The sequence below is a fragment of the Streptomyces thermocarboxydovorans genome, assembly GCF_039524635.1.
In the GTDB taxonomy this organism is placed as follows: Bacteria; Actinomycetota; Actinomycetes; order Streptomycetales; family Streptomycetaceae; genus Streptomyces; species Streptomyces thermocarboxydovorans.
Window position 1 is genome coordinate 1 of sequence record NZ_BAAAGU010000024.1, and the last position, 57,059, is coordinate 57,059.

The 57,059-nt window shown below is 70.8% G+C and carries 51 protein-coding genes (1 of these 51 running past the window's edge); 30 read left to right on the forward strand and 21 right to left on the reverse strand.

Annotated elements, in window-relative coordinates; genetic code table 11:
• Both treS and ABD198_RS13150 read left to right on the forward strand, forming a co-directional pair.
• Positions 1–1,383: maltose alpha-D-glucosyltransferase (gene treS / locus ABD198_RS13145; protein ID WP_344000628.1), on the forward strand; the 1,383-nt coding region annotated here is incomplete at its 5' end.
• A gap of 133 nt (positions 1,384–1,516) precedes the next feature.
• Complete coding sequence (locus ABD198_RS13150; RefSeq protein WP_344000630.1) at positions 1,517–2,929, forward strand: maltokinase N-terminal cap-like domain-containing protein; 1,413 nt, start codon at positions 1,517–1,519, stop codon at positions 2,927–2,929.
• Here ABD198_RS13150 and ABD198_RS13155 read toward each other — a convergent pair.
• Positions 2,848–3,372, reverse strand: a complete 525-nt coding sequence (locus ABD198_RS13155; RefSeq protein WP_344000632.1) for a hypothetical protein — start codon at positions 3,370–3,372, stop codon at positions 2,848–2,850. The two genes, ABD198_RS13150 and ABD198_RS13155, sit on opposite strands and share 82 nt — an antisense overlap.
• Positions 3,373–3,382: 10 nt before the next feature.
• Between ABD198_RS13155 and glgB the strand changes: the two genes are divergently transcribed.
• Positions 3,383–5,581, forward strand: a complete 2,199-nt coding sequence (glgB, locus tag ABD198_RS13160; protein WP_344000634.1) for a 1,4-alpha-glucan branching enzyme — start codon at positions 3,383–3,385, stop codon at positions 5,579–5,581.
• A 206-nt stretch (positions 5,582–5,787) separates the two neighbouring features.
• Here glgB and ABD198_RS13165 read toward each other — a convergent pair whose 3' ends face one another.
• Together ABD198_RS13165 and ABD198_RS13170 are read right to left on the reverse strand one after the other, a co-directional pair.
• Entirely contained in the window at positions 5,788–8,016 is a 2,229-nt protein-coding gene (locus ABD198_RS13165; RefSeq protein WP_344000760.1) for a HelD family protein, read from the reverse strand.
• Positions 8,017–8,266: 250 nt separating this feature from the next.
• Positions 8,267–9,667: a cation:dicarboxylate symporter family transporter gene (locus tag ABD198_RS13170; protein ID WP_344000636.1), complete on the reverse strand. Its 1,401-nt coding sequence runs from the start codon at positions 9,665–9,667 to the stop codon at positions 8,267–8,269.
• Between the two features lie 162 nt (positions 9,668–9,829).
• On the opposite strand from ABD198_RS13170, the gene ABD198_RS13175 reads away from it, so the two are divergent.
• Both ABD198_RS13175 and ABD198_RS13180 read left to right on the forward strand, forming a co-directional pair.
• Positions 9,830–11,464, forward strand: coding sequence for a sensor histidine kinase (locus ABD198_RS13175; RefSeq protein WP_344000637.1), 1,635 nt, complete (start codon positions 9,830–9,832; stop codon positions 11,462–11,464).
• Positions 11,461–12,144 carry a response regulator gene (locus ABD198_RS13180; protein WP_344000639.1) on the forward strand — a complete coding sequence of 228 codons (684 nt, stop codon included), beginning with the start codon at positions 11,461–11,463 and terminating at the stop codon, positions 12,142–12,144. The genes ABD198_RS13175 and ABD198_RS13180 overlap by 4 nt, the downstream gene beginning before the upstream one ends.
• A 135-nt stretch (positions 12,145–12,279) precedes the next feature.
• On the opposite strand, the gene ABD198_RS13185 is transcribed toward ABD198_RS13180, so the two are convergent.
• Positions 12,280–12,846 carry a hypothetical protein gene (locus ABD198_RS13185; protein WP_344000641.1) on the reverse strand — a complete coding sequence of 189 codons (567 nt, stop codon included), beginning with the start codon at positions 12,844–12,846 and terminating at the stop codon, positions 12,280–12,282.
• A gap of 174 nt (positions 12,847–13,020) precedes the next feature.
• Here ABD198_RS13185 and ABD198_RS13190 point away from each other — a divergent pair, with 174 nt between their 5' ends.
• From ABD198_RS13190 to ABD198_RS13205, 4 genes are all read left to right on the forward strand, one after another.
• On the forward strand, positions 13,021–14,397 hold the full coding sequence (locus ABD198_RS13190) for an extracellular solute-binding protein (protein ID WP_344000644.1): 1,377 nt from the start codon (positions 13,021–13,023) through the stop codon (positions 14,395–14,397).
• Positions 14,398–14,424: 27 nt separating this feature from the next.
• Positions 14,425–15,378: a carbohydrate ABC transporter permease gene (locus tag ABD198_RS13195; protein ID WP_344000647.1), complete on the forward strand. Its 954-nt coding sequence runs from the start codon at positions 14,425–14,427 to the stop codon at positions 15,376–15,378.
• A gap of 12 nt (positions 15,379–15,390) precedes the next feature.
• A complete protein-coding gene (locus tag ABD198_RS13200; protein ID WP_344000762.1) occupies positions 15,391–16,272 on the forward strand; it encodes a carbohydrate ABC transporter permease in 882 nt (293 codons plus the stop codon).
• 118 nt (positions 16,273–16,390) lie between these two features.
• Complete coding sequence (locus tag ABD198_RS13205) at positions 16,391–17,107, forward strand: XRE family transcriptional regulator (protein WP_344000650.1); 717 nt, start codon at positions 16,391–16,393, stop codon at positions 17,105–17,107.
• 40 nt (positions 17,108–17,147) lie between these two features.
• On the opposite strand, the gene ABD198_RS13210 is transcribed toward ABD198_RS13205, so the two are convergent.
• Positions 17,148–18,173, reverse strand: a complete 1,026-nt coding sequence (locus ABD198_RS13210) for an ATP-dependent 6-phosphofructokinase (RefSeq protein ID WP_344000652.1) — start codon at positions 18,171–18,173, stop codon at positions 17,148–17,150.
• 328 nt (positions 18,174–18,501) lie between these two features.
• Here ABD198_RS13210 and pta point away from each other — a divergent pair, with 328 nt between their 5' ends.
• From pta to pyk, 3 genes are all read left to right on the forward strand, one after another.
• Complete coding sequence (pta, locus tag ABD198_RS13215; RefSeq protein ID WP_344000654.1) at positions 18,502–20,598, forward strand: phosphate acetyltransferase; 2,097 nt, start codon at positions 18,502–18,504, stop codon at positions 20,596–20,598.
• Entirely contained in the window at positions 20,595–21,803 is a 1,209-nt protein-coding gene (locus ABD198_RS13220) for an acetate kinase (protein ID WP_344000657.1), read from the forward strand. Before pta ends, ABD198_RS13220 begins: the two co-directional genes overlap by 4 nt.
• 84 nt (positions 21,804–21,887) lie before the next feature.
• Positions 21,888–23,315 carry a pyruvate kinase gene (pyk, locus tag ABD198_RS13225; protein ID WP_344000659.1) on the forward strand — a complete coding sequence of 476 codons (1,428 nt, stop codon included), beginning with the start codon at positions 21,888–21,890 and terminating at the stop codon, positions 23,313–23,315.
• Positions 23,316–23,436: 121 nt separating this feature from the next.
• On the opposite strand, the gene ABD198_RS13230 is transcribed toward pyk, so the two are convergent.
• From ABD198_RS13230 to ABD198_RS13245, 4 genes are all read right to left on the reverse strand, one after another.
• Entirely contained in the window at positions 23,437–24,792 is a 1,356-nt protein-coding gene (locus ABD198_RS13230) for a hypothetical protein (RefSeq protein ID WP_344000661.1), read from the reverse strand.
• Entirely contained in the window at positions 24,782–25,348 is a 567-nt protein-coding gene (locus ABD198_RS13235; RefSeq protein ID WP_344000663.1) for a DUF6114 domain-containing protein, read from the reverse strand. Before ABD198_RS13235 ends, ABD198_RS13230 begins: the two co-directional genes overlap by 11 nt.
• Before the next feature lie 117 nt (positions 25,349–25,465).
• Positions 25,466–26,098, reverse strand: a complete 633-nt coding sequence (locus ABD198_RS13240; RefSeq protein WP_344000665.1) for a DUF6230 family protein — start codon at positions 26,096–26,098, stop codon at positions 25,466–25,468.
• Positions 26,099–26,769: 671 nt separating this feature from the next.
• Positions 26,770–27,750 (reverse strand): tetratricopeptide repeat protein, encoded by a 981-nt coding sequence (locus ABD198_RS13245; protein ID WP_344000667.1) that lies wholly within the window; start codon positions 27,748–27,750, stop codon positions 26,770–26,772.
• Between the two features lie 272 nt (positions 27,751–28,022).
• Here ABD198_RS13245 and ABD198_RS13250 point away from each other — a divergent pair, with 272 nt between their 5' ends.
• Positions 28,023–28,637: a TetR/AcrR family transcriptional regulator gene (locus ABD198_RS13250; protein WP_344000669.1), complete on the forward strand. Its 615-nt coding sequence runs from the start codon at positions 28,023–28,025 to the stop codon at positions 28,635–28,637.
• 234 nt (positions 28,638–28,871) lie between these two features.
• Here ABD198_RS13250 and icmA read toward each other — a convergent pair whose 3' ends face one another.
• From icmA to ABD198_RS13270, 4 genes are all read right to left on the reverse strand, one after another.
• Positions 28,872–30,572, reverse strand: a complete 1,701-nt coding sequence (gene icmA, locus ABD198_RS13255; protein WP_344000671.1) for a coenzyme B12-dependent isobutyryl-CoA mutase large subunit — start codon at positions 30,570–30,572, stop codon at positions 28,872–28,874.
• A gap of 84 nt (positions 30,573–30,656) precedes the next feature.
• Complete coding sequence (locus ABD198_RS13260; RefSeq protein ID WP_344000673.1) at positions 30,657–30,995, reverse strand: DUF3817 domain-containing protein; 339 nt, start codon at positions 30,993–30,995, stop codon at positions 30,657–30,659.
• A gap of 65 nt (positions 30,996–31,060) precedes the next feature.
• On the reverse strand, positions 31,061–31,534 hold the full coding sequence (locus ABD198_RS13265) for a hypothetical protein (protein ID WP_344000675.1): 474 nt from the start codon (positions 31,532–31,534) through the stop codon (positions 31,061–31,063).
• Between the two features lie 10 nt (positions 31,535–31,544).
• Positions 31,545–32,786 (reverse strand): helix-turn-helix domain-containing protein, encoded by a 1,242-nt coding sequence (locus tag ABD198_RS13270; protein ID WP_344000677.1) that lies wholly within the window; start codon positions 32,784–32,786, stop codon positions 31,545–31,547.
• 334 nt (positions 32,787–33,120) lie between these two features.
• On the opposite strand from ABD198_RS13270, the gene ABD198_RS13275 reads away from it, so the two are divergent.
• The 4 genes from ABD198_RS13275 (at position 33,121) to ABD198_RS13290 (ending at position 35,828) form a co-directional block, all read left to right on the forward strand.
• On the forward strand, positions 33,121–33,507 hold the full coding sequence (locus ABD198_RS13275) for an ATP-binding protein (protein ID WP_344000679.1): 387 nt from the start codon (positions 33,121–33,123) through the stop codon (positions 33,505–33,507).
• 208 nt (positions 33,508–33,715) lie between these two features.
• On the forward strand, positions 33,716–34,744 hold the full coding sequence (locus ABD198_RS13280; protein ID WP_344000681.1) for a radical SAM protein: 1,029 nt from the start codon (positions 33,716–33,718) through the stop codon (positions 34,742–34,744).
• Positions 34,741–35,379, forward strand: coding sequence for a dTMP kinase (locus ABD198_RS13285; protein WP_344000683.1), 639 nt, complete (start codon positions 34,741–34,743; stop codon positions 35,377–35,379). Before ABD198_RS13280 ends, ABD198_RS13285 begins: the two co-directional genes overlap by 4 nt.
• Entirely contained in the window at positions 35,376–35,828 is a 453-nt protein-coding gene (locus ABD198_RS13290; RefSeq protein ID WP_344000685.1) for an NUDIX hydrolase, read from the forward strand. Before ABD198_RS13285 ends, ABD198_RS13290 begins: the two co-directional genes overlap by 4 nt.
• A 3-nt stretch (positions 35,829–35,831) precedes the next feature.
• Here the strand turns inward: ABD198_RS13290 and ABD198_RS13295 are convergent, their stop codons facing one another.
• The 3 genes from ABD198_RS13295 to ABD198_RS13305 all read right to left on the reverse strand — a co-directional run bounded on the left by ABD198_RS13295 (position 35,832) and on the right by ABD198_RS13305 (position 37,060).
• The gene (locus ABD198_RS13295; protein ID WP_344000687.1) at positions 35,832–36,341 is read right to left on the reverse strand and encodes a MarR family winged helix-turn-helix transcriptional regulator; all 510 of its coding nucleotides are present in this window, start codon (positions 36,339–36,341) and stop codon (positions 35,832–35,834) included.
• A gap of 81 nt (positions 36,342–36,422) precedes the next feature.
• Positions 36,423–36,719 carry an MTH1187 family thiamine-binding protein gene (locus ABD198_RS13300; RefSeq protein WP_344000689.1) on the reverse strand — a complete coding sequence of 99 codons (297 nt, stop codon included), beginning with the start codon at positions 36,717–36,719 and terminating at the stop codon, positions 36,423–36,425.
• On the reverse strand, positions 36,716–37,060 hold the full coding sequence (locus ABD198_RS13305; RefSeq protein ID WP_344000691.1) for a DUF3817 domain-containing protein: 345 nt from the start codon (positions 37,058–37,060) through the stop codon (positions 36,716–36,718). Before ABD198_RS13305 ends, ABD198_RS13300 begins: the two co-directional genes overlap by 4 nt.
• 167 nt (positions 37,061–37,227) lie before the next feature.
• On the opposite strand from ABD198_RS13305, the gene ABD198_RS13310 reads away from it, so the two are divergent.
• From ABD198_RS13310 to ABD198_RS13325, 4 genes are all read left to right on the forward strand, one after another.
• Positions 37,228–37,860, forward strand: a complete 633-nt coding sequence (locus ABD198_RS13310; protein ID WP_344000764.1) for an AIM24 family protein — start codon at positions 37,228–37,230, stop codon at positions 37,858–37,860.
• A 1-nt stretch (position 37,861) separates the two neighbouring features.
• The gene (locus ABD198_RS13315) at positions 37,862–38,512 is read left to right on the forward strand and encodes an AIM24 family protein (RefSeq protein ID WP_344000693.1); all 651 of its coding nucleotides are present in this window, start codon (positions 37,862–37,864) and stop codon (positions 38,510–38,512) included.
• 50 nt (positions 38,513–38,562) lie between these two features.
• Entirely contained in the window at positions 38,563–39,315 is a 753-nt protein-coding gene (locus ABD198_RS13320) for an AIM24 family protein (RefSeq protein ID WP_344000766.1), read from the forward strand.
• 101 nt (positions 39,316–39,416) lie between these two features.
• A complete protein-coding gene (locus ABD198_RS13325; RefSeq protein ID WP_167997629.1) occupies positions 39,417–39,893 on the forward strand; it encodes a MarR family winged helix-turn-helix transcriptional regulator in 477 nt (158 codons plus the stop codon).
• Positions 39,894–40,077: 184 nt separating this feature from the next.
• Here the strand turns inward: ABD198_RS13325 and ABD198_RS13330 are convergent, their stop codons facing one another.
• Together ABD198_RS13330 and ABD198_RS13335 are read right to left on the reverse strand one after the other, a co-directional pair.
• The gene (locus tag ABD198_RS13330) at positions 40,078–41,592 is read right to left on the reverse strand and encodes a sensor histidine kinase (protein WP_344000695.1); all 1,515 of its coding nucleotides are present in this window, start codon (positions 41,590–41,592) and stop codon (positions 40,078–40,080) included.
• Complete coding sequence (locus ABD198_RS13335) at positions 41,589–42,329, reverse strand: response regulator transcription factor (protein WP_344000698.1); 741 nt, start codon at positions 42,327–42,329, stop codon at positions 41,589–41,591. Before ABD198_RS13335 ends, ABD198_RS13330 begins: the two co-directional genes overlap by 4 nt.
• 115 nt (positions 42,330–42,444) lie before the next feature.
• Between ABD198_RS13335 and ABD198_RS13340 the strand changes: the two genes are divergently transcribed.
• Positions 42,445–43,194 (forward strand): PepSY domain-containing protein, encoded by a 750-nt coding sequence (locus ABD198_RS13340; RefSeq protein ID WP_344000700.1) that lies wholly within the window; start codon positions 42,445–42,447, stop codon positions 43,192–43,194.
• A 338-nt stretch (positions 43,195–43,532) separates the two neighbouring features.
• On the opposite strand, the gene meaB is transcribed toward ABD198_RS13340, so the two are convergent.
• Together meaB and ABD198_RS13350 are read right to left on the reverse strand one after the other, a co-directional pair.
• Entirely contained in the window at positions 43,533–44,489 is a 957-nt protein-coding gene (meaB, locus tag ABD198_RS13345) for a methylmalonyl Co-A mutase-associated GTPase MeaB (RefSeq protein WP_344000702.1), read from the reverse strand.
• Positions 44,490–44,535: 46 nt separating this feature from the next.
• Complete coding sequence (locus ABD198_RS13350) at positions 44,536–45,762, reverse strand: acetyl-CoA C-acetyltransferase (RefSeq protein WP_344000703.1); 1,227 nt, start codon at positions 45,760–45,762, stop codon at positions 44,536–44,538.
• A gap of 149 nt (positions 45,763–45,911) precedes the next feature.
• Between ABD198_RS13350 and mce the strand changes: the two genes are divergently transcribed.
• The 7 genes from mce to ABD198_RS13385 all read left to right on the forward strand — a co-directional run bounded on the left by mce (position 45,912) and on the right by ABD198_RS13385 (position 55,757).
• The gene (gene mce, locus ABD198_RS13355) at positions 45,912–46,352 is read left to right on the forward strand and encodes a methylmalonyl-CoA epimerase (RefSeq protein WP_167997635.1); all 441 of its coding nucleotides are present in this window, start codon (positions 45,912–45,914) and stop codon (positions 46,350–46,352) included.
• A gap of 230 nt (positions 46,353–46,582) precedes the next feature.
• Positions 46,583–50,431 (forward strand): polarized growth protein Scy, encoded by a 3,849-nt coding sequence (gene scy / locus ABD198_RS13360; RefSeq protein ID WP_344000704.1) that lies wholly within the window; start codon positions 46,583–46,585, stop codon positions 50,429–50,431.
• A gap of 385 nt (positions 50,432–50,816) precedes the next feature.
• Complete coding sequence (locus ABD198_RS13365) at positions 50,817–51,752, forward strand: coiled-coil domain-containing protein (protein ID WP_344000705.1); 936 nt, start codon at positions 50,817–50,819, stop codon at positions 51,750–51,752.
• 87 nt (positions 51,753–51,839) lie between these two features.
• Positions 51,840–52,793: an ABC transporter ATP-binding protein gene (locus ABD198_RS13370; RefSeq protein WP_344000706.1), complete on the forward strand. Its 954-nt coding sequence runs from the start codon at positions 51,840–51,842 to the stop codon at positions 52,791–52,793.
• A 7-nt stretch (positions 52,794–52,800) separates the two neighbouring features.
• Positions 52,801–53,574: an ABC transporter permease gene (locus ABD198_RS13375; RefSeq protein ID WP_344000707.1), complete on the forward strand. Its 774-nt coding sequence runs from the start codon at positions 52,801–52,803 to the stop codon at positions 53,572–53,574.
• A 120-nt stretch (positions 53,575–53,694) separates the two neighbouring features.
• A complete protein-coding gene (locus ABD198_RS13380) occupies positions 53,695–54,903 on the forward strand; it encodes an ABC transporter ATP-binding protein (protein WP_344000708.1) in 1,209 nt (402 codons plus the stop codon).
• Complete coding sequence (locus ABD198_RS13385; RefSeq protein ID WP_344000709.1) at positions 54,900–55,757, forward strand: ABC transporter permease subunit; 858 nt, start codon at positions 54,900–54,902, stop codon at positions 55,755–55,757. The genes ABD198_RS13380 and ABD198_RS13385 overlap by 4 nt, the downstream gene beginning before the upstream one ends.
• 102 nt (positions 55,758–55,859) lie before the next feature.
• Here ABD198_RS13385 and ABD198_RS13390 read toward each other — a convergent pair whose 3' ends face one another.
• Positions 55,860–56,192: an ATP/GTP-binding protein gene (locus tag ABD198_RS13390; RefSeq protein WP_344000710.1), complete on the reverse strand. Its 333-nt coding sequence runs from the start codon at positions 56,190–56,192 to the stop codon at positions 55,860–55,862.
• A 239-nt stretch (positions 56,193–56,431) separates the two neighbouring features.
• On the opposite strand from ABD198_RS13390, the gene ABD198_RS13395 reads away from it, so the two are divergent.
• Positions 56,432–57,059: the 5' portion of an LLM class flavin-dependent oxidoreductase gene (locus ABD198_RS13395; RefSeq protein WP_344000712.1), read on the forward strand. 401 nt of this gene lie beyond the right edge of the window; 628 of the gene's 1,029 nt are visible here — the first part of the coding sequence; it begins with the start codon at positions 56,432–56,434; its stop codon lies off the right edge, out of view.

The following is a 57,059-nucleotide window of genomic DNA, read 5'->3' on the forward strand; positions in this document are numbered from 1 at the left end:
CACCAGCGGGGCATGCGCGTGATCATCGACTTCGTCATGAACCACACCAGCGACCAGCACCCGTGGTTCCAGGAGTCGCGCCGCGATCCCGACGGGCCGTACGGCGACTACTACGTGTGGGCCGACGACGACAAACAGTTCCAGGACGCCCGGATCATCTTCGTCGACACCGAGGCGTCGAACTGGACCTACGACCCGATGCGCAAGCAGTACTACTGGCACCGCTTCTTCTCGCACCAGCCGGACCTCAACTACGAGAACCCGGCGGTGCAGGAGGAGATGATCTCCGCGCTGAAGTTCTGGCTGGATCTGGGCATCGACGGATTCCGGCTGGACGCGGTGCCGTACCTGTACCAGAAGGAGGGCACCAACTGCGAGAACCTGCCGGAGACCCACGCCTTCCTGAAGCGGGTGCGCAAGGAGATCGACGCCCAGTACCCGGACAAGGTGCTGCTGGCGGAGGCCAACCAGTGGCCCGAGGACGTGGTCGACTACTTCGGTGACTACCGGGTGGGCGGCGACGAGTGCCACATGGCCTTCCACTTCCCGGTGATGCCGCGCATCTTCATGGCGGTGCGCCGCGAGTCCCGCTACCCGGTCTCGGAGATCCTGGCGAAGACACCCGCGATCCCCTCGGGCTGCCAGTGGGGCATCTTCCTGCGCAACCACGACGAGCTGACCCTGGAGATGGTCACCGACGAGGAACGCGACTACATGTGGGCGGAGTACGCCAAGGACCCCCGCATGCGCGCCAACATCGGCATCCGCCGCCGCCTCGCCCCGCTGCTGGACAACGACCGCAACCAGATCGAGCTGTTCACCGCCCTGCTGCTCTCCCTGCCCGGCTCCCCCGTCATGTACTACGGCGACGAGATCGGCATGGGCGACAACATCTGGCTCGGCGACCGTGACGCGGTGCGCACCCCCATGCAGTGGACGCCGGACCGCAACGCGGGCTTCTCGTCGTGTGATCCGGGGCGGCTGTTCCTGCCGACGATCATGGACCCGGTCTACGGCTACCAGGTCACCAATGTCGAGGCGTCCATGGCCTCGCCGTCCTCGCTGCTGCACTGGACCCGCCGGATGATCGAGATCCGCAAGCAGAACACGGCGTTCGGGCTCGGCACCTACACCGAGCTGCCCTCGTCCAACCCGGCGGTCCTGGCCTTCCTGCGCGAGTACGAGGACGACCTGGTGCTCTGCGTGAACAACTTCTCGCGTTTCGCACAGCCGACCGAGCTGGATCTGAGCGCCTTCGAGGGCCGGCATCCGGTGGAGCTGTTCGGCGGTGTCCGTTTCCCGGCCATCGGGGAGCTGCCGTACCTGCTGACCCTCGGGGGCCACGGCTTCTACTGGTTCCGGCTCCGCAAGGACGCCGCGTAAAGCCTGTCGCACGACGGGCCGCACCCCGGGGCGGGGCGTTTCCTCCGCTCCGCCCGGGGCACGCATCAGTAACACCCCGCCCACCGGCGGCGCCCCCAGGGGCCCGCCGCACCAGGGGAAAGGACGCGACGCCATGTCGGAAGCCGTCACCCGCACCGTCACGACCCCGCCCGGCCTGCTTGCGTCACTGGATCCACTGCTGCGGGAGTGGCTGCCGCGGCAGCGGTGGTTCGCCGGCAAGGGCCGCCCGGTCACCGGGTTCACCCTGGTCCAGGCGACCGAGCTGCTGCCCGCCACCGCGAAGCTGGGGCTGTACCACCTGCTGGTGCGCGCCCACCAGCCGCTGTTGCCGGGGCACGGCGGCGCCGAGTCCCCCGGCGACTGCTACCAGCTGCTCATAGGCGTGCGCGAGGCGCTGCCGCCCCGGCTGGCGCCCGCGCTGATCGGTCATGTCAGTGAGGGGCCCCTGGCCGGACGGACGGTCTACGAGGCCCTGCACGACACCCGGCCCGCCGAACTGCTCCTGGAGGCGCTGCGCACCCAGGCCCGGATCGGCGGGCTTCGTTTTGAACGGGACCCGCACCAGGAGATACGCGGCGGCCTGGTGCCGCGCCTGATGACCGCCGAGCAGTCCAACTCCTCGGTCGTCTACGGCGATACGTTCATTCTGAAACTGCTGCGCCGGATCGTGCCCGGGATCAACCCCGATCTGGAGCTGCCGCTGGCGCTGGCCCGCGAGGGCTGCACCCGGGTGCCCCCGCCCACGGCCTGGCTGATCGCGGACCCCGACGATGCGCCCGGGCCGGCCGCGGAACCGTATGTGCTGGCCGTGCTCCAGCCCTTCGTGCAGGGCGCCACGGACGGCTGGGAGCTGGCCCTGCGGGAGCTGGCCAAGGGCGAGGACTTCGTGGCCGAGGCGCGGGCGCTGGGGCGGGCCACCGCCGAGGTGCACACCGCGCTGGCCCGCGCCCTGCCGACCGTCACCCTGGGTCACACCCAGGTGCACGCGATGGTCGACGGCATGCGGGAGCGGCTGGAGGCCGCCGTCCAGGCGGTGCCGGTGCTGCGCCCGTACGCGGACGGGCTGCGCTCGGCGTACTCGGCGCTGGACGAGCTGGCCGCGGAGGGACGCACCTGGACCGCGCAGCGGATACACGGTGATCTGCATCTCGGGCAGTGCCTGCGTTCCCCGGACGGCGACTGGTCACTGATCGACTTCGAGGGCGAACCCGCCCGCCCGCTGAGCGAGCGGCGCATGCCCCAGCCGGCGGTGCGGGACGTGGCCGGCATGCTGCGCTCCTTCGACTACGCGGCACGCTCGGTGGACCCGCCGCAGCCGGAGTGGGCCGAGCGCTGCCGGGCGGCGTACTGCTCCGGGTACGGGGAGGCCTCCGGGCGCGACCCGCGGACCGACCCGGTGCTGCTGCGCGCCCACGAGACCGACAAGGCCGTCTACGAGGTCGTCTACGAGGCCCGCCACCGCCCCGAGTGGCTCGCCGTACCGCTGGCCGCGGTGCACCGGCTCACCGCGTCCGACCTGACCTGATCTCCCGCGCTCGCCCAGGAGGCTTCGCCCGTGATCCCCCGCCCCGAGTCCCACGAGACGCCCGAGCCGGCACCCGCGGCAGACGGGCCGGCGCCGTCCGCCGCGAAGAAGGCGACCGCCAAGAAGGCCGTGGCGAAGAAGGCCGTCGCGAAGAAGGCCGTCGCGAAGAAGGCCGCGGCGCAGACGGGGGCGACCAGGAAGGCCACCCCGAGGAAGGTGACCGAGAAGAAGGCGGCCGCCGCGAAATCGGCGCAGAAGTCGGCCCGGAAGGCCGTCGCGAAGAAGGCGGCGGCCAAGGACCCGGCGGCGAGCGCGGCAGCGTCACCACCGCTGTCTGCCTCGTCTGCGCCGTCTGCGCCGTCTTCGCCGTCTTCGTCGTCCGGATCATCGGCACCGTCGGCGTCGCCGGCGTCATCGGCGACATCGGCGTCCGGGCAGCTCACACCCCCCGAGATGGAGCTGGCCGTCTCCCCGGCGGTCGGCGGCGCGGACCGGGAGCGGCTGCTGAACGGCACACATCACGCGCCCCACTCCGTGCTCGGGGCGCACCCGGTGCCCGGCGGTGTGGTCTTCCGTGTCTTCAAGCCGTATGCGCTGGGCGTGACCCTGCTCTCCGGCGGTGTCAGTGTCGAGCTGCACGACGACGGCGACGGCTTCTTCTCCGGGTTGCTGCCGCTGCGCGAGGTGCCCGCGTACCGCCTGCGGGTGCGGTACGAGGGGGCGGAGCTGGAGATCGAGGACGCGTACCGGTTCCTGCCCACGCTCGGTGAACTGGATCTGCATCTGATCGGCGAGGGCCGCCACGAGCAGCTGTGGACGGTGCTCGGCGCGCACCCCATGACCCACCAGGGCGTGACCGGCACCCGCTTCTCGGTGTGGGCGCCGAACGCGCTCGGGGTGCGGGTGGCCGGCTCCTTCAACTTCTGGGACGGCACCGCCTGCCCGATGCGCTCGCTGGGCTCCACCGGGGTGTGGGAGCTGTTCCTGCCGGGCATCGGCGAGGGCGAGCTGTACAAGTTCGAGATCACCCGGCCCGACGGCTCGCGCACCCTGCGCGCCGATCCGCTGGCCCGCCGCACCGAAGTCCCCCCGGCCACCTCGTCCGTGGTCACCTCCTCGCACCATGTGTGGAACGACCAGGAGTGGATGGAGCGCCGCGCCGAGGTGCCCGCGCACCGCGCGCCCTTCTCCGTGTACGAGGTGCACCTGCCGTCCTGGCGCCCCGGCCTCACCTACCGGCAGCTCGCCGAGCAGCTCCCCGCCTACGTCAGGGATCTGGGCTTCACCCATGTCGAACTGATGCCGGTCGCCGAGCATCCCTTCGGCGGCTCCTGGGGCTACCAGGTCACCGGCTTCTACGCGCCCACCGCGCGGCTCGGCACACCCGACGACTTCAAGTACCTGGTGGACGCGCTGCACCGGGCCGGCATCGGCGTGATCATGGACTGGGTGCCAGCGCACTTCCCGCGCGACGACTGGGCGCTGGCCGAGTTCGACGGGCGGCCGCTGTACGAGCACGAGGACCCGTTGCGGGCCGCGCATCCCGACTGGGGCACCCTGGAGTTCGACTTCGGGCGCCGCGAGGTGCGCAACTTCCTGGTGGCCAACGCCCTCTACTGGTGCGAGGAGTTCCACATCGACGGGCTGCGGGTGGACGCGGTCGCCTCGATGCTCTACCTCGACTACTCGCGCGAGCCGGGGCAGTGGACGCCGAACGAGCACGGCGGGCGGGAGAACCTGGACGCGGTGGCGTTCCTGCAGGAGATGAACGCGACCGTCTACCGCAGGGTGCCCGGGGTCGTGACGATCGCGGAGGAGTCCACGGCCTGGGACGGCGTCACCCGGGCCACCCATCACAAGGGTCCCAGCGGCTTCGGCGGGCTCGGCTTCGGCTTCAAGTGGAACATGGGCTGGATGCACGACTCGCTGCAGTACATGAGCCACGACCCGATCCACCGCCGCTACCACCACCACGAGATGACGTTCTCGATGGTGTACGCCTACAGCGAGAACTACGTGCTGCCGATCTCGCACGACGAGGTGGTGCACGGCAAGAAGTCCCTGGTGTCGAAGATGCCGGGCGACTGGTGGCAGCAGCGCGCCAATCTCCGGGCCTACCTCGGCTTCATGTGGGCCCACCCCGGCAAGCAACTGCTCTTCATGGGGCAGGAGTTCGCGCAGGGCTCGGAGTGGTCGGAGACGCACGGCCCGGACTGGTGGCTGCTGGACCCGAACTACGGTGCCGAGGCCGACCACCGCGGCGTGCGCGAGCTGGTCCGCGACCTCAACACCGTCTACCGCGGCACCCCGGCGCTCTGGCAGTGCGACACCGAGCCGTCCGGCTTCCGCTGGGTGACCGGCGACGCCGCCGAGGACAACCTGCTGGCCTTCCTGCGGTACGACGACGGCGGCACCCCGCTGCTCGCGGTCTGCCACTTCGCCCCCGTGGTACGGGACGACTACCGCATCGGCGTCCCCGACGACATCCCCGCCTGGCACGAGACCCTGAACACCGACACGACCCGCTACGGCGGCAGCGGCGTCACCAACCCGGACCCCCTCAAACCAGAACCCCAGGGCTGGCACGGCTTCCCCGCCAGCATCCGCCTGACCCTGCCCCCGCTGGCGACGGTGTGGCTGCGCCCGGCCTGACCCATCCGACCCGCGTGCGCGGGCCTCGCCCGATCACGGGGCCCGCGCGGGCGGGCTGGCCCGGTCACGCGGTCCACGCGGGCGAGCCCAGAGCCGATCACCGGGCCCGTGCCGACGGGCCCAAGCTGAACACCGGAGCCGCGCAAGCGGGCCGGGGCGGGGGCGGCCGGTGTGTACCGCGGCTCCCGCCCGGCCCGGCATGGCCGTCAGGCGACGTCGACCAGGCCCTTCGGCAGGGGCTCGGTGTGGACGATGCCCAGGCGTTGGGTGGCGCGGGTCAGGGAGACGTAGAGGTCGCTGGTGCCGTATCTGCCGGGCTCCACGACCAGGACGGAGTCGAACTCCAGGCCCTTGGCCTGCTTCGGGTCGAGCAGTACGACCGTCCGGGTCAGGTCGGGCTCGGCGCCCGCCGTGAGGCCGTCCGTGCGGGCGGCGATGGTCCGGTGCAGTTCGCGCGGGGCGATGACGGCCAGCCTGCCCTCCTCGGGGGTCAGCTCGCGCACCGCCTCGGCGACCGCGCCCGGCAGGTCGTCCACCGCCCGGATCCAGGGCTTCACACCGGTGCTGCGCACCGAGCTGGGCGGTTCGAAGGAGGGGTTCTCCGCGCGGACCACGGCCGCGGCGACCTCCATGATCTCGGCGGGGGTGCGGTAGTTGACGCCGAGCCGGGTGTGCTCCCAGCGGTCCTCGACATAGGGCGCCAGGATGTCCTCCCAGGAGCCGACACCGCCCGCCTCCGAGGTCTGCGCCGGATCGCCGACCAGCGTCATCGACCGGGTCGGGATGCGCCGCATCAGCATCCGCCACGCCATCGGCGACAGCTCCTGCGCCTCGTCGACGATGATGTGCCCGAAGGCCCAGGTCCGGTCGGCGGCGGCGCGCTCCGCGGCGCTGCGGTGGTCCGCCTCCTCGTGCCGCTCCGCGAAGCGCTCCGCGTCGATGATGTCGTGCGCGGAGAGCACCTCGGAGGCCTCGGGGTCGTCCTCCTCCTTGTCCTCGAACTCGTAGGTCCGGGACGCGTAGGAGACGTCGAGTACGCCCTGCGCGTAGGCGATCTGCCGCAGCCGCTCCTGCTCGGCCCGCTCGCGCTCCAGGCGGTCGTCCTCGCCGAGCAGCTCCGCCGCCTCGTCCAGGAGCGGCACGTCGGCGACGGTCCAGTGCCGGGTGACCGGGCGGCGGACGGCGTCGGCGTCCTCGGGCGGCAGGAACTCGTCGGGTGCGGCGAGGAAGTCGGCGACCAGCTGCTGCGGGGTGAGCCGGGGCCAGAGCCGGTCGATGGCGGCCCACACCTCGGGGTTCTCGGCGAGTTCGTCGCGGATCTGGGTGATGTCGCTCGCGTCGAGCAGGTTGGAGCCGTCGAACGGGTCGGTGCCGATGCGTTCCGCGTACAGGTCGGTGAGGGTGTTGAGGATGTGGCCCTCGAAGTGCTCGCGGGCCGCGTTGTGCGGCAGCTTGGTGGCGCGGGTGCGTTCCCGGGCGACGTTCACCAGGCCGTCGTCGAGCATCAGGATGGAGCGGTCGTGCTCGATGGTGATGACCGGGTCGGGCAGCGACTGCCGGCTGCGGACGACCTCGGCGAGCACGTCGGCCATGCCGGCCCGGCCCTTCACGGCCGCCGCCCGGGGCGTGTCGGTGCGGGTGGCCTTCACCCCGGGGAACAGCTCGCCGACGGTCGACAGCAGCACCCCGGTCTCGCCCAGGCTGGGCAGGACCTCGCCGATGTAGCCGAGGAACGCCGGGTTGGGGCCGACGATCAGCACGGCGCGGCGGGCCAGCAGCTCGCGGTGCTCGTAGAGGAGGTAGGCGGCGCGGTGCAGGGCGACGGCGGTCTTGCCGGTGCCGGGGCCGCCCTCGACGACCAGGACCCCGCGGTGCGGGGCGCGGATGATGCGGTCCTGGTCGGCCTGGATGGTGCGCACGATGTCGGCCATGCGGCCGGTGCGCGCGGAGTTGAGCGCGGCGAGCAGCACGGCGTCGCCGCTGGGGTCCTCGTGCCCGGTGCGGGTCTCGTCGCCGAGGTCGAGGATCTCGTCGTGCAGGGCGGTGACCCGGCGGCCCTCGGTGGAGATGTGGCGGCGGCGCCTGAGCCCCATCGGGGTGTGGCCGGTGGCCAGGTAGAAGGGGCGGGCGACCTCGGCGCGCCAGTCGATCAGGACGGGGGTGCGGTCGGCGTCGTCGGCGCGCAGGCCGATCCGGCCGATGTGGTGGGACTCCCCGGAGGCCAGGTCGATCCGGCCGAAGCACAGCGAGCCGTCCACCGCGTTGAGCGCGGCGAGCAGCCCGGAGCGCTCGGCGACCTGGATGTCCCGCTCCAACCGGGCCTGCATGGGCGTGTGGCCCTGGGCGAGCGCGTCCGTGAGGGAGTCCTCGGTGACGCCCCTGAGGGCGTCCACGCGTGCGTACAGCCCGTCGATGAATTCCTGTTCGCGCCGCAATTCATCGTCCGGAAATTCGGTGTTTGACAATTCCGCTCCCGCCCGGATATACTGTGCTCACTGAACTTCTCCGCGATTCTTCATAATGAAGTCGCGAATCAATGAATATACGCAAGGAAAACCCCCGAGCGCAATTGCCCGGGGGTTTTCCTTTGTCTCGGTGCGGCTCAACCGAGGGGACACGGCCCGGGGTTCAGGCCCGGGCCGTGTCCCGTGTCTCGGTGAGGGGAGGGTGTCGGTGAGGGCCGGATCAGGCCTTCGCCAGCTCCTTCTCACCGCCGCCGGACTCCGGCAGATCCGCACCGTCCGCATCCGCATCCGCGGTCGCGTCGGAGCCGTGGTCGTCCAGGAGGGTCTTCTCGTCGAAGGGCAGCCGGCCCGCCAGCACCTCGCCGACGCGCTCCTTGTCGATCTCCTTGGTCCAGGTGCCCACCAGCACCGTGGCGACCGCGTTGCCGGCGAAGTTGGTCAGGGCGCGGGCCTCGCTCATGAAGCGGTCGATGCCGACGATCAGGCCGATGCCGTCCACCAGGGCCGGCTTGTGCGACTGCAGACCGCCGGCCAGCGTCGCCAGGCCGGCGCCCGTGACACCCGCCGCGCCCTTGGAGGCGACCAGCAGGAACAGCAGCAGCGGGATCTGCTCGCCGACCGACATCGGCGTGCCCATGGCGTCGGCGATGAACAGCGAGGCCATGGTCATGTAGATCATGGTGCCGTCGAGGTTGAAGGAGTAGCCGGTCGGCACGGTGATGCCGACCACCGGCTTGCTGACACCCAGGTGCTCCATCTTCGCGATCAGCCGCGGCAGCGCCGACTCGGACGAGGAGGTGGACAGGATGAGCAGGAACTCCCGGCCCAGGTACTTGAACAGGGTGAAGATGTTCAGGCCCGAGACGATCCGCAGCAGCGCGCCGAGCACCAGGAAGATGAACAGCACACAGGTGACGTAGAAGCCCAGCATCAGCACCGCGAGGCTCTTGAGCGCGTCCAGGCCCGCCGAGCCGGTGACGGCGGCCATGGCGCCGAAGGCGCCGACCGGGGCCGCCCACATGATCATGGCGAGGACCCGGAAGACCAGCCGCTGGATGTGCTCGATCCCGCGCAGGACCGGCTGACCGGCCTTGCCCATGGCCTGCAGGGCGAAGCCGCAGAGCAGGGCGATCAGCAGGGTCTGCAGCACCTCGCCCTGGGTGAAGGCGGACACGATGGTGGTCGGGATGATGCCGAGCAGGAACTCGGTGGTGTCCTTGGCCTCCGCGTCGACCTGGGCGTGCCCGGTCTCCTTCACCGCCTCGGTGACGGCGAGCCCCGCGCCGGGCTCCAGGACGTTGCCGACGATCAGACCGATGGCCAGCGCGACCAGCGACATCACCAGGAAGTAGATCATCGCGATGCCGCCGACGGCGCCGACCTTGGCGGCCTTCCGCACGGAGCCGATGCCCAGCACGATGGTGCAGAAGATGATCGGCGAGATCATCATCTTGATGAGGTTGACGAACCCGGTGCCGATCGGCTTCAGCTCGACCGCGAAGTCCGGTGCGATCAGCCCGACCGCGATTCCGAGTGCGACCGCGATGATCACCGCGATGTAGAGGTAATGCGTGCGGTCCCGTTTGGCTGCGGGGGCCGTTCTCGGGGTGCTGGCGGCCACGGCTGCCCTCCTTGACGTCTTCGTCGGCGACACCGGCGTGCGGCTCACGTCCGGGGAATCATCCGGGGAATTGGGGATTGCCGTGACTATGGCGCGCCCTGTGAGTGCGGTCACCCTTCCGTTCATTTAGTTCACCGGGGCGGGCCCGTGCAGACTGGCGGCATGCGCATCCCCGTCCCCCGGCCCCGCAGCCTCGCGGGCCAGCTGTTCGCCGTGCAGGCCGTGCTCATCGCGGTCGTGGTGGCCGGGTACGCGCTGTTCGCCTACGTCAGCCACCGCGGCCAGGCCGAGGACGCGGCCTGCAGGCAGGCCACGGCGGTGGCCCGCTCGGTCGCCGACTCGCCGTCGGTACGCGCCGCCATCCGCAGCCCCGATCCCTCGGCCGGTCTGCAGCCGTATGCGCTGGCGGTGGTGCGGGACACCGACGTCGACTTCGTCACGATCATGGATCCGCGGGGCATCCGCTGGACCCACCCGGACCCGGAGCAGATAGGGCGCCCCTTCATCGGCCACACGGCCCCGGCCCTGAAGGGCCGCACCTTCACCGAGACCTACACCGGCACGCTCGGCCCGTCCGTCCGCGCGGTGACCCCCATCCGGGACGGCGGCAGGATCGTCGGGCTGGTCAGCGCGGGCATCCGCGTGGAGGAGATCAGCCAGCGGGTGGAGGAGCAGCTCACGGCGCTGCTCGCGGTCGCGGCCGGCGCGCTCGGGCTGGGCGCCATCGGTACCTATGTGATCAACGCGCGGCTGCGCCGGCACACCCACGGCATGAACGCGACCGAGCTCAGCCGGATGCACGACTACCATCAGGCGGCGCTCCACGCCGTGCGCGAGGGGCTGCTGATGCTGGACGGGCAGTACAGGGTGGCGCTGATCAACGACGGCGGCCGGGAGCTGCTGGGCGTGGCGCCGGAGGTGGACGTGGTGGGCAGATCGGTGGCGGACCTGGGCCTGCCGGCCCCGCTGACGGGTGCGCTGCTGGCGTCCGAGCCCAGGGTGGACGAGGTGCACCTCACGGCGGACCGGGTGCTGGTGGTCAACACCTCCCCGGTGTCGGGCGGGGAGCGCCGCGGCACGGTGGTCACCCTGCGCGACGTCACCGAGCTGCAGTCGCTGATGGGCGAGCTGGACTCCGAGCGGGGCTTCACCCAGGCGCTGCGCTCCCAGGCGCACGAGGCGGCGAACCGGCTGCACACCGTGGTGTCGCTGATCGAGCTGGGGCGGGCCGAGGAGGCGGTGCGTTTCGCGACCGCCGAGCTGGAGCTGGCGCAGGCGCTCACCGACCAGGTGGTGGCGGCGGTGAGCGAGCCGGTGCTGGCGGCCCTGCTGCTGGGCAAGACGGCGCAGGCCAACGAGCGGGGCGTGGAGCTGGTGGTGTCGGAGGACAGCCGCCTGGACGACGGCCTGCTGCCGGAGTCCCTCCCGCCGCGTGACCTGGTCACCATCCTCGGCAACCTGATCGACAACGCGGTGGACGCGGCGCAGGGCGGCGTCGGCCCCCGGGTGACGGTGACGGCGCTCACCGAGCGGGGCGAGGAGCTGGTGCTGCGGGTCTGCGACACCGGCCCGGGCGTGGACCCGGACCACGCGGAGGCGGTCTTCGAGCGGGGCTTCACCACCAAGCCCTCCGGCCCCGGCGGACGCGGTCTCGGCCTCGCCCTGGTCCGCCAGGCGGTGAACCGCCACTCGGGCACCCTGACGGTGAGCCCGGCGCCGGAGGGCGGGGCGTGCTTCGAGGCGCGCCTGCCGCTGCGGGCGGCCTCCCCGGCCGCGGTCCCCGGGGGCGGGTCGTGACCGAGCAGCCCATCAGAGTCCTGGTCGTCGAGGACGACCCGGTCGCCGCCGACGCGCATGTGATGTACGTGGGCCGGGTGCCGGGCTTCGTCACCGTCGGCAAGGCGCACACCGGCGGCGAGGCCCGCCGGATGCTGGAACGCGTCCCCGTCGACCTGCTCCTGCTCGACCTGCACCTGCCCGATGTGCACGGCCTGCAACTGGCCCGCTCGCTGCGCGCCGCCGGCCATCACGCCGACGTCATCGCGGTGACCTCGGCCCGCGACCTCGCAGTGGTGCGCGAGGGGGTGTCCCTCGGCGTCGTCCAGTACGTGCTGAAACCATTCACCTTCGCCACCCTCCGCGACCGCCTGGTCCGCTACGCCGAGTTCCACGCGGCCGTCGGCGAGGCCAGCGGCCAGGACGAGGTGGACCGCGCCCTCGCGGCGCTGCGGGCACCGGGCCCGGCCGCGCTGCCGAAGGGGCTGAGCGGCCCGACCCTGGAACGGGTGACCGGCGCGCTGCGCGGCGCCGAGGAGGGCCTCACCGCCACCGGAGTCGCCGAGGCGGTGGGCATCTCCCGCATCACCGCCCGCCGCTACCTGGAACACCTGGTCAACGCGGGCCGGGCCCGCCGCAACCCCCAGTACGGCCAGGTGGGCCGCCCCGAACTGGTGTACCGCTGGGTGCGTGGGAAGTGAGCCGGGCCGCCGAAGGCTGGACCACCGGTGGGCGCGGCACCGCACGCGGGCCGCCGAAGGCTGGACCGCCCGTGGTCGCGGCACTGAAGACCGAACCGCCCATGGACGCGGCGCCGGCAGCCGGGCCGCCGGCCATCAGTCCGGGTTCCCGCCTCCCCCCGTTTCGGCCGCCCTCGCGTACCAGACCACCTGGGAGGCGAGACCTGCCACGGCGAGTGCCTCCAGTACCGACAGGGCGAGGAGCAGGCCGCCGGCGCCGCCGTCCGCCCAGTAGACGATGAGCGCCGCCAGCGGGACCGCGCAGAACGCCGTGAGGTCGATCAGGACCTGGACCGTCTTGCGGAAGCGGCGCCGGGAGTCGCGGCGGTGGGACGCCTCCCAGCCGAAGGTGGTGAAGCCGTCCGAGCCCGGGGCGAGACGGGCGAGACGGGGGCCCAGGTCGTCGCGCACATACAGCCCGATGGCGGTGATCTTCTCGTCGTTGACGAGGTAGGTCCAGCCGAGGACGACGCACACCGGCGGCAGCGCCACGAGCATCGCGGGCTGCTTCGCCTGGGCCGCCGCGGCGATCACGGCGGCGACGACCGCGAGGGTGACATACAGCAGGTTGTCGCGGAAGCCGATCCGCGCCTTCTGCTCGTCCTTCACGCTCTGGTACTCGGCGAGCAGCAACTGCCCGACGGTGAGCTCCTGTTCCGCCACTCGAACATCCCCTCTCCCGGCCCCGGCCCGGGACGGCGGCGGGAGCTGACGTCCCGTCCGTCCGGTCCCGGCCCGCGATCGATTCCCCGCACACTCATTGACCTGACTAGACCACTCAACTTACGTTCGCCGGGCAGCCGTCCACGCGCCACGACGAAGTGCGCCCAGGAGGTCATGCCCGTGCGCCCCACCGCCGCCCTCCCCCACGTCATCGCTCTCACCCTGGCCGCCGCAGCGACCCTCACCGCCTGCGGCGGCGGCTCCGGCAGCGACCCGGACACGCTGAGGGTCTCCTTCAAGCAGTCCACGGACAACAACATCAAGGTGATGGACACCTACATCGCCGGCATCAAGAAGCAGTTCGAGAAGGAGAACCCCGGCAAGAAGGTCGAACTGGTCCCCATCAAGGCCCCGGACGCGGAGTACTACACCAAGCTGCAGCAGATGCTGCGCTCCCCCAAGACCGCGCCCGACCTGGTCTACGAGGACACCTTCCTCATCAACTCCGACATCACCAGCGGGTACTTGAAGCCGCTGGATCCGTACCTGAAGAAGTGGAAGGACTGGGGCCAGTTCATCGGCACCGCCAAGGCCGCCACCCGCGGTGAGGACGGCAAGACCTACGGCGTCCCGGACGGGACCGACACCCGCGGCCTGTGGTACAGCAAGGACATCTTCGCCAAGGCCGGCCTGCCCGAGAGCTGGCAGCCGAGGACCTGGGAGGACGTCCTGGACGCCGCCCGCACCATCAAGAAGAAGGTGCCGGACGTCATCCCGCTGAACGTCTACACCGGCAAGCCGGTCGGCGAGGCCGCCACCATGCAGACCTTCGAGATGCTGCTCTACGGCACCAACGACGGCACCTCGGACCCGCTGTACGACAAGAGCAGTAAGAAGTGGATCAGCGCCGGGAAGGGCTTCGAGGACTCCCTCGCCTTCGTCGAGACGGTCTACAAGGAGAAGCTGGGCCCGGAGGTCTCCGACGCGCTCGACCCGAACGTCGGCACCCGGGTGCGCGGCGAGTGGCTGCCGCAGGGCAAGCTCGGCATCGCGCTCGACGGCTCCTGGCTGCCGCAGGACTGGCTGGAGGGCAGCGGGCACGAGTGGCCCGAGTGGTCGAAGGAGCTGGGGCTCGCCGCGATGCCGACCCAGAAGGGGCAGGCCGCCGGCAAGGTGAGCATGTCCGGCGGCTGGGCCTGGTCGATCCCCGCCAAGGCGGCCAACCCCGATCTGGCCTTCGAGTTCATCAAGACCATGCAGACCAAGGCCAACGCCCAGAAGTGGTACATCGCCAACTCCGGCATCGCGGTGCGCAGGGACGTGGCGAGCGACCCCGAGTACGTCAAGGCGCAGCCCGGCATCAAGTTCTTCACCGACCTGGTGTCGAGCACCCACTACCGGCCCGCCTATCCGGCGTATCCGAAGGTGTCCACCGCCATCCAGGAGGCGATGGAGGGCGTGACCACGGGTGACATGTCGGTCCGGGAGGCCGCCCGCGGCTACGACGAGGCCCTGAAGGACGCCACCGACAACCAGGTCGTCGAGAAGTAGCACGAGAAGCAGCAACGGAACGAGCCCATGACCGCCGCCGCACCGCACACGGGCCCGGAACTCGCCAAGATCCCTCCGGGCCCGCCCGCACCCTCGCCCGCGCCCGCCTCCGCCCGCAGCGGACTGCGCCGTCTGCTGCCCCGCTTCCTGCCGCTGACCCCCGCGCTCGCCCTGCTGCTGCTCTTCCTGGCGGGGCCGATCGCGTACTGCGTGTTCATCGCCTTCACCGACCTGCAGCTGACCGGCCAGGCCGAAGAGTCGTTCACCGGCCTGGAGAACTTCCGCCGGGCGTTCGCGGACGACGAGTTCCTCAACGCCGTATGGCTGACGCTGGTGTTCACGGTGGTGTCGGCGCTGGTCGGGCAGAACACCCTGGGGCTCATCCTCGCCGCGCTGATGCAGCGGGCCTCGAAGCCGGTGCGCACCCTGACCGGTGGCATCGTTGTCACCGCCTGGGTGCTGCCGGAGGTGGTGGCGGGCTTCCTGCTCTACGCCTTCTTCCGCCGGGAGGGCACGCTCAACGCCGTCCTGGACTGGCTCCATCTCCCCACCCAGAACTGGCTGTTCACGCTGCCCATCCTCGCCGTGTCCTTCGCCAACGTCTGGCGCGGCACCGCCTTCTCGATGCTGGTGTACTCGGCCGCGCTGAACGAGATCCCGAGGGAGATCACCGAGGCCGCCGAGGTGGACGGCGCCGGCGGCTGGCGCCGGATGTGGCACATCACGCTGCCGATGATCCGCCGCTCCATCGGCACCACCCTGATGCTCAACACCCTGCAGACGCTTTCGGTGTTCGGGCTGATCTGGGTGATGACCCGGGGCGGGCCGGGCGGCCGGAGCCAGACGCTGCCGCTGTTCATGTACGAACAGGCCTTCCAGAACAGCCTGATCGGGTACGGCACGGCCGTGGCCCTGCTGCTTCTGCTGGTCGGCGCGCTGTTCTCGGCCGTGTACATGCGTCTGCTGCGGACGGAGGTCTGATCCATCGTGTCCCTGCCCCTCCCCCACCGCGCCCGCCCGCTCGCCTCCCGCCGTGCCGCCCGCCCGCTCGCCTCCCGCCGTGCCGCGCGCCGGCTCGCCGCCGACGCGGGCCTGCTGGTGGTGGCCCTCGCGTTCGTGCTGCCGCTGGCCTGGGTGGTGCTGTCCGCGCTCGATCCGCACGCCGGTCTGCGGGTGAAGGCACCGGACGGGCTCACCCTGGAGCACTTCGACGCCATCCTCACCGACGAGATCACCTTCACGCCGCTGCTGAACAGCCTGGTCCTGTGCGGCGGCGCGACCGCGCTGACCGTGGTGTGCGCGGCGCTCGCGGCGTATCCGCTCTCCCGGTTCCGTTCCCGGCTGAACCGGCCGTTCCTGCTGACCATCCTCTTCGCGACCAGCCTGCCGATCACCGCGATCATGGTCCCGGTGTACGCGCTGTTCGTGCAGGTCGACCTGATCGACACCCGGCAGGGGACGATCTTCTTCTTCGCCGCCTCTCAGCTGCCGTTCGCGATCTGGCTGATGAAGAACTTCATGGACGGCGTGCCCAAGGAACTGGAGGAGGCGGCCTGGACGGACGGGGCGTCCACGCTGCAGTCGCTGGTGCGGATCGTGCTGCCGCTGATGGGGCCGGGCGTGGCGGTGGTGACCGTGTTCTCCTTCGTGATGATGTGGGGCAACTTCTTCGTGCCCTTCATGCTGCTGCTGAGTCCGGATCTGATGCCCGCCTCGGTGAGCATCAACGACTTCTTCGGCAACCGCGGCATGGTCGCCTACGGGCAGCTGGCGGCGTTCTCGATCGTCTACTCGACGCCGGTGATCCTGCTGTATGTACTGATCGCACGACGGCTCGGCGGAGGTTTCGCGCTGGGTGGCGCGGTGAAGGGATGACCGGGGACGGGGCGCCGGGGCCGGGGGTGACCGCCGGTCTCCGTAGCTTCATACAATCCGTAACATTGGCCGAACTGACCGTAGTCACCCGCAGGGCGGCTTCTCTAGCTTGTCGGCCGTGCACCGAGCCACCCCCCGACCGAACGATCCCCCGCCTCCTCCGTTCAACGCGCCCGCCGCCCGCCGGCTGCGGGCCGCCCTCGGCATGGGCCCGGACCATGTGGCGCAGACCCTTCGCGCCTCCTACGGGCTGCCGTATGTGACACCGCACCTGGTGGTCGCCTGGGAGCGCGGCACCGCCGCCCCCTCCGGTCCCGAACTCTCCGCGCTGGCGGGGGTGTTGTGGTGCTCCCCCGGTGAACTCATCGGCCGGCCGCGCACCTTGCGCGAGCACCGCATCGCCCGCGGTCTGGCGGCCGAGGACGTCGCCCGCGCGGTGGGGCACGAACTCCGCGCGTATCTGCGGATGGAGGAGACCGGCCAGTGGCGCGGCTCCGACCGGCAGACCGCCGTGCTGGCCGGACTGCTCGCCCTGTCCCTGGCCGACCTGATCACGGTCTCCGGGCACGAGGACCGGCTGGCGGAGCTGCTGCGCAGTGCCGCGACCACGCGCTGGCAGGGGTACGTCCGGCCGGTCGGCAAGCTGGCCCCGCTGGACCGGCGGGTGCTGGAGCGGGCGCTGCAGCGGCTGCACCAGGACTACCAGGGGCACATGGCCGCCACCCTCAGCTGGGGCGGCGGCAGCGGTGACGCGGGGGACGACGGCCGGGAGTTCCTCGAACGCGTCGTCGACCACTTCTGGGCGGCGGTGGAGGAGTACTCCGGCTCCCGGTAGGGGCCTCCCGGTAGGCGACCGGCACAGGCCGGAAGGCGGACTAGAAGACCGACTCGGCCTCGTCCATGCGGTACTTCGGCACCGTCTTCAGCTCCGTGACCGCCTCCGCCAGCGGGACCATCACGATGTCCGTGCCGCGCAGCGCGGTCATCTTCCCGAACTCGCCCCGGTGCGCGGCCTCCACCGCGTGCCAGCCGAAGCGGGTGGCGAGCACCCTGTCGTACGCGGTCGGCACGCCGCCGCGCTGCACATGGCCGAGGATGACCGGCTTGGCCTCCTTGCCCAGGCGCCGCTCCAGCTCGTGGGCGAGGGCGGTGCCGATGCCCCGGAAACGCTCGTGACCGAACTGGTCGATCTCGCCCTTGCCGTAGTCCATGGTGCCCTCGGCCGGGTGCGCGCCCTCGGCGACGCAGATGACGGCGAACTTCTTGCCGCGGGCGAAGCGGGCCTCGACCATCTTGACCAGGTCCGCGGGGTCGAAGGGGCGCTCGGGCAGGCAGATGCCGTGGGCGCCGGCGGCCATGCCGGACTCCAGGGCGATCCAGCCGGCGTGCCGGCCCATGACCTCGACGACCATCACCCGCTGGTGGGACTCGGCGGTGGTCTTCAGCCGGTCCATCGCCTCGGTGGCGACGCCGACGGCGGTGTCGAAACCGAAGGTGCGGTCGGTGGAGGAGATGTCGTTGTCGATGGTCTTGGGCACCCCGACCACCGGCAGGCCCGCGTCGGAGAGCATGCGGGCCGCGGTGAGCGTGCCCTCGCCGCCGATCGGGATGAGCGCGTCGATGCCGAAGTCGCGGATCATGTCGGAGGCGTTCGCGCACGCCTCGCGCAGCCGGTCCCGCTCGAGCCGGGAGGAGCCGAGGATGGTGCCGCCGCGGGCCAGGATTCCGCTGACCGCGTTGAGGTCGAGGGGCCGGTAGCGGCCGTCGAGCAGACCGGAGTAGCCGTCCTCGAAGCCGATGACCTCGTCCCCGTAGTTGTCGACCGCGCGGTGCACGACCGACCGGATCACTGCGTTCAGGCCGGGGCAGTCGCCGCCTGCGGTGAGAACTCCGATGCGCATCGTGCTGTGTCTCCTGGTCGCTGTCGATACCGGTGAGCCAATCCCGATTGTTTCACGTCCCCCGGGGGCGGCGCCGACGCCGGACGAGTGGGCGCCTTAACGAGCGCCGGAGGTATTGTCAAGAGGGTTCTGCTCACCTCCACGGGTGATCTTGCAGACGCCGGTATGACAACGCGGTCCCGGCGCACTCGAACCCCTGCGACAACGCATCACACCCCCGACGACGGCACACCCGGCCCCGACGACGACGATCACCACACCCGTTGAGCCCTGACAGACCCCGACCGACACGGCAAAGCCGACGAAACCAACGAAACGGAGAGCGCGCGTGACCCGCAGCGTGTACGTGACCGGCATCGACCGCGGCGACGGCCGCCAGGTGGTCGAGCTGGGAGTCATGGAACTGCTGACCCGGCAGGTCGACCGGGTGGGCGTCTTCCGCCCCCTGGTGCACGACGGGCCGGACCGCCTCTTCGAGCTGCTGCGCGCCCGCTACCGCCTCTCCCAGGACCCGGCGACCGTCTACGGCATGGACTACCAGGAGGCCTCCGCCCTCCAGGCCGAGCGGGGCACGGACGAGCTGGTCTCCACCCTCGTCGACCGCTTCCACCTGGTCGCCCGGGACTACGACGTGATGCTCGTCCTCGGCACCGACTACGCCGGCACCCAGTTCCCGGACGAGCTGTCACTGAACGCCCGGCTCGCCAACGAGTTCGGTGCCTCGGTGATCCCGGTGGTGGGCGGCCGCAAGCAGACCGCCGAGTCGGTGCGCGCCGAGACCCGCAACGCCTACCGGGCCTACGACACCCTCGGCTGCGACGTGCTCGCCATGGTGGTCAACCTGGTGGCCCGCGAGGACCGGGAGGAGATCGCCGAGCGGCTCGCCACCCGGCTGCCGGTGCCCTGCTGGGTGCTGCCGGACGAACCGGCCCTGTCCGCGCCGACGGTCTCGCAGGTGGCGACCGCGCTGGGCGCCAAGGTGGTGCTCGGGGACGACTCCGGGCTCGCCCGGGACGCCCTGGACTTCGTCTTCGGCGGCGCCATGCTGCCCAATTTCCTCGCCGCGCTGACGCCGGGCTGCCTGGTGGTGACCCCGGGCGACCGCGCCGATCTGGTGGTGGGGGCGCTCGCCGCGCACCGCGCCGGCACCCCGCCGATCGCGGGGGTGCTGCTCACCCTGGACGAGGTGCCCGGCGAGGACATCCTCACCCTGGCCGCCCGCCTCGCCCCCGGCACGCCGGTGCTGTCGGTGTCGGGCACCAGCTTCCCCACCGCGGAGCAACTGTTCTCCCTGGAGGGCAAGTTGAACGCGGCCACCCCGCGCAAGGCGGAGACCGCCCTCGGCCTGTTCGAGCGGTACGTGGACACCGCCGAGCTGACCCGGCGGGTCTCCGCGCCCAGCAGCGACCGGGTCACCCCGATGATGTTCGAGCACAAGCTGCTCGAGCAGGCCCGCTCCGACCTCAGGCGGGTGGTGCTCCCGGAGGGCACCGAGGAGCGCGTGCTGCACGCGGCGGAGGTGCTGCTGCGCCGGGGCGTGTGCGAGCTGACACTGCTCGGGCCGGTGGAGCAGATCCGCAAGAAGGCCGCCGACCTGGGCATCGACCTCGGCGACAGCCAGATCATCGACCCGGCCGTCTCCGAGCTGCGGGACGGCTTCGCCGAGAAGTACGCCGCCCTGCGGGCGCACAAGGGCGTCACCGTGGAGCTGGCCTACGACGTCGTCTCCGACGTGAACTACTTCGGCACGCTGATGGTCGAGGAGGGCCTCGCGGACGGCATGGTCTCCGGTTCCGCGCACTCCACGGCCGCGACCATCCGGCCCGCCTTCGAGATCATCAAGACCAAGCCGGACGCCGCCATCGTCTCCTCGGTGTTCTTCATGTGCCTGGCCGACAAGGTGCTGGTCTACGGCGACTGCGCGGTCAACCCGGACCCGGACGCCGAGCAGCTCGCCGACATCGCCGTGCAGTCGGCGGTGACCGCGGCCCGGTTCGGGGTGGAGCCGCGGATCGCGATGCTGTCGTACTCCACCGGCACCTCCGGCACCGGCGCCGACGTGGACAAGGTGCGCCGGGCGACCGAGCTGCTGCGCGGCCGCCGGCCCGATCTGAAGATCGAGGGGCCGATCCAGTACGACGCGGCGGTGGAGCCGTCGGTCGCCGCGACCAAGCTGCCGGACTCCGAGGTGGCCGGCCAGGCGACCGTGCTGATCTTCCCCGACCTGAACACCGGCAACAACACCTACAAGGCGGTGCAGCGCTCGGCCGGTGCGATCGCCGTGGGACCGGTGCTGCAGGGTCTGCGCAAGCCGGTCAACGACCTGTCCCGGGGTGCTTTGGTGCAGGACATCGTCAACACCGTCGCCATCACCGCCATCCAGGCCCAGAACGACTCCACGACCGGGAAGGCTGCCGCCCAGTGACTGCCACGCGTGTCCTCGTCCTCAACTCCGGTTCCTCGTCGGTGAAGTACCAGCTGCTCGAGATGCGTGACAGCAGCCGGCTGGCCACGGGACTGGTGGAGCGGATCGGGGAGCAGACCTCCCGGGTGAAGCACACCTCGGCGGCGGCCGGGGACGGCCGGGAGCGCACCGGTCCGATCGCCGACCACGACGCCGCGCTGAAGGCGATGGCCGAGGAGCTGGCCGCGGACGGCCTGGGCCTGGATTCCCCCGAACTCGCCGCGATCGGCCACCGGGTGGTGCACGGCGGCAAGTACTTCACCGAGCCGACCGTCATCGACGACACCGTGCTCTCCGAGATCGAGCGGCTGATCCCGGTGGCGCCGCTGCACAACCCGGCCAATCTCACCGGCATCCGCACGGCCATGACGCTGCGCCCCGACCTGCCGCAGGTGGCGGTCTTCGACACCGCCTTCCACACCACGATGCCGGAGTCGGCCGCCCGCTACGCGATCGACGTGGCGACCGCCGACGCGCACCGCATCCGCCGCTACGGCTTCCACGGCACCTCGCACGCGTATGTCTCGCGGGAGACGGCACGGCTGCTGGGCCGGGCACCCGAGGACGTCAACGTGATCGTGCTGCACCTGGGCAACGGGGCCTCCGCCTCGGCGGTGCGGGCCGGCCGGTGCGTGGACACCTCGATGGGGCTGACCCCCTTGGAGGGGCTGGTGATGGGTACGCGATCCGGAGACATGGACCCGGCCGTCATCTTCCATTTGATGCGCGTCGGGGGAATGTCCGCCGACGAGATCGACACCCTGCTCAACAAGAAGAGCGGTCTGATCGGGCTGTGCGGTGACAACGACATGCGGGAGATCCGCCGCAGGATCGACGAGGGTGATGAACAGGCGAAGCTGGCGTTCGACATCTACATTCACCGGTTGAAGAAGTACATCGGTGCCTATTGCGCCGTTCTCGGGCAGGTGGACGCGGTGGCCTTCACCGCCGGGGTCGGCGAGAACTCGGCGGAGGTGCGCGCGGCGGCCGTGGCGGGCCTGGAGCCGCTGGGTCTCGCGGTCGACGCGGAGCGCAACGCGGTACGCGGCGAGGGGCCGCGGCTGATCTCGCCCGAGGGCGCGCGGGTCGCGGTCGCGGTGGTTCCGACGGACGAGGAAATGGAGATCGCCACTCAGACATACGCACTGGCCGGAAACAACGACTGAGAACAAGTGAGCGTCGGGAATCTCATTTGTATATTCCGCCAGACGGAATATTCCGCTGCGAAACAAACCGATAGGATCGCCCCCATGCGCCGTTCGAAAATCGTCTGTACTCTCGGCCCCGCGGTCGACTCCCACGAGCAACTCGTCGCCCTGATCGAAGCCGGCATGAACGTGGCCCGCTTCAACTTCAGCCATGGCAGCCACGCCGAGCACCAGGCCCGCTACGACCGGGTCCGTGCCGCGTCCAAGGAGACCGGCAAGGCCATCGGTGTCCTCGCCGACCTCCAGGGCCCCAAGATCCGCCTCGAGACCTTCGCCGAGGGTCCCGTCGAACTGGTACGCGGTGACGAGTTCACCATCACGACCGAGGACGTGCCGGGCGACAAGAAGATCTGCGGGACGACCTACAAGGGGCTGCCGGGCGACGTCTCCCGCGGCGACCAGATCCTGATCAACGACGGCAACGTCGAGCTGAAGGTGCTGGACGTCGAGGGCCCGCGGGTGAAGACGATCGTCATCGAGGGCGGCGTCATCTCCGACCACAAGGGCATCAACCTGCCCGGCGCGGCCGTGAACGTGCCCGCGCTGAGCGAGAAGGACGTCGAGGACCTGCGGTTCGCCCTGCGGATGGGCTGCGACCTGGTCGCGCTGTCCTTCGTGCGGGACGCCAAGGACATCGCCGACGTCCACCGGGTGATGGACGAGGAGGGCCGCCGGGTCCCGGTCATCGCCAAGGTGGAGAAGCCGCAGGCGGTGGAGAACATGGAGGACGTCGTGATGGCGTTCGACGGCGTGATGGTCGCCCGCGGCGACCTGGCCGTCGAGTACCCGCTCGAGAAGGTCCCCATGGTGCAGAAGCGCCTGATCGAGCTGTGCCGCCGCAACGCCAAGCCGGTGATCGTGGCGACCCAGATGATGGAGTCGATGATCACCAACTCCCGGCCGACCCGCGCCGAGGCCTCCGACGTGGCCAACGCGATCCTGGACGGCGCGGACGCGGTGATGCTGTCGGCGGAGTCCTCGGTCGGCGCCTACCCGATCGAGACGGTCCGGACGATGTCGAAGATCGTCCAGGCGGCCGAGCAGGAGCTGCTGTCCAAGGGCCTGCAGCCGCTGGTGCCGGGCAAGAAGCCGCGCACACAGGGCGGTTCGGTGGCCCGCGCGGCCTGCGAGATCGCCGACTTCCTCGGCGGCAAGGGCCTGGTGGCCTTCACCCAGTCGGGTGACACCGCGCGGCGGCTGTGCCGTTACCGCGCCGAGCAGCCGATCCTGGCGTTCACCACCGACGAGAGCACCCGCAACCAGCTGACGCTCAGCTGGGGCGTGGAGCCGCACGTGGTGCCGTTCGTCAACAGCACCGACGAGATGGTCGAGCTGGTCGAGCAGGAGCTGGTCCGGCTCAGCCGGTTCAACGAGGGCGACATCGTGGTGATCACCGCCGGCTCCCCGCCCGGCGTCCCGGGCACCACCAACATGGTCCGCGTCCACCACCTGGGCGGCCCGACCAGCTGACGGTCTCCGGCCGGCTGACGAGACCGCCTGACGCACGTTCGGCCAAGACGCCGAGGGCGCCCCCTGAGGATCAGGGGGCGCCCTCGGTGTGAGCGGCTCCCGAAGTGGTCTTGACGCGGGCTCAGTCCGTGACGAACTGGTGCAGTCCGGGCACGTGCAGGGTGCCGCCGAACTGGCCGGCCTGCTGCACCTTCACATTGGTGAAGTAGATCAGCGGGATGTTCAGCGGCGGCGGGTGCTCCGGGTCGAACGTGACGGGTATCAGCCCGAGCAGGTTGCCGGATATGCGCTCCGTGTACATCACGGTGTCGCCGTTGCGGATGGTGGACGTCGAGCCCTTCGCGGCCTGCACGTGGTACGTCTTGCCGGACTGCGGGTCCTTGACGGTCTGGTGCAGGTCGCCGATGTCGGTGCCGTCCGAGACGACGTACTTCAGCACCTTCTTGGTGGTGCCGTTGGCCGTCTTCACCTTCACGATGCCCTTGTAGTCGGCGCCCTTCAGCAGCAGCGAGCTGGCGTCCAGGAACCAGGGGTCGTCGGGCAGCGGGACGGTGTTGTCGATGCCGCCCTCGGCGTCGGTGGCGACCGGGCAGTCCTCCGGGTCGACCGTGGCGCTCTCCGACGGGCTCGGCGAGGCCGAGACCTCCGGGGCGGCCTCCTCGGCGGCCTTCTCGGCCTTCTCGGCGGCTCCCTCGACCGCCTCGCCCGCGCCCTCGGCCGCCTCGCCCGCCGTGCCGGCGGCGTCCTCGGCGGCCTCCTTCGCGGCACCCGCGGCCTTCTCGGCGGTCTCCTCGGCCTTGTCTCCGGCGTCCCCGGCCGCCTCGGCGGCCTTCCCGGTCTCCGAGGGCGACGGGGCGGGGCTCTCGCCCTCCTCCGCCTTGGCAGCCTCGCCCGGCGTGAGGACGTCCTTGATCCCGTCGCCGATCTTCTCCAGGAGGTTCTTGTCGGTCTCCGAGGGGGACGGCGCGGGCTGCTCGGAGGCGGAGGCGGACGGTGCGGGCTCGGCCTTGTCGCCGGAACCTGAATCCGGCGAAGAGGACGTGCCCTTGCCCGCCTGCTCCCGCGCACCGGCCTCCGGGGCCTCCTGCGCATCCGGCTTCTCGGCCGGCTTCTCCTCGGCACCGTCGCTCGCCGAGGGGGACGGCGTGGGCGACGCGGAGGCGTCGTCCTTCTCCTTGTCCTTGTCCTTGGCGTCCTTCTCGGCGTCCTCCGCGGCCTCGATCGCCGTCAGGCAGTCCTTGTACTCGTCCGCGGTCAGGCTGTTCGACGAGCCAGGCTCGTCCTTGGCCTGGGCGAGCGTGGGAGTGAACCCCATGCCCATCAGGACCGCGGTCGGCATAGCCGCGAGGGCTATCGCCTTGCCCGCCGGCATCTGGAACCTGGTGAACAGCGGCTTCTTGGGAGCCGCGTGGCGCGGCCCGGTTCTCACACGGGACGCCTCCGCATCAGCCCCGTGGGTCACCTCGTCAGCCGGCACTGTGCCTCCCGTTCGCCCCGTTCGCCGGGCTCGTTCCTGACAGATCGTTCGGCTCGCCCACCGTGGTGTCGTCGACGGACTTCAGCAGCGTGGTGTCGCTGTCCGCGCCCTGAGGGGCGCCGCCCTGGTTCCCCGCGGCGGCCGCGGGCTTGTCCTCGGGCAGTGTGCCCGGCGCCCACGACACGGCCATCGCCCCGCCCACGAGGGCGAAGAGGAAGCCGATGAGGAAGCCGCCGAGGTTGGAGACGGGAATGGACACCAGCGCCAGCAGGATCGCGGCGACACCCGCGAAGACCCGTACGTGCTTCTGGAACCAGAGGCTGACGCCGAGGACGACGAGCAGCACGCCGATGATCAGGGACCCGGCGCCCGCCGTGGTCGCCATGGCCAGCGTCAGATGTCCGATCTGGAGGTTCGCGTACGGGAAGTAGGCGATGGGGAATCCGCCGAGCATGACGAACAGGCCGGCCCAGAACGGCCGCGCGCCCCGCCAGGCGCGGAACTGCAGCCTCCGGCGAGTGAACTGGCCGGATGCGGCAGGAGTCTCGGCGCTCATGGAAAACAGCTCCCTGGTACGGCGTTGCTGTGGTGATGATGTGCCCCGCACGTGAAGACGGGGCCGGAAGGTGGACGGGCGGGGGCGCCGGTGGCTCCCCCGCCCGTCACAGAGTGCTCAGTAGCACTCCTTGACACCCTTCGAGAGCGACATCTTCAGGCCGCTCAGCTTGAAGGTTCCGGCGGTGGTGGCCCACGCCGTCTGCTTCACGTCGGTCAGCGTGGCCGACTCGGCCTGCTGAGCGAACCCGTACGGGTTGGCCTGCTCCTTGCCGCCCTTCATGCCGGGACCCTTGTTGGCGTCCTTGGCCGCAACACCGATGTCGATGTTGTTGAAGGTGGCGTTGGCCTCGAGGTCCTCGACGTCGATGTAGAGGTTCTCGGCCTCGACCGGCTTGTCGGCACCGGCCTTCAGCATGAGGCTGACATTGCCGAAGAACGGCACGTCCGGGGTGACCACGGACTGGCACATGTTCCGGATCTTCGCGGACTTGAACGCCGAGACGGCGACGGGGTGAGCCGTCTTCTCGCCCTTGAGCGTGTAACCCGAGTCGATCGCCCCGTACTGGGAGAAGCCCGTACCGTCGAGCCGGTCCGCCGTCACCTTGAACGACTGGCCGGAGACGCTGAACGAGGCGGCGAGAGCACCCTGCGCGAGGGCGACACCTATCGCTGCCGTGGCGGCGACGCTGGGCACCATGACCACAGCGAACCGCTTCCATCTGGTCCCGCCACGCACCTGGGACTCCATATTTCCTCCTTCTCGGACGTACATCTCCTGCTCCGACCCGCCGCCTTGGACGACGGCTCAGCCGGGCAGGGATGGGAGAAGTGCTACGTCCTCGGGAAGGAGAGCGCCTGCACCCGGCGGCGCACAAAGGCGCCCGAGTCACCGGCGTTCACCCCCGAGCGACAACCACTGGTCGCGCCTGACACGCATCACGCACAACCCTGCCGGACAGGCTTCGCCGAGTGGGCGAAGACCCCCCTGTCCAAGAGCCGGCACCACTGCCGCCGGCTCTGCTCGGTGGGGACCCAGGAAGTCCCGTGACCCGACCGGCTGTCGGGCGCGGGAATGGACCGAGCGTCGCCGATCGTGGTGCATTCTCGCCGCCCGCACAAGGGGGTTCGTTACTGGCTAGTAACGGGCCGATAACCACGACACGACGCAGGGGTCCCGGTCGGCAACGCAGGGTGTCCCGGAGGTGGTGTGCAAAACCATTGATCACTGGACAGAACCCGACAGATCAACGGCCGCGGTTTACTCGCAGTAACAGCGGCCGCGATTGCCAAGATTTGGCAAAGCGCGGCCGCAGCGACCTCTTCTCGACCACTCTTTCACTCGGGCACCAGGGTTCCGGTACCCGGCGGGGCGGGCGTGTACCAGCCGCGCGCCCCGCTCACACGGTCACGCGCGCCGCTTCAGAACAGGGCGCGGGCCAAGGCTCTGCGCGCGGCGACCACGCGCGGATCCTCGGCGCCGACGACGTCGAACATCTCCACCAGCCGCACCCGGGCGGCCTCCCGGTCGTCACCCTTCGTGCGCGAGACGGTGTCGATGAGCCGGCCGAAGGCGTCCTCGACGTGCCCGCCCGCCAGATCCAGGTCGGCGGCGGCGATCTGCGCGGCGGCGTCGTTCGGCTTCTCGGCGGCGTCCCGGCGCACCTGCTGCGGGTCCATGTCCCGCACCCGCTGGAGCAACTCCGCCTGGGCGAGGCCCAGTTTGGCCTCCGTGTTGCCCGGCTCCTCGGCCAGCACGTTCTTGTACGCCTGGATGGCACCGGGCAGGTCGCCCGCGTCCAGCGCCTGCACGGCGGCGTCCAGCAGGGCGTCGTGCGGTCCGGCGGGCCTGGCCTCGGCGGTCTTGCCCGCACCGCCCGGCTCCGCCTCGGGGTCGACGACCAGCCCGGTGAGGCCGAAGCGCTGCTCGGCGACCTGCACCAGCTGGTCCAGGGTCTGGCGGATCTGCGCCTCGCCGGCCGCGCCCTGGAAGAGCGGCAGGGCCTGGCCGGCCACCACCGCGAAGACCGCCGGGATCCCCTGGATCCCGAACTGCTGCATCAGCATCTGGTTGGCGTCGACGTCGATCTTGGCGAGGAGGAAGCGCCCGTTGTACTCGACCGCGAGCCGCTCCAGCACGGGGCTGAGCTGCTTGCAGGGCTCGCACCACTCGGCCCAGAAGTCGATGACGACCGGGACCTCGGTGGAGCGCTGCAGGACCTCGCGCTCGAAGCCGGCCTCGTCGACGTCGACGACGAGATCGGCCGGGGAGACGGCACCGGTGCCGCCGCCCTTGCGCGCCGCTTCGGCGCGCGCCTGCTCCGCCTTCGCCTTGGCCTCCTGGGCCGCCTTCACCGCGGCGAGGTCGACGACTCCGCTCATGGACATGTTCCGTGGCTGCATGCGTCTATCCTCCCCCGTACTGCGCGCCTGCGTGAAAACCGCGGTGAAAGCCAGGCTTGCGAGGGCTGCGCGCCCCCGCCGAGCCTGCGGTGTGTTCGGCGCCGGGGTCCCCACCCCGCGCCTGAAGGTGTCGCTGTGGTTGTCGCTCCGGCACGTCGGTCACTCGTGCTTTCGCTACGACTCGTAGCGTAATGTCAAGCGGAGCCGGAGGGACCCCTTCAGCCGGTGATCTCCCTCACGACTGCACGGAAACGGCCGGTTATGGTCGTTCCATGCAGACCCGCACCCCGGCAGGCCGCACCGGCCGCCCCCGCAGCGCCAGCGCGGACGCCGCGATCCTGGCGGCCACCCGTCAGGCGCTGGTGGAGCTGGGCTGGTCCAAGCTGACGCTGGGCGACGTGGCGACCCGCGCCGGGGTCGCCAAGACGACCCTCTACCGCCGCTGGTCGGGCAAGAACGAACTGGTCGTCGACGCGGTGGCGGAGCTCTTCGACGAACTGAGCCTGCCCGACCGCGGCTCGCTCGCCGCCGACATCGAGGGCGTGGTGCTCCAGTTCGCCTCGATCCTGGCCCGCCCCGAGGCGCGCAGCGGCCTGATGGCGGTGGTCGCCGAGGCCACCCGCGACGAGGCTCTTCGCGAGCGCATCCGGGCGTCCATCGTCGACCGGCAGAAACGGCTTGTTCTCGCCGGGCGGTCCCGCGCGGAGCAGCGCGGCGAACTCCCGCCGTCCACGGATCCCGAGGAGTCGGCCCGCACGGTGGACCTGATCTTCGACATGGTGGCCGGAGCGGTGGTCCACCGCACCCTGGTCAGCGCGGAGCCGGCGGACGAGGCGTGGGTCAGGAGCTTCACCAGGGTGCTGCTGCACGGCCTGGCGGCCGCGTAGCGACAGCGAAGCCGCAAAGCACCCGGAAGCCCCGCGAATCCACTACCGCCCGGAAGCTTCGCGAATCCATCACCGCCCGGGAGCCCCGCGATCCACCATCGCCCGGGACCCTCGGAAGGACCCCGGGCGACCGGTGTTTCAGTGCTCCGGCAGGACTCTCAGAACCCGGCGGTACCCGGCGAGGTCTCAGAACCCGGCGGTACCCAACGGGGTCTCAGAACCCGGCGGGGTTTCTCAGAACCCCGCGGGCTCGGTGTACACGCCCCACTCGTCGCGCAGCGCGCCGCAGATCTCGCCCAGGGTGGCCTCCGCCCGCACGGCCTCGAGCATCGGCTCGATCATGTTGGCGTCGGACCGGGCGGCCTCGATCATCGCGTCCAGGGCGCCGCGCACCGCCGCCTCGTCGCGGGCGGCCTTGCGCTCCTTCAGCAGGCGCACCTGCTCGCGCTCCACCTCGTGGCTGACCCGGAGGATCTCCAGGTCGCCGGTGACGGAGCCGGTGTGCACATTGACGCCGACGACCTTCTTGTCGCCCTTCTCCAGGGCCTGCTGGTAGCGGAAGGCGGACTCGGCGATCTCGCCGGTGAACCACCCGTCCTCGATCCCGCGCAGGATGCCGGAGGTCATCGGTCCGATCGGGTGCTTGCCGTCGGGGTGGGCGCGCAGGCCGCGCTCCTTGATCTGGTCGAAGATCTTCTCCGCGTCCGCCTCGATCCGGTCCGTCAGCTGCTCGACGTACCACGAACCGCCCAGCGGGTCCGCGACGTTGGCGACGCCGGTCTCCTCCATCAGCACCTGCTGGGTGCGCAGCGCGATCTCGGCGGCCTGCTCGCTCGGCAGGGCGAGGGTCTCGTCCAGGGCGTTGGTGTGCAGGGAGTTGGTGCCGCCGAGCACCGCGGCCAGCGCCTCCACGGCGGTGCGCACCACGTTGTTGTACGGCTGCTGGGCGGTCAGCGAGACACCGGCGGTCTGGGTGTGGAAGCGCAGCCACTGCGCCTTCTCGGTCTTCGCGCCGTAGACGTCCCGCATCCAGCGGGCCCAGATCCGGCGCGCGGCGCGGAACTTGGCGATCTCCTCGAAGAAGTCGACGTGCGCGTCGAAGAAGAACGACAGGCCCGGACCGAACACGTCCACGTCCAGGCCGCGGCTGAGGCCCAGCTCCACGTACCCGAAGCCGTCCGCGAGGGTGTACGCCAGCTCCTGCGCGGCCGTCGCGCCGGCCTCACGGATGTGGTAGCCGGAGACGGACAGCGGCTTGTAGGCGGGGATGCGCGCGCTGGTGTACTCCATCAGGTCGCCGATGAGGCGCAGATGGGGCTCCGGCTGGAAGAGCCACTCCTTCTGGGCGATGTACTCCTTGAAGATGTCCGTCTGCAGCGTGCCGTTGAGCACGGAGGTGTCCACGCCCTGGCGCTCGGCGGCCACGAGGTACATGCAGAAGACGGGCACGGCCGGCCCGCTGATCGTCATGGACGTGGTGACGTCCCCGAGCGGGATGTCCTTGAACAGGACCTCCATGTCGGCGGCCGAGTCGATGGCCACGCCGCAGTGGCCGACCTCGCCGAGCGAGCGGGGGTCGTCGGAGTCTCGGCCCATGAGCGTCGGCATGTCGAAGGCGACGGACAGGCCGCCTCCGCCGTTGCCGAGGATCATCTTGTACCGCTCATTGGTCTGCTCGGCGTTCCCGAACCCGGCGAACTGCCGGATGGTCCAGGTCCGCCCCCGGTACCCCGTCGGATACAGCCCGCGCGTGAACGGGAACTCACCCGGCCACCCGATCCGCTCGAACCCCTCGTACCGGTCCCCGGGCCTCGGCCCGTACACCGGCTCCACGGGATCCCCGGAGAGCGTGGTGAAATCGGCGTCCCGCTTGCGAGCAGCGTCGTACCGGGCCTGCCAACGACGGCGGCCCTCCTCGATGGCGTCAGCGTCCATGCTTCAAATTTACTTGGACGTCCTACTAAATGTCGATGGCTGACCGCCGTGCGCTGCTCCGCACGGCGGTGACCAGCGAAAACGTTACGCCTTGGCGACCGCGGGCGACTCGCCGTCGACGGTCGCCTCCAGCTCGCGGCTGATCCTGCGCTCCACGAAGAACGCGGCCGTCGGGACGGTGCCGGCCAGCAGGACCCAGAGCTGCTTCTTCACCGGCCACTTCGCCTTGGAGCCCAGGTCGAAGGCGAAGATCAGGTACAGCACGTAGAGCCAGCCGTGGGCGATGCTGACCACCTGGGTGAAGTCGGCCGCGCCGTCCATCTTCAGCGCGTACTTGCCGATCATGCCGATCGTCAGGGCGACGAGAAGCACACCGGTGACGTAGGCCATGACGCGGTAGCGGGTCAGCACGCTCTTCTTCATGGAGTCGAGCGTAACCGGCGGTTCCGGGAGATCTTGGACCGGGTCACCGGAACCTGCGGTGACGATCAGCGCACGGCCCCCTCGGGCCACAGGACGCGCACCGGAACACCGTTCCGATTCGCGTATGCGACCACGTCCGCCGTGCCGCCGTACCCTCGGGCGGGCTTGCCGTCCCACACGGCCAGCAGCTCGTCGGACAGGTCCACGAGAATCTCCGAGCCCGCCATGTGCGCCTCGGACGTCGACTCGTCCATGCCGGTCTCATGGATCTCGGACGCCTGCCGCAGCAGGGCGTCGTAGGCGGCGTGGTGCCACTCCGGGAGGCCCTCCCGGTAGCCGGCCGCCGGAACGACGACCTCCAGGCGCCCGCCACGCTTCACCACGGCCTCGGCGAACCAGGAGTCGGGCCCGTCCGCGAGACACGAGACGCCGACCAGTCCGGCGGGGTCGTAGTCGCCCACCACCTGCTCGAGCATCGCCCGCACCCGCCGCTCCACCCCCGCGTCCAGTCCACGGTGCCCGGTGATCCCCACCCGCATGGCTGTCCTCCTACAGATACGCGCCGTGCAGGCGCTCGTCGAAGTCACGCACCACTTTGGGCGGTGCGCCGGTCGTCAGGGTGCGGCGCAGGGCACGGGCCCGTTCCACCACACGCCCGGACTTGTACGTCAGCCCCGTGTCGAGCGCCCACCGGGCGAGCGCGAACGCCGGTTCGATCCGACCGCCGGCGAGGTGTCCGGCGGCGATGTCGAGCACCAGCAGTGCACGCTGCTTCGCATGATCGGTGGCAAGGGCCTCCACGTCGTCCGAGAGCACCCAATCGGCCAGGCCCAGCCGTGCTCCGCAGGTCACCCGGTATGCGGCCACCTTCTCCGGGTCGAAAGCGAACACCCAGGGCCAGGGCGGAGGGTCCTCGGGCAGCGCCTCGGCCGCCGCACGGCTCGCGGTCAACGCTCGGTCGGTCGAACGGCGGTCGCCACCGGCGGCATGGGCAAGGGCCTCCACGGACAGCAGCCAGGCCTCCGCCACCGGCGGACACCGGTCCCCCAGCACGCGCCGGGCTCGTCCAGCCAGATTGAGGGCCTCGGTGCCGTTGCCCGCGTGAGCCTCGAATTGGGCCAGACTGCCCGCCTGGTAGGCCACCAGGAGCGGATCGCCGGAGGACCGGGCCGCCTTGAGCGCGGATCCGTACCAGGCACGAGCGGACCCGTTGTCACCCATGTCCCAGGCCAGCCATCCGGCGAGGCTCGCGGCCTCACTGCCCACCGCAGCGAGACGGTGGCGATCGCCCTTTCCCGTCGCCGTGGCGGTGATGCTCTGGATCAGCCGCATGTGCGACTTGACGGCCTCGGAAAGATCATGAGACGGCGTGGAACCGTCGAGTCTGCGATAGGCCGACGTCGAGAGTCTCAGAACGGCAGCCCGTCCTTCCGAGGGGCCGTCCCTGTGGGGCAGCGCGGTCAGCACCGGCGTCGCCGCTGTCGCCGCGACGCCGCCGAGAAATCGTCGTCGATCCACGTCATCATCACCGTTCACATGTCCTGGCGAGCGGCTGTCCGCAAGCCCGACCCAGGACGGCGGAATCCCCAGGTGGGCCGACGCCGCCGCCAGGACGTCCATGCTGTATGTGCGGGCGCCTCGCTTCTCCAGCCGTGAGACGGCCGACTGCGAGAGACCGATCGCGCCGCCGAGTTGCGCCTGGGTCATGCGACGGTCCTGCCGGACCAGTTCGATGACCTTGCCGTAGTCCCCCGCCCGGGCTGCCTCCCGGACTGCTTTCGCCTGCCACACAGCGGCACCCCCACGTAACGGCTTCCCTCACGTTAAGAGCTCTAGCGGCACCGGACGTCTGCCCGTACCCGCCATGCGGATATCCGTATGCGGGGGCCGTATGGGTGATGGTCCCACAGCGCAGCGTGACCGTTGACTGACTGTCAGACCAGCAACGGACCCATGACCAGGGGACGTTCTGGACGCGGCGAACTCCTATCCGGCTCCGGCGGATGGTCGCCGCATGCCCCAGCCGCTCGAGCGTGAGGCCGCGATGCCCTGTATGACCGCGAAACGATCACTCCTCATCGTTCCCCGACTGCACGCCCGTGGTGCGGGACGCCCCTGCTACGACATGCACCTCGCCCGTCAAATCCGGAGCGCAGCGCTCGCCCGCCGCGCGGTACGCACCGTGCTGATGTGCTGGGGGCTCCCGGGTGCTCTTGTGTCGGACGCCGAACTGATCGCCTGCGAATTGATCACCAACGCAATCCTGCACGCGGACCCCGCCCGAAGAACACGGCCCGGACACTGCCGTCTGACCCTGGAGCGTCCGGCGCGGCACGCTGTCCGGATCGAGGTCTCCGACAATTCCGCGGCCCTGCCGGCGAAGCGTGAGCCGGGTGAGGACGAGCCCGGTGGTCGCGGCCTGGTTCTTGTGGAGGCCCTCGCCGCCGACTGGGGTGTGACCCTCCGTCCTCCCGGCAAGGTCGTCTGGGCCTTGCTGCGGACCCAGCCGTGAGCGGAGCTCATGCGCGCCCCCGGCCGAGCGGCCCCGGCTCTGCCGTCGCCGTCCTGGCCGTCCTGGGGCTGACGCCACCCGTGGTCGTCCTCAGCCCGCGCCTCTTTGACTCGCTCCCCGTGCCTGCACCGCCGTCAGGCTTCGACCCCTCACCGCCGGCGGAGCAATCCGCTTGTCATCACCCGACGCAACCCTCGGAGGGCAATACATGACCGCCCCGACCCTGTCGCCGTTCTTACCGTCCGGCACCGACTGGACTGCACTACGGAACTTCGCCGTCCTGCGCGGACAGTTCCGGGTCTCACTGACGCCGCTGTGCAACGAAGCGTGCTGGTTCTGCCACAACGAGGGAGATGTACCGCCGCCCCACACGCGACGGCACCGCGAGGTGCGTCCGCGCCCCGGATCGCTGACGGCCGGCGACTATCTCAGCGTGCTGCGCGAGGTGATCACAGCCGGGCTGAAACGCATCTACTTCACCGGCGGTGAACCGCTCCTGTCACCGCTCGCAAGGCCAGTGCTCACAGCACTCCCCGAGGTCGGCCCCGACGGTTCCTACACGTTGATCACCAACGGCAGTCTCGTGCGCCGCCATGCCGAGTGGCTGTCGACCACCCGCCTCGACAAGGTCAAAGTCTCCCTGCACTACTTCTCGGACGCCAGCCTGTACGAGATCGCGCGCGTACGTTTCGGCATCGCCCGGATCCTCGACGGCATCGAGGCAGCACGGGAGCTGTTCGATCGCGTGGAGCTGAACACCCTTCTCCAGCGTGAGAACGCGCACGAGATTCCGGCCATCCTGGACTACGCCCTGGAACGACGGCTCCCCATGCAGTTCATCGAGCTGGTGGGCACCGACTTCAACGAGGCCCACCGGAGCTCCGCCGTGACCGCCGATCGGCTTGTGGCGCAGCTGCGGGGCCTCACCACGGACGAGCGCACCGAGATCGCCGGTGTCGGCCAGGGGCGCCGTGTGTTCCGCGTGGACGGCGTGGAGGTCGAGATCATCCAGCGGGACCTGGGACGCCACCACGTCGGCCAGTGCGGCACCTGCCCCCTGAAGCCGAAATGCGTCGAAGGGTTCTGGTCACTGCGCCTTGACCACGCCGGCGGGCTCCAGCCGTGTCTCCTGCGGGACGACCTGCGACTGGATCTCCGTCCCTTCCTCGCCGAAGGCGCCGGCACCGCTTCGGCGATCGCCCGCCATTTGTCCGCGTTCACCGAGGGCACGCTGTGAGCCTCTTGTACGGCGCCTACTCGCCCGGCACGCCTCGCCGGGCGAGAGGGCCGTTCATCGTGCTGGAAGGGATCTCCGGCATCGGGAAGTCGACCCTCGCCCGTGTCCTGGCGGCACGTCTGAACGCCGGAACTCTGCACACCGTGCCCGACTTCTACATGCCATGGGCGCCGGTCATGAACGCGCACACCCGCGCGCTTCCGCAGTTCGCGTTCTACCTGTCCGGAGCACTTCACGCCTCCGACATCGTCCGGCGCCACCTGGCCCAGGGCCCCGTCGTCTCCGATCGCTATGTGTCGTCGGTGCTCGCCTACCACTCGGCCGTCCACGAGCTGGACCTGGCACAGGTCACGGCGCTTCTGGCTCCGTTCCGCACCTACTTCGCCCCACCGGACCGCACGTTCTACCTGCGGTGCACCGACCGGACGCTCCACAACCGGATGGCTCGCAAGAAGGACCGCAACCAGGACGACCACGACATGATCACGGTGCCAGGACGTCTGGAGCGTCTCCGCGCGAACTTCGACAAAGTGGCCGCCAACGACCCCACTGCCGTCATCATCGACACGGACGACCGCACCCCCGGCGAACTCGCCGACATCATCACTCGTCACCTGACAGAACCGAGCACATGACCGAATCCCCGAATCTGAAGGACGCGTCTGTCATCGTCGCCGTCGACGATGACAGACGCGTCGCCGTCCTCAGCTCCGCCAGCGCCGGGCATGGCGAGCTGTTCCTCCCCGGAGGCCGGAGAGACCCCGGTGAGATGCCCGAGCAATGCGCCCGTCGGGAACTTCGGGAGGAGGCCGGTGTCACCGCTGGGCGGTGGCGTCACCTCGGTACCTACGCCATCACCCTTGGCAGCTCCGCACGGGTCTCCCTCTACCTCGCCGAGGACCTCACTCTGGGACACCAGGAGCTCAATGAGACGGAAGAGGACTTCAAGCTCTCCTGGTGGCCGCTGGACGAGGCGGTGACCGCGGCTGCCGAGGGGCGCTTCCTGCTGCCCGCCGGGCCCCTCGCGCTCCTGCTCGCCGAACGGTCGATCAAGACGAACGAACTCCCACGCAGCGCCCGATGACGCTCACTCCTCTTTGAAGTCCCCCGCCGCCAGGCGAAGGGGGCGGAGGATGGCGAAGAGTTCGGCGCATTCCTCGGCGTCGTAGACGCTGAGGCCGAAGTCCATGGCCATCAGGTCGCGCGTGGCGGACTCGACGACCTCGCGGCCCTTGTCGGTGATGGAGGCGAGGGTGCCGCGGCCGTCGTTGGGGTTGGGGCGCTTGGCGACCAGGCCGGAGCGGACCAGGCGGTCGACCGTGTTGGTGACCGAGGTGGGGTGCACCATCAGGCGCTCACCGATCTTGGACATCGGCAGCTCGCCCGACTTGGAGAAGGTCAGCAGCACCAGCGCCTCGTAGCGCGCGAAGGTGAGCCCGTACGGCTTGACCACCGCGTCGACCTCGGCCAGCAGGATCTGGTGCGCGCGCATGATCGACGTGATCGCCGCCATGGACGGCACATTGCCCCAGCGCTGCTTCCAGAGCTCGTCGGCGCGGGCGATGGGATCGAACGAGAGACTGAGCGGCTTCGGCACGGCACCGACCTTACCGGCCGGTCATATGCTGGTCAGCCCTGTCTCGGAGTTCGGTACCGGACAGGTGCGCAGAACGCGCGGTCACCCCTCGGCGAGGTGGCGCTCAACCGTCTCCACCTTGGAGGTCAGGCCGTCCGTCACGCCGGGGCGGATGTCGGCCTTGAGGACCAGGGAGACGCGGGGCGCGCGGGCCTCCACGGCGGCCACGGCGCGCCGGACGACGTCCATCACTTCGTCCCACTCACCCTCGATCGAGGTGAACATCGCGTCGGTGCGGTTGGGCAGGCCGGACTCGCGGACCACGCGCACGGCGTCGGCGACGTACTCCCCCACGTCCTCACCGACGCCGAGCGGCGTCACCGAGAAGGCGACGATCACGCGTTCACCACGCCTTCCTTGCGGGCGCGGGAGGCGATCACCGCGTCCTCGGCCTCACGGCGCAGCCTGCGGTCGGCGAAGAAGCCGCCGGCGGGCAGCACCGCCATCACGAAGTAGTAGGCGGCGGTCTTCAGCGGCCACTTGGTGCGGTTCCAGGCGTCCGCCCAGAAGAGCACGTACAGCGTGAAGAGCAGACCGTGGACCGTGCCCATCACCGGGACCGCGTTGAACTCCGTCGTCCGCTTCAGCACCGAGCAGACGAGCAGCAGCAGGAAGGACACGGCCTCCGGCGCGGAGACGAGGCGCAGCCGGCGGAGAGCGGTGGCGGTTTTGATGTCCACGGATCACCTTCGGGGGAGAGGCAGGAAGCGACTGTTCTTGTGAATGTACGCACAAGCGCTTGCGCCATTGTGGCAAACCGCGTTCCTGGGGGTTCGCTCAGGGTCCGTCTCCCCCTTCAGGCCCTGTTCGGCCGGGCAAACCGGCGGCTACCGTGCCATCCGTGGCGATGTTCCGACTTCACAGCAGCAAGGTGCTCGCCGTCGACATGACCGGAGATGCCGTGAAGGCGAAGAACGGCTCGATGGTCGCGTACGACGGCGAGATGGCGTTCAAGAAGCTCACCGGGGGCGGTGAGGGCATCCGGGGCATGGTGACCCGCCGGCTGACCGGCGAGCAGATGACCCTGATGGAGGTGAAGGGACACGGCACCTGCTTCTTCGCCGACCGGGCCAGCGAGATCAACCTGATCACGCTGCAGGGCGACAAGCTGTACGTGGAGTCCAGCAATCTGCTGGCCACCGATGGCGGCCTGCGCACCGGCACCACCTTCACCGGCCTGCGCGGCGCCTCCCAGGGCAACGGCCTGTTCACCACGACGGTCGAGGGTCACGGGCAGGTGGCGGTGATGTCCGACGGCCCGGCGGTGGTGCTCCGGGTCAGCCCGCAGTACCCGCTCTCCGTCGACCCCGGCGCCTACGTCGCGCACCAGGGGAACCTGCGCCAGTCCTTCCAGTCGGGTGTGACCTTCCGCACCCTGATCGGCGAGGGCGGCGGCGAGGCCTTCCAGATCCGCTTCGAGGGCGACGGACTCGTCTACGTCCAGCCCAGTGAGCGCAACACCATCGCGGGGGACGTCTGACATGGGCTTCCGGGAGATCAACTCGAAGATGATCGAGGCGACCGTGGCGCCCGGTCAGCGGCTGTTCAGCCAGCGCGGCGCGATGCTCGCCTACAAGGGGGAGGTCAGCTTCACCCCCAACACCATGGGCGGCCAGGGCGGCGTGATGTCGATGATCGGCCGGCGGGTGGCGAACGAGGACACGCCCCTGATGACGGTCGAGGGCAACGGCACCGTCCTGTTCGGGCACGGCGGCCACCACATCCAGGTGATCAACCTCTCCGGCGACACCCTCTACGCGGAGGCGGACCGCCTGCTGGCCTTCGAGGGCACCCTGCAGCAGAGCACGGTCTTCCTGGGCTCCCAGGGCGGGGTGATGGGCATGGTGCGGGGCCAGGTCTCCGGGCAGGGCCTGTTCACCACCAGCCTCACGGGGCACGGCGCGGTCGCCGTGATGGCGCACGGCGGCGTGATCGAGCTCCCGATCACCCCGGGCCGCCCGGTCCATGTGGACCCGCAGGCCTATGTCGCCCACCACGGCGACGTCCGCAACAAGCTGTCCACGGCACTCGGCTGGCGGGACATGGTGGGCCGCGGCTCGGGCGAGGCGTTCCAATTGGAGCTGAGCGGCAGCGGAGCGGTGTACGTCCAGGCCTCGGAGGAGAAGCTGTGAGCACCTACGGAACGACCCCGGGCGCCGCCGGCCCCGCCGTGTACGACCCGATGACCCTGCCGTCCGACGACAACGTCGACCCGTACACCTTCTGCGTGGAGCTCAAGGGGAGCCAGTGGTTCCTGCAGAAGGGCAAGATGATCGCCTACTACGGCTCGATCGAGTTCAACGGCATCGGGCACGGCCGACTCGACCGACTTGTCCGAACCTCGTTCCATTCGCCACTGCACGCGAGCGACTGGGTGGTGGCCGAGGGCTCGGGCAAGATGCTCCTCGCCGACCGGGCCTTCGACGTGAATTCGTACGACCTGGATGAGGGCAACCTGACCATTCGCTCGGGCAACTTGCTCGCTTTTCAGCCAAGTCTGTCACTGAAGCAGTCGATCGTTCCCGGCTTTCTCACCCTCATCGGAACCGGGAAGTTCGTGGCCGCGTCCAACGGGCCGGTGGTGTTCATGGAACCCCCGATCCGGGTCGACCCCCAGGCCCTGGTCGGATGGGCCGACTGCCCCTCTCCGTGCCACCACTACGACCATGGGTACATGACCGGCGTAATGGGCGGTCTACGTGCACTGACGGGCCTCGGCGGGGTCTCCGGCGAGGAACATCAGCTCGAGTTCGTGGGGGCGGGCACGGTGCTGATGCAGTCGTCGGAGACGCTGATGCCGGAGCAGGACACGGGGGTCACTCCGCAGCAGGCGGGAGTCCCGGGCGCCGGGATGTCCGGCGGTCACGGGCAGGGCCCGGGCGCACCGCGCCTTCCCGGACAGCTGGGCGACCTCCAGCGTCGCTTCGGGCTGTGAGCGGTAGTCTGCGGAGTGTGACATCGAACGCGTGCACGCCGTCTACGTCACACGCCACCCCTCACTAGTTCGCTTTTCAACTTCTTAGGTAGACTTCATTCATGGAGACCGAGACGGCCACCCGCTGGCTGACCGATGCGGAGCAGTGCGCCTGGCGCACCCACCTGGAGGTCAACAAGTTGTTGACGTACCAGCTCGAGAAAGACCTGCAGCCGTTCGGCCTGACAATGAACGACTACGAGATCCTGGTGAACCTCTCCGAGACGGACGACCACCGGATGCGGATGAGCGACCTCGCGTCCGCCACCCTGCAGTCCAAGAGCCGCCTCTCCCACCAGATCACCCGGATGGAGAACGCCGGCCTGGTCCGGCGGGAGAACTGCGAGTCCGACCGCCGGGGCCTGTACGCCGTGCTCACCGACTACGGCATGGAGACCATGCAGAAGGTCGCACCGCACCACGTGGCATCCGTGCGCCGGCACTTCATCGACCTGCTGTCGCCGGACGCCCTGATGGAACTCGACAAGGCGCTCAAACCGATCGCGGAGCACCTGCGCGGGCAGCGCGGACGCCCCTGACGCGGGGCGTACGCGGGGGCTGCGCACCGCGCCTCACCGAATCCCGACTCACGGAACGACGGACCGGCGCCCTACGAGGCGGCCCGACCAGCTAGCCGGTCAGTTGCCGCGTCGGCCATCGGCCATCGCGTCAGTGTCGGCCATCGCGTCAGTTGTCACGCCGGTCGTCGCGCCGGTCGTCGCGTCAGTTGTCGCGCCGGTCGTCGCCCACCACCGGCAGGCGGAGCTCGAACAGGGCTCCGCCGGCCGGGGCGTCGCCGACCGTGAGCGTCCCGCCGTGCCGCACGGCGACATCCCGGGCGATGGCCAGGCCCAGACCCGCGCCGCCGTCGTCGCGGCTGCGGGCCGCGTCCAGCCGCACGAACCGCTCGAAGATCCGCTCCCGGTCGGCCTCCGGGACGCCCTCGCCATCGTCGGCGACGCCCAGCACCGCGCGGCCGCCCTCGCGGCGGACGGTGACCGTGACGGTCTCCCGGGCGTGCCGCTGGGCGTTGTCGAGGAGGTTGGCCAGCAATCGCCCCAATTGCCCCCGTGATCCGGCCACTTCGACCGGCTCCGCGTCCACGGCCACCCCGGTGCGCCCGGCGGACTCCTCGCGGGCCAGCGCCGCCAGGTCCACGGGGGTGCCGGCCGGCTTCTCCCCCGCGTCCAGGCGGGCGAGCAGCAGCAGGTCGGCGGCGAGCTGCTGGAGCCGCACGGTGTCGTGCACGGCGCCGTCGAGGTCCAGCAGCTCGGGGTGGGCGGCGGCCACCTCCAGCTGGGTGCGCAGGGAGGCGATGGGGCTGCGCAGCTCGTGCGAGGCGTCCGCGACGAACCGCCGCTGGCGCTCCACCGACGCCTCCAGCGCGGCCAGTGTCTCGTTGGTGGTGCGGGCCAGCCGGGCGATCTCGTCGTGCGTGGCCGGTTCCGGCACCCTGCGGGCGAGGTCCTCGGAAGCGGTGATCGCGGCCATCTCCCGGCGGATGCCCTCCACCGGGCGCAGCGCCCGCCCGGTGACCAGCCAGGTCACCCCGGCGACCACGGCCAGCAGGACGGGGAAGCCGATCAGCATGCCGGTCAGCGCGGTGTTCACCGCGCTGCGCTCGGCGGACAGCGCGGCACCGGCGTGCACGGTGAGGCGGCCCCGGTCCTTCGTCTCCACCTCGACCTCGGCGAAGCGGTAGTCCTCCGTGTCACCGTCGAGCGTGGCGGACCCGTTGGTGAAGTCCGTCTCCGGGGCGATCTCGCCCGGCTCGAGGCGTTCACGGTGATCGTCGTCGTCGCCGTCACCGCCCTCGTCGGAGCTGTCGGAGTCGTCCGAGCCGCCGTCCCCCCGGTCTTCCAGGTCTTCCCGGTCTTCCCGGTCTTCCCGGTCTTCGTTGCGCTCCGTCGCGGACGGAGCCGGGGTGACGTCCGTGATCCCCGTACCGCTGATCCGCTCCAGATCCTCGGTGGCCGCGACCAGCCGCCCGTCCTCGTCCACGACCTGCACCGGGCCGTCGTCGCCGTCCAGCCCGGACAGGTCCTTGTACGGCGTACCGGCGGCCAGTTCGGAGGCGACGGCACGGGCGGAGCGCTCCGCCCGCGTGCCCGCCTCGCCGATCAGGTTGGAGCGCAGCGAGAGCAGGACGGCGGTGCCGGCGGCGAGCAGCGCCACGGCGACCACCAGGGTCGCGGCGACGGTCGCCCGGGCACGCACCGAGCCGAACAGCCGCCTCATCGCGCCGGCTCCGTCTCTTCCGGGGCCTCCAGGCGGTAACCTGCGCCGCGCACGGTGCGGATCAGCGCGGAACGGAGCTTGCGGCGCAGGGCGCTGATGTACACCTCGACGATGTTCGGGTCGCCCTCGTAGGCGAAGTCCCAGACGTGCTCCAGGATCTCCGCCTTGGACACCACCTCGCCGGCGCGCAGCACCAGGTACTCCAGGACGGAGAACTCCTTGGCGGTGAGCGCGACTTCACTCGCGCCGAGGAAGACCCGCCGGGCAGCCGTGTCCACCTTCAGATCGCCATGCACGTGGACCGGGGAGGCCCCGGCGACCTGGGCGTGGCGGCGCAGCAGCGCCTTGACCCGGGCGACCAGGACGACGTACGAGAACGGCTTGGTCAGGTAGTCGTCCGCGCCGGTGTCCAGGCCCTCGGCCTCGTCGTACTCGCCGTCCTTCGCGGTGAGCATCAGGATCGGTACGTCGTGCCCGGCGGCGCGCAGGGCGGCGCAGACGCGGTAGCCGTTCAGGCCGGGCAGCATGATGTCGAGGATCACCAGGTCGTACGTCCCCTCGGTGGCCTGGTGCAGGCCCTCTCGGCCGTCGTGGACGACTTCCACGAGGTAGCCCTCGGCGGCGAGGCCCTTGGCGAGCGAGACGGCGAGGCGCTTCTCGTCCTCGACGATCAGAAGCCGGTACGGGCGGCGCGGGGCGCCTCCGGCGGGGCGGTGGTGGGACACGGGCGGGCGCATGCCACCAGGGTGGCAAAGGGAACCTGAAGTTCCCTTCAGGTGGCTTCAGCTTCCTCTCAGGGTCGTTCGGCGACATTGGCGGTGTCGTAATCGCAGTGACTCGGGAGGAGTCGACATGAAGCGCAACATCGTGATCGCCGTGGTGACAGCCGCGGCACTGGTGGGCGGCGGCACGGCCACCGCACTCGCGGTGTCGGGGGACGACGACGCGCCCGCGACGAAGACGCAGGCACAGACGCAGACGCAGAATCTGGCGCAGGCTCAGCAGGAAGCCGATGACGACGACACGGACCGCGACGACCGCGACGACCGCGACGAGCCGAACGACGATCGAGACGACCGGGATGACCGGAAGGACCGGGACGACCGGGACGAGCCGAACGACGACCGGGACGAAGCAAACGACGATCGAGACGAATCCGGAGCCGCCGGCTCCGGGAACGTGACCGCGGCCGAGGCGATCGCCGCCGCGCTGAAGCACACCCCGGGCACGGCCGTCTCCGCTGAGCTGGACGACCACGGGGACGACGACGGCGGCAGGGCCGTGTGGGAGGTCGACGTCCTGGACAAGGGCGACACCTGGTACAGCGTGCGGATCGACCCGAGCAGCGGAAACGTGCTGGGCTCCCACCGGGACGACGAGGACGACGCCGCCGAGGTCCGGGCCGCGCTGAAGGGCGCCTCGGTCACGGCCGAGGAGGCGGCGAAGGCCGCGTCGGCCAAGGGCACTGTCACGTCGGTGGAACTGGACGATGACAACGACAAGGGCTGGGAAATCGAGACGAACGGCTCCGCCGAGTGGAAGGTCGGCCTCAACAGCACCGACGTCACCCCCGACCAGGACGACTCGAGCGACGACGACTGATCTCGCCCCCGCCGCCCCTTCCCATCCCCGACCCCGGGGGCTGCCGCCCCCGGACCCCCGCACCGGCCCTGAACGGGCTCGTCCTCAAACACCGGACGGGCTGATTTTGCTCACCCGTCCCACTTCACATTGACCGAGTCAGGCGACGAGCACGCAAGCCCGGACACCCCAGGCCAGCGCCTTCAGACAACCGAGTGGGGCGGCGGGCGGGCAAGGCCCGGAGGTTCGGGGGCGGAGCCCCGAGACGGGCACTCTCAGCCAACCGAATCGGGCGGCGGGCGGGCAAGGCCCGGGGGGGCGGGGGCGGAGCCCCCGGTTTGGGCGTGCAGTGAAGGGGGTCAGTTTTCGGTCAGGCTTTGGACGAGTTCGTCCGCCGCTCGGTAGGGGTCCAGCTCGCCGGCGACGATGCGGTCGGCGAGGGCACCCAGGCGGCGGTCGCCGTGGAGGTCTCCGATGCGCTCCCGCAGGGCGGTCACGGCGATCGTCTCGACCTCCCGCGCGGCACGCGCCCTGCGCCGCTCCGCGAGAACGCCCCGCTCCTCCATCCACGCCCGGTGCTTGTCGAGCGCCTCGACGACCTCGTCGACGCCCTCCCCCTTCGCCGCGACCGTCTTGACGATGGGCGGACGCCAGTCGCCGGGCTTGCGGGCCTCGCCGAGGCCCAGCATGTGGTTCAGCTCCCGCGCGGTCGCGTCCGCCCCGTCGCGGTCGGCCTTGTTGACGACGTACACGTCACCGATCTCCAGGATTCCGGCCTTGGCCGCCTGGATCCCGTCGCCCATGCCCGGCGCCAGCAGCACCACCGACGTGTCGGCCTGGGAGGCGATCTCCACCTCCGACTGCCCGACCCCGACCGTCTCGACCAGGATCACGTCGCAGCCGGCCGCGTCCAGCACCCGGATCGCCTGGGGTGCCGCCCAGGCGAGCCCGCCCAGGTGGCCCCGGGTGGCCATGGAGCGGATGTAGACACCGGGGTCGGAGGCGTGCTCCGACATCCGGACCCGGTCCCCGAGCAGGGCCCCGCCGGAGAAGGGCGAGGAGGGGTCGACGGCCAGGACGCCGACCCGCTTCCCCTGTTTGCGGTAGGCGGTGACCAGCGCCGAGGTGGACGTCGACTTGCCCACCCCGGGAGAGCCGGTCAGACCGACCACGTACGCGTTGCCGGTCAGCGGCGCCAGCGCCGCCATGACCTCCCTGAGCTGCGGGGACGCCCCCTCCACCAGGGAGATCAGCCGGGCCACGGCCCGGGGCCTGCCCTCCCTGGCCTGGGCCACCAGAGTGGAGACGTCCTGCATCACAGCTCCGTTCGCGAGAGTCGTCCAGCAAACAACGGGGCGAGGCTCAGGCCTTCGGCACCCGTACGATCAGCGCGTCGCCCTGACCGCCGCCACCGCACAGCGCCGCCGCACCGACACCGCCGCCGCGCCGCTTCAGCTCCAGCGCCAGGTGCAGCACCAGCCGCGCACCGGACATGCCGATGGGGTGGCCGAGGGCAATCGCACCACCGTTGACGTTCACCTTTTCGGTGGACACGCCGAGGTCCTTCATGGACTGCACGGCGACCGCGGCGAACGCCTCGTTGATCTCGATGAGGTCGAGGTCGGAGACCTCCAGGCCCTCCTTCTTCAGCGCGTGCCGGATCGCGTTGGACGGCTGCGACTGGAGCGAGTTGTCGGGGCCGGCCACATTGCCGTGGGCGCCGATCTCGGCGATCCACTCCAGGCCCAGCTCCTGCGCCTTGGCCTTGCTCATCACGACCACGGCCGCCGCACCGTCCGAGATCTGCGAGCTGGAGCCGGCGGTGATGGTGCCGTCCTTGGCGAAGGCGGGGCGCAGCTTGCCGAGGGACTCGACGGTGGTGTCGCCGCGGATGCCCTCGTCCTTGCTGAACAGCACCGGGTCGCCCTTGCGCTGCGGGATCTCCACCGGGGTGATCTCGGCCTCGAAGACGCCGTTCTTCTGGGCGGCGGCGGCCCGCTGGTGGGACAGCGCGGCGATCTCGTCCTGCTCGGCGCGGCCGATGCCGAGGCGGGCGTTGTGCTTCTCGGTGGACTCGCCCATGGCGATGCCCTCGAAGGAGTCGGTCAGCCCGTCGTGCGCCATGGCGTCGAGCATCTGGACCGCGCCGTACTTGAAGCCCTCGCGGGACTTCGGCAGCAGGTGCGGGGCGTTGGTCATGGACTCCTGGCCGCCGGCGACGATCACGTCGAACTCGCCCGCGCGGATCAGCTGGTCGGCCAGCGCGATGGCGTCGAGGCCGGAGAGGCAGACCTTGTTGATGGTGAGCGCCGGCACGTTCATCGGGATGCCGGCCTTGACGGCGGCCTGGCGGGCCGGGATCTGCCCTGCCCCGGCCTGGAGCACCTGCCCCATGATCACGTACTGGACCTGGTCGCCACCGATCCCCGCACGGTCGAGGGCGGCCTTGATCGCGAAGCCGCCGAGGTCGGCTCCGGAGAAGGACTTCAGCGAACCGAGCAGCCGCCCCATCGGGGTGCGGGCGCCCGCGACGATGACGGACGTCGTGCCGTTCGCTGCGGAAGTCGTTGCGGAAGATGCAGAAGACATGAGCTGCGATCCCCTTACCGGCCTGCACAGCCGAGGAGTGAACGAGGGTTTACTTCGAATGTACTGACGCTGTGCGGACCGCGTCATCGGCCCTTCGGTGTGATCGCGCGCACGTTGCGTAACCACGCCGGGGGCGCTGCACTGAATCCATGCTGACGCGAATCGACCACATCGGGATCGCCTGTTTCGACCTGGACAAGACCGTCGAGTTCTACCGGTCGACCTACGGCTTCGAGGTCTTCCACACCGAGGTCAACGAGGAGCAGGGCGTGCGCGAGGCCATGCTCAAGATCAACGAGACCTCGGACGGCGGCGCCTCCTACCTGCAGCTGCTGGAGCCGACCCGGGAGGACTCCACCGTCGCCAAGTGGCTCGCCAAGAACGGCGAGGGCGTGCACCACATCGCCTTCGGTACGGCGGATGTCGACGGGGACGCAGCCGCCATCAAGGACAAGGGCGTACGCGTTCTGTACGAAGAGCCCCGGCGCGGCTCCATGGGGTCACGCATCACCTTCCTGCACCCCAAGGACTGCCACGGCGTACTGACCGAACTGGTCACTTCGGCGCCCGTTGAACCGTCCGAGCACTGACCCACGTACATATGGGCCGGTAGGGTTGGGTGCGGTCGCCGCTCGATCCAGGGTGACCAGGTCCTGCCGTCACGGGTGGCAGGACCACCGGGGTCCGGTTTCGGGGGGCGAGCGCCGGGGCAGCAGCCCATGCTCAGCCGTTGATCTGACACCATTCCCCGGGGGCCCCGTTCGGCGGATGGACGGGAGCCCGGCCAGACTTGCGACCAGGGGACGGATGGGACCGCGCAGTGCGGGGCTACGAGAGCCAGGAGCGAGAGCCGGCGGCTGACGTCGACCACCTCTCTCGGTTCGAAGCCGAGATGAAGCGGCTGAAGACCGAGCGGGAGAAGGCGATCCAGCACGCCGAGGACCTCGGCTACCAGGTCGAGGTGCTGCGCGCCAAGCTGCACGAGGCGCGCCGCACCATCATGTCCCGGCCCGCCTACGACGGCGGCGACATCGGTTACCAGGCCGAGCAGTTGCTGCGGAACGCGCAGCTGCAGGCCGATCAGCTGCGGGCCGAGGCCGAGCGGGAGCTGAGCCAGGCCCGCGCCCAGACGCAGCGCATCCTCCAGGAGCACGCGGAGCAGGCGGCGCGGCTCCAGGCCGAGCTGCACCAGGAGGCGGTGACCCGGCGCCAGCAGCTCGACCAGGAGCTGGCGGAGCGCCGGCAGACGGTCGAGACGCACGTCAACGAGAACGTGGCGTGGGCGGAGCAGCTGCGTGCCCGCACCGAGCAGCAGGCCCGCCGGCTGCTGGAGGAGTCCCGCGCGGAGGCCGAGCAGGCGATGGCCGCGGCGCGTGCGGAGGCCGAGCGGCTGACCGCCGAGGCCCGCCAGCGGCTGCAGAGCGAGGCCGAGGCGGCCCGTGCGGAGGCGGAGCAGATCCTGCGCCGGGCCCGGGCGGACGCCGAGCGGCTGCTGAACGCCGCCTCCACGCAGGCGCAGGAGGCCACCGACCACGCCGAGCAGCTGCGCACCTCCACGGTCACCGAGTCGGAGGCCGCGCGCCGCCAGGCGATGGAGATGAGCAAGGCCGCCGAGCAGCGGATGGCCGAGGCGGAGGCGGCGCTGCGCGAGGCGCGGGCCGAGGCGGAGAAGGTGCTCGCCGAGGCGAAGGAGACCGCCGCCAAGGCGATCGCCTCCGCGGAGGCGGCCAACGAGACCCGTACGCGCACCGCCAAGGAGCAGGTGGCGCGGCTGGTCGAGGAGGCCACGAAGGAGGCCGAGCAGACCAAGGCCGAGGCCGAGCAGGTCATCGCCGACGCCCGCGCGGAGGCCGAGAAGATCGTCGCCGAGGCGTCGGAGAAGGCCCGGACGCTCACCGCCGAGGAGACCGCGACCCAGCTGTCGCAGGCCGCGCGGACCGCCGAGGACGTGCTCAACAAGGCGTCCGAGGAGGCCAAGCAGACCACCAAGGCGGCCGCCGAGGAGGCCGAGCGGATCCGCCGCGAGGCGGAGGCCGAGGCGGACCGGCTGCGCGCGGAGGCGCACGACATCGCCGAGCAGCTCAAGGGCGCGGCGAAGGACGACACCAAGGAGTACCGCGCCAAGACGGTCGAGCTGCAGGAGGAGGCCCGCCGGCTGCGCGGCGAGGCCGAGCAGCTGCGCGCCGACGCGGTCGCCGAGGGCGAGAAGATCCGCGCGGAGGCCCGCAAGGAGGCCGTGGCGCAGATCGAGGAGGCGGCGAAGTCCGCCGAGGAGCTGCTGGCCAAGGCGAAGGCGGACGCGGACGAGCTGCGCTCCACCGCGCAGACCGACAGCGAGAAGGTCCGCACCGAGGCGATCGAGCGGGCCACCACGCTGCGCCGGCAGGCCGAGGAGACGCTGCAGCGCACCCGCAAGGAGGCCGAGCGGCACCGCGAGGAGGCGGTGGAGCAGGCCGAGGCGCTCATGGCGGACGCCGAGCGGGCGGCGCGGGAGCTGCGCGAGGAGGCGGAGCGTGCCGCCGAGGCCCGGCGTGCGGAGGCCGCCGAGGAGCTGACGCGCCTGCAGCGGGAGGCCGACGAGCGGCTGGCCGCCGCCGAGCAGGCGCTGAGCGAGGCCCGCGAGGAGGCGGCCCGGATCCGCCAGGAGGCCGCCGAGGAGACCGAGCGGCTGCGCGCCGAGGCCGCGGAGCGGATCCGCACCCTGCAGCAGCAGGCGGAGGCGGAGGCCGAGCGGCTGCGCACCGAGGCGGCCGCGGACGCGTCGGCGTCCCGCGCGGAGGGCGAGGCCGTCGCGGTGCGGCTGCGCAGCGAGGCCGCGACGGAGGCGGAGCGGCTGAAGGCGGAGGCGCAGGAGACCGCGGACCGGGTGCGCGCCGAGGCGGAGGCGGCCGCCGAGCGGCTGGGCACCGAGGCGTCGGAGACGCTGGCCGCCGCGCAGGAGGAGGCCGCCCGCCGCCGCCGCGAGGCGGAGGAGCTGCTGGGCGCGGCCCGGCAGGAGGCGGACCAGGAGCGCGAGCGGGCCCGCGAGCAGAGCGAGGAGCTGCTGGCCGCGGCGCGCAAGCGGGTCGACGAGGCGCAGGCCGAGGCCGTGCGGCTGGTGGAGGAGGCCGACCGGCGGGCCACCGAGATGGTGTCGGCGGCCGAGCAGCACGCGGCGCAGGTGCGCGAGTCGGTGGCCGGGCTGCACGAGCAGGCCCAGGAGGAGATCACCGGGCTGCGCAGCGCCGCCGAGCACGCGGCGGAGCGCACCCGCCGGGAGGCCGAGGAGGAGGCGGACCGGGTCCGCGCCGACGCCTACGCGGAGCGGGAGCGGGCGAGCGAGGACGCGAGCCGGCTGCGGGCCGAGGCCCGGGAGGAGACCGAGGCGGCCAAGACGCTCGCCGAGCGCACGGTGTCGGAGGCGATCACCGAGGCCGACCGGATCCGCTCGGAGGCGAGCGAGTACGCCCAGCGGGTGCGCACGGAGGCGTCGGAGACGGTCGCGGAGGCCGAGCAGAGCGCGGCGCGCACCCGTGCGGAGGCCCGCGAGGACGCCAACCGGATCCGTTCGGAGGCGGCGACGCAGGCGGACACGCTGGTCACCGAGGCGCGCAAGGAGGCGGAGCGGCTCACCGCGGAGACGGTCGCGGAGGCGGACCGGCTGCGGGCGGAGTCGGTGGCCAAGGCGGAGAAGCTGATCTCGGACGCCACCAGCGACGCGGAGCGGCTGCGGGCCGAGGCGGCGGAGGCGGTCGGTTCGGCGCAGCAGCACGCGGAGCGGGTGCGCGAGGAGGCCGACCGGGTGAAGGCGGAGGCCGAGGCGGAGGCGGAGCGCCTGGTGGCGTCCGCCCGCGAGGAGGCCGAGCGCACCCTGGACGAGGCGCGCCAGGACGCCAACAAGCGGCGCAGCGAGGCGGCCGAGCAGGTCGACAAGCTCATCACGGAGACCACGGCCGAGGCGGACAAGCTGCTCGCGGAGGCGCAGCAGCAGGCGCTGAAGACCACCGCGGACGCGGAGTCGCAGGCGGACACCATGGTGGGCGCGGCCCGCAGCGAGGCCGAGCGGATCGTCTCCGAGGCGACCGTGGAGGGCAACTCGCTGGTGGAGAAGGCCCGTGCGGACGCGGACGAGCTGCTGGTCGGCGCGCGCCGGGACGCCACGCAGATCCGGGAGCGCGCCGAGGAGCTGCGGGACCGCATCACCAGCGAGATCGAGGAGCTGCACGAGCGGGCCCGCCGGGAGGCGGCCGAGACGATGAAGTCGACCGGTGACCGCTGCGACGCGCTGATCAAGGCGGCCGAGGAGCAGCTGGCCAAGGCCGAGGCGAAGGCGAAGGAGATCGTCTCCGAGGCCAACTCGGAGGCCGGCAAGGTGCGTATCGCCGCCGTGAAGAAGGCGGAGGGCCTGCTGAAGGAGGCCGAGCAGAAGAAGACGGCGCTCATCAAGGAGGCCGAGGAGCTGAAGGCCGAGGCGGTCCGCGAGGCGCGGCGCACGGTCGAGGAGGGCAAGCGCGAGCTGGAGGTGCTGGTGCGGCGCCGTGAGGACATCAATGCCGAGATCTCGCGGGTGCAGGACGTCCTGGAGGCCCTGGAGTCCTTCGAGGCTCCGGCGAGTTCCAAGGAGAACGGGGTCAAGGCGGGAGCGTCGGTGGGCGCGCCCCGCTCGGGTGGCAAGTCCTCCGAGAGCTAGGGGGTGTCCGCAAAGTCCCGCCTGCTCCGCGACTTTGCGGACACCCCCTAAGGCCCGTTGGGCGGCCGGGACCCGTGGGGCGCCCCGTCACCGGACGGCAGGGACCTTCCGGCCGCTCCGTCCGCGCGGCGGCGCTCCGATGCCGCACGGTCCGCCCTCGCGTTGGGCGAGGGGGTCACACGGACGGAGGAGACAGTCCCGGCGAAACGGGTGAAATCACCCCGACTCAGGGGGCTTTGACCAAGGCTTTGGCAAGTGGTCCGGCCGTCAGCCACTCAAAAGGGGTGTCATTCTCCGTATCAAACGTGCATCCGCTCGATGACACACCGCTTCGGCCCCTAGGATTCCACCTATCACCTCACCGGTCTCATTCGACAGGAACCCCATGAGCGACACTTCCCCCTACGGCTTCGAGCTTGTGCGGCGTGGGTACGACCGCGCTCAGGTGGACGAACGTATCTCCAAGCTCGTCTCCGACCGTGACAGTGCACTCGCCCGCATCAGCGCCCTGGAAAAGCGGATCGAGGAGCTCCACCTCGAGACGCAGAACGCCCAGGCACAGATCAACGACGCCGAGCCGTCGTACGCCGGCCTCGGTGCCCGGGTCGAGAAGATCCTGCGGCTCGCCGAGGAAGAGGCGAAGGACCTGCGCGAGGAGGCCCGGCGCGCGGCCGAGCAGCACCGCGAGCTCGCCGAGTCGGCGGCCCAGCAGGTGCGCAACGACGCCGAGGCCTACGCGGCGGAGCGCAAGGCCAAGGCCGAGGACGAGGGCGCCCGGATCATCGAGAAGGCCAAGAGCGAGGCCGCCCAGCTGCGCGCCGAGGCGCAGAGGGACGCGCAGTCCAAGCGCGAGGAGGCGGACGCCCTCTTCGAGGAGACCCGCGCCAAGGCCGCGCAGGCCGCCGCCGACTTCGAGACGAACCTCGCCAAGCGCCGCGAGCAGTCCGAGCGCGACCTGGCCTCCCGACAGGCGAAGGCCGAGAAGCGCCTCGCGGAGATCGAGCACCGCGCCGAGCAGCTGCGCCTGGAGGCGGAGAAGCTGCGCACCGACGCCGAGCGCCGTGCCCGCCAGACGGTGGAGACCGCGCAGCGCCAGGCCGAGGACATCGTGGCGGACGCCAACGCCAAGGCCGACCGGATCCGTTCGGAGTCCGAGCGCGAGCTGGCCGCCCTGACCAACCGCCGCGACTCCATCAACGCCCAGCTGACGAACGTCCGCGAGATGCTCGCCACGCTGACCGGTGCCGCGGTGGCCGCGACCGGTACGCCCGCCGAGGAGGAGCCGGTCTCCCGCGGGGTCCCGGCCCAGCAGTCCCGGTAACGCCCTCGGGGACGTCGGCCCGTAAAAGTGCGAAGCCCTCTGCCACTGAGGTGGCAGAGGGCTTCGTCGCCCTCTAGCGTGGGCGTCATGATCGAGCTCGAGGGGCTGACCAAGCGGTACGGCGAGAAGATCGCGGTGAACAATCTGACCTTCACCGTCAGGCCGGGCATCGTCACGGGCTTTCTCGGCCCCAACGGAGCGGGCAAGTCGACCACGATGCGGATGATGCTGGGCCTGGACCGGCCCACCGCGGGCGATGTGCGGATCGACGGCAAGCACTACGACCAGCTGAAGGACCCGCTGAAGTACATCGGCGCGCTGCTGGACGCCAAGGCGGTGCACGGCGGGCGCACCGCCTTCAACCATCTGCTCTGCCTCGCACAGAGCAACGGCATCCCGAAGCAGCGGGTGCACGAGGTGCTGGACACGGTGGGCCTGACCGCGGTGGCGAAGAAGAAGGCCAAGGGGTTCTCCCTCGGCATGGGCCAGCGGCTCGGCATCGCCGCCGCGCTGCTGGGCGACCCGCGGATCCTGATGTTCGACGAGCCGGTCAACGGCCTCGACCCCGAGGGCATCCACTGGATCCGTACGCTGATGAAGTCGCTCGCCGCGCAGGGGCGTACGGTCTTCGTCTCCTCCCATCTGATGAGCGAGATGGCGCTGACCGCGGACCATCTCGTGGTCATCGGCCAGGGCCGGCTGCTCGCCGACACCTCGATGGCCGAGTTCATCGCCCGCAACTCACGCTCCTACGTCCGGGTGCGCAGCCCGCAGCGGGAGAAGCTGCTCGACGTGCTGCACCAGGCCGGGATCACCGCCCAGGACCGCGGGGACGGTGCGCTGGAGGTGGACGGCTGCAAGGCCGAGTACATCGGGGAGCTGGCGGCCCGGCACCAGCTGGTGCTGCACGAGCTGAGTCCCCAGCAGGCCTCCCTGGAGGAGGCGTTCATGCAGTTGACCGCGGAGTCGGTGGAGTACCACGCGCACTCCGACGCGCCGTCCGCCCCGCAGCAGTGGGGCGAGGGCTGGAAGAAGGGCTGAGCTGAGCATGGCGGCAACGCAGGTCGTCCGGTCCGAATGGACCAAGATCCGGTCGGTGGCGTCCACGGTGTGGACGCTGTCCCTGGCGGCGGTGGTCACCATCGCGCTCGGCATGCTGATCTCGGCGCTGTCGAAGTCCGAGTTCGACAACATGAGCACCCGGGACCGGCTCTCCTTCGATCCCACCTTCATCAGCTTCGCCGGGATGAGCCTCGGTCAGCTGGCGATGATCGTGTTCGGTGTGCTGGTGGTGTCGAACGAGTACAGCACCGGCATGATCCGCGTCTCGCTGGCGGCCGTGCCGCAGCGCGGCACCTTCCTGTTCGGCAAGATCGCGGTCGCCACCGCGCTCGCCCTGGTCGTCGGCATGGCCACCAGCTTCGCCGCGTTCTTCCTCGGCCAGGCGATGCTCGGCGAGCACCGGGCCTCGATCGGGGACGACGGGGTGCTGCGGGCGGTGATCGGCGGCGGCCTCTACATGACGCTGATCGCGATGTTCTCGATGGGCGTGGCCGCGATGCTGCGCTCGCCGATGCTGTCGCTGGGCATCCTGATGCCGTTCTTCTTCCTGATCTCCAACATCCTCGGCAACGTGGACGCCACGAAGAAGATCGGCCAGTTCCTGCCCGACCAGGCGGGCAGCAAGATCATGCAGGTGGTCCCGCCGGTCGGCGACGACACCCCGTACGGGCCCTGGGGCGGGCTGGGGATCATGGCGCTGTGGGTGCTGGCCGCGCTCATCGGCGGCTATGTGCTGCTGAAGCGGCGCGACGCACAGTGAATGATCACGTGCGAGCGGTTTTTGCCTCGTCTTGAACGGAACCGTCAGCGCCCGGATATCCTCCTAACCCTTACGGGGGCGTGTGCCCCGCTGTCCTGAACCTTGCGATGGGTGCGGAGCATGATCGAGGCAGTCGGCCTGACCAAGCGGTACGGCGACAAGACCGCTGTGTACAACCTTTCCTTCCAGGTGCGGCCCGGTGCCGTCACCGGCTTCCTGGGCCCCAACGGCTCCGGCAAGTCGACGACGATGCGGATGATCCTCGGCCTGGACAACCCCACGGCCGGGCACGTCACGATCGGCGGCTACCCCTACCGCAAGCTGCCCAACGCCCCCCGCCAGGTCGGCGCGCTGCTGGACGCCAAGGCGGTGCACGGCGGCCGGTCCGCCCGCAACCACCTGCTGAGCCTCGCCCAGCTGTCGGGCATCCCCGCCCGCCGGGTGGACGAGGTGCTCGGTGTGGTGGGTCTGCACCAGGTGGCCGGGAAGCGGTCCAAGGGGTTCTCCCTCGGCATGGGCCAGCGGCTCGGCATCGCCGCCGCGCTGCTGGGCGACCCGCAGGTGCTGCTGTTCGACGAACCGGTCAACGGCCTCGACCCCGAGGGCATCCTCTGGGTGCGCAATCTGATGAAGTCCCTCGCGGCCGAGGGCCGCACGGTCTTCGTCTCCTCGCACCTGATGAGCGAGATGGCGCTGACCGCCGACCACCTCATCGTGATCGGCCGCGGGCAGCTGCTGGCCGACATGAGCGTGAAGGACTTCATCGCCGCCAACTCGGCCGGCTTCGCGCGGGTGCGCACCCCGGACACCGAGCCGCAGGCCCGGGAGAAGCTGTCGGCCGCCCTCACCGAGGCGGGCGGGCATGTGCTGCCCGAGCAGGACGGCGCGCTGCGGGTGACCGGACTGCCGCTGCCGCGCATCAGCGACATCGCCCACGACAACGACGTACGGCTGTGGGAGCTGTCGCCGCATCAGGCCTCGCTGGAGGAGGCGTACATGCGGATGACGCAGGGCGCGGTCGACTACCGCTCGACCACCGACCAGAAGGCCGGCCTCCAGCAGCCGCTGCCGCCCGGCGCGCAGCCGCCGATGCCGGTGCCGGGCCAGGGCCAGCCGGGCTGGTATCCCCCGCCGCCGCCCCAGCAGGGGCAGCCCTACGCGGCCCCCCAGGCCCCCGCCGTCGCCCCTGAGGCCAATCCGTACGCCCAGCCCGCCGGGCAGCCCGGACAGCAGGCCCCGCAGGCCCCGCAGGCCCCGGCCGCGCCCGCCGCGGCGCCCGGGAACGCTCCCTCCGCCGCCGACCTGACCAAGCCCGAGGACGCCCGATGAGCACGCCCCAGCCCCCGATGCCGCACACCGCACCCGAGTGGCAGGCCGCCCAGCCCGGCTACACCTCACCCATCCCGGTGGTGCGCACGCACCTCGGGCACGCCCTCGCCTCCGAGTGGACGAAGATCCGGTCGGTGCGCTCCACGATGTGGACGCTCGGGGTGTTCGTGCTGCTCGTCGTCGGCATCGGTCTGCTCACCGGTCTCGTGGTCTCCAGCCAGGACGCCGACCTCGGCGGTGAGAGCCCGCTCGGGCTCGGCTTCTTCGGGCTGCTGCTCGGCAGCATGTGCCTCATCACGCTGGGCGTGCTGACCACGGCCTCCGAGTACGGCACCGGCATGATCCGCACCACCATGGTCGCCTGCCCCTCACGGGCCCGGGTGCTCGCGGCGAAGGCGATCGTCTTCTTCCTGGTCGCCTTCGTGGTGACCCTGGTGTCCGCCACGCTCATCGGCTTGCTGCACGTGGCGATGCTCGAGGGCAACGGGGCGAAGGACCCCTCCGGCGGCGAGTGGCTGAAGGGCACCGTCGGCGTCTCGCTCTACCTCGCCCTGCTCGGCACGCTGTCGCTCGCGGTCGGCTCGATCATCCGGCACTCCGCCGGGGCCATCACCATCATGATCGGTGCGCTGCTCGCCCCGCTGGTGATCGCGCTGTTCATGTTCTCGGAGTCGCTCAAGGACGTGCAGCAGGCGCTGTTCGAGTACTCCATCCCGAACCAGATGAGCGTCTTCTACGCCAACTCCCTGAGCGAGTCCGGCCCGTCCGGCTGGGACCCGGTGTGGATCATGCTGACCATCACGGCCGCCGCGCTGGCCGGTGCCTTCGCCCTGCTGGAGAAGCGGGACGTGTGAGCACACGGCGGTGACCGCTTCCGCGGTGACCGCGAGGGCCTCCGCGCCGGCCGCGGGGGCTTCCTCACCGGCCGCGAGGCTTCCTCGCCGGCCGCGGGGGCTTCAGAACCTCGGCGCGTTACGGGACCGCTGCACCCGCGTGGTGCGGCGGTCCTTCGCGTTCCAGCAGGACTTGTGCCAGTGCCGGCGCTCGTCCACCCCGGAGAACTCCGGCCAGGCCACCACGTGCGGCACACCGGCCGGAATCAACTGGTCGCAGCCCGGGCAGCGGTAGGCCTTGCCCCGCGCGCTGGCGCCCGCCACGTGCCGTACGGTCCACTCCTCGCCCTGCCAGCTCTCCGTGGACTGCCAGCCACCGTAGCGGCCGGAGCGGTCGTCCTCGGCGCTCCGGCCGGACGAACCGGATCCCTTCGGTCGGTTGCGACGCGGGGACACAGGACACCTCACGGGCTATACAGGATGCACGGGCCGCATCCAGCCTACGTGCCCCGCGCAGGGGTACGCGTACGGCTCCGGTCGTCACACGGCCCCGTCCGGCGACGCCGCACCCGCTCCCGAGCGGCCGATTCTGCAGACAATCGGCAAATCCTCCGCCCGGCCGTGTCCTCGGCACGTGTCAGGCGGTTATGCCGTGTGGGGGAGCTCCGCGTCGGAGCCAAGGAAGCAGGAAAGCAATGCGCGTTGGAAGTTTCGTGTTGGCCGCCCAGTTCCCCGGGCAGGGCGAGGGGGAGGCGCTGCACCGCGCGGTCCGCTCGGCCGAGGTGGCCGAGGAGGCGGGGCTCGACACGGTCTGGCTGGCCGAGCACCACTTCGTGCCGTACGGCACCTGCCCGTCGGCGGTCACGCTGGCCGCCCTGCTGCTGGGCCGCACCCGCCGGCTGAGGGTCGGCACGGCGGTCAGCGTGCTGCCCACCACCCACCCCGTGACCCTCGGCGAGCAGGCCGCGCTGCTGCACATCACCAGCGGCGGCCGCTTCTCGCTGGGCGTGGGGCGCGGCGGCCCCTGGGTGGACCTGGAGGTCTTCGGCTCCGGTCTCGAGGCGTACGAGAAGGGTTTCCCCGAATCCCTCGATCTGCTGGTGCGCTGGCTGCGCGAACCGTCCGTGGCGGCCGACGGCGAGCGCTACCGGTTCCGTGAAGTCCCCGTCGTTCCCCGCCCGTCGGAGGCGCTCACGGAGACGGACGGCCCCGAGGTCGTCGTCGCCTGCACCTCGCCGTCCAGCGTGCGGCTGGCCGCCGAGCGCGGGCTGCCGATGCTGCTCGGCATGCACGTGGGCGACGAGGAGAAGGCCGAGATGGTCG

Excerpts from the sequence above, each read along its gene's own strand:
- ABD198_RS13150 (WP_344000630.1), top strand. The coding sequence starts at position 1,517 with ATGTCGGAAGCCGTCACCCGCACCGTCACGACCCCGCCCGGCCTGCTT.
- glgB (WP_344000634.1), top strand. The coding sequence starts at position 3,383 with ATGGAGCTGGCCGTCTCCCCGGCGGTCGGCGGCGCGGACCGGGAGCGG.
- ABD198_RS13175 (WP_344000637.1), top strand. The coding sequence starts at position 9,830 with ATGCGCATCCCCGTCCCCCGGCCCCGCAGCCTCGCGGGCCAGCTGTTC.
- ABD198_RS13190 (WP_344000644.1), top strand. The coding sequence starts at position 13,021 with ATGCCCGTGCGCCCCACCGCCGCCCTCCCCCACGTCATCGCTCTCACC.
- ABD198_RS13195 (WP_344000647.1), top strand. The coding sequence starts at position 14,425 with ATGACCGCCGCCGCACCGCACACGGGCCCGGAACTCGCCAAGATCCCT.
- ABD198_RS13210 (WP_344000652.1), bottom strand. The coding sequence starts at position 18,173 with ATGCGCATCGGAGTTCTCACCGCAGGCGGCGACTGCCCCGGCCTGAAC.
- pyk (WP_344000659.1), top strand. The coding sequence starts at position 21,888 with ATGCGCCGTTCGAAAATCGTCTGTACTCTCGGCCCCGCGGTCGACTCC.
- ABD198_RS13235 (WP_344000663.1), bottom strand. The coding sequence starts at position 25,348 with ATGAGCGCCGAGACTCCTGCCGCATCCGGCCAGTTCACTCGCCGGAGG.
- ABD198_RS13240 (WP_344000665.1), bottom strand. The coding sequence starts at position 26,098 with ATGGAGTCCCAGGTGCGTGGCGGGACCAGATGGAAGCGGTTCGCTGTG.
- ABD198_RS13245 (WP_344000667.1), bottom strand. The coding sequence starts at position 27,750 with ATGCAGCCACGGAACATGTCCATGAGCGGAGTCGTCGACCTCGCCGCG.
- ABD198_RS13250 (WP_344000669.1), top strand. The coding sequence starts at position 28,023 with ATGCAGACCCGCACCCCGGCAGGCCGCACCGGCCGCCCCCGCAGCGCC.
- icmA (WP_344000671.1), bottom strand. The coding sequence starts at position 30,572 with ATGGACGCTGACGCCATCGAGGAGGGCCGCCGTCGTTGGCAGGCCCGG.
- ABD198_RS13260 (WP_344000673.1), bottom strand. The coding sequence starts at position 30,995 with ATGAAGAAGAGCGTGCTGACCCGCTACCGCGTCATGGCCTACGTCACC.
- ABD198_RS13265 (WP_344000675.1), bottom strand. The coding sequence starts at position 31,534 with ATGCGGGTGGGGATCACCGGGCACCGTGGACTGGACGCGGGGGTGGAG.
- ABD198_RS13275 (WP_344000679.1), top strand. The coding sequence starts at position 33,121 with ATGCACCTCGCCCGTCAAATCCGGAGCGCAGCGCTCGCCCGCCGCGCG.
- ABD198_RS13280 (WP_344000681.1), top strand. The coding sequence starts at position 33,716 with ATGACCGCCCCGACCCTGTCGCCGTTCTTACCGTCCGGCACCGACTGG.
- ABD198_RS13290 (WP_344000685.1), top strand. The coding sequence starts at position 35,376 with ATGACCGAATCCCCGAATCTGAAGGACGCGTCTGTCATCGTCGCCGTC.
- ABD198_RS13310 (WP_344000764.1), top strand. The coding sequence starts at position 37,228 with ATGTTCCGACTTCACAGCAGCAAGGTGCTCGCCGTCGACATGACCGGA.
- ABD198_RS13315 (WP_344000693.1), top strand. The coding sequence starts at position 37,862 with ATGGGCTTCCGGGAGATCAACTCGAAGATGATCGAGGCGACCGTGGCG.
- ABD198_RS13320 (WP_344000766.1), top strand. The coding sequence starts at position 38,563 with ATGACCCTGCCGTCCGACGACAACGTCGACCCGTACACCTTCTGCGTG.
- ABD198_RS13325 (WP_167997629.1), top strand. The coding sequence starts at position 39,417 with ATGGAGACCGAGACGGCCACCCGCTGGCTGACCGATGCGGAGCAGTGC.
- ABD198_RS13330 (WP_344000695.1), bottom strand. The coding sequence starts at position 41,592 with ATGAGGCGGCTGTTCGGCTCGGTGCGTGCCCGGGCGACCGTCGCCGCG.
- ABD198_RS13335 (WP_344000698.1), bottom strand. The coding sequence starts at position 42,329 with ATGCGCCCGCCCGTGTCCCACCACCGCCCCGCCGGAGGCGCCCCGCGC.
- ABD198_RS13340 (WP_344000700.1), top strand. The coding sequence starts at position 42,445 with ATGAAGCGCAACATCGTGATCGCCGTGGTGACAGCCGCGGCACTGGTG.
- meaB (WP_344000702.1), bottom strand. The coding sequence starts at position 44,489 with ATGCAGGACGTCTCCACTCTGGTGGCCCAGGCCAGGGAGGGCAGGCCC.
- ABD198_RS13350 (WP_344000703.1), bottom strand. The coding sequence starts at position 45,762 with ATGTCTTCTGCATCTTCCGCAACGACTTCCGCAGCGAACGGCACGACG.
- mce (WP_167997635.1), top strand. The coding sequence starts at position 45,912 with ATGCTGACGCGAATCGACCACATCGGGATCGCCTGTTTCGACCTGGAC.
- ABD198_RS13365 (WP_344000705.1), top strand. The coding sequence starts at position 50,817 with ATGAGCGACACTTCCCCCTACGGCTTCGAGCTTGTGCGGCGTGGGTAC.
- ABD198_RS13370 (WP_344000706.1), top strand. The coding sequence starts at position 51,840 with ATGATCGAGCTCGAGGGGCTGACCAAGCGGTACGGCGAGAAGATCGCG.
- ABD198_RS13375 (WP_344000707.1), top strand. The coding sequence starts at position 52,801 with ATGGCGGCAACGCAGGTCGTCCGGTCCGAATGGACCAAGATCCGGTCG.
- ABD198_RS13380 (WP_344000708.1), top strand. The coding sequence starts at position 53,695 with ATGATCGAGGCAGTCGGCCTGACCAAGCGGTACGGCGACAAGACCGCT.
- ABD198_RS13385 (WP_344000709.1), top strand. The coding sequence starts at position 54,900 with ATGAGCACGCCCCAGCCCCCGATGCCGCACACCGCACCCGAGTGGCAG.